The 55,483-nt window shown below is 66.5% G+C and carries 54 protein-coding genes (1 of these 54 running past the window's edge); 27 read left to right on the top strand and 27 right to left on the bottom strand.

Annotated features, from left to right (window positions below; translation table 11 throughout):
• The 20 genes from RZE79_RS23870 to nagZ all read left to right on the top strand — a co-directional run.
• Positions 1 to 397: the final stretch of a beta-ketoacyl-ACP synthase III gene (locus tag RZE79_RS23870; RefSeq protein WP_319361268.1), read on the top strand. It extends 581 nt beyond the left edge of the window; the window shows 397 of its 978 coding nt (coding positions 582–978); its start codon lies off the left edge, out of view; it ends in the stop codon at positions 395 to 397.
• 51 nt (positions 398 to 448) lie between these two features.
• Positions 449 to 1,402, top strand: coding sequence for an ACP S-malonyltransferase (fabD, locus tag RZE79_RS23865; RefSeq protein WP_319357112.1), 954 nt, complete (start codon positions 449 to 451; stop codon positions 1,400 to 1,402).
• Positions 1,403 to 1,435: 33 nt separating this feature from the next.
• Complete coding sequence (gene fabG, locus RZE79_RS23860) at positions 1,436 to 2,179, top strand: 3-oxoacyl-ACP reductase FabG (protein ID WP_062475549.1); 744 nt, start codon at positions 1,436 to 1,438, stop codon at positions 2,177 to 2,179.
• Positions 2,180 to 2,279: 100 nt separating this feature from the next.
• Positions 2,280 to 2,519 (top strand): acyl carrier protein, encoded by a 240-nt coding sequence (acpP, locus tag RZE79_RS23855; RefSeq protein WP_007830471.1) that lies wholly within the window; start codon positions 2,280 to 2,282, stop codon positions 2,517 to 2,519.
• Between the two features lie 96 nt (positions 2,520 to 2,615).
• Positions 2,616 to 3,860: a beta-ketoacyl-ACP synthase II gene (gene fabF / locus RZE79_RS23850; RefSeq protein WP_056572097.1), complete on the top strand. Its 1,245-nt coding sequence runs from the start codon at positions 2,616 to 2,618 to the stop codon at positions 3,858 to 3,860.
• Positions 3,861 to 3,873: 13 nt separating this feature from the next.
• Positions 3,874 to 4,356, top strand: a complete 483-nt coding sequence (locus RZE79_RS23845) for a hypothetical protein (protein ID WP_319357111.1) — start codon at positions 3,874 to 3,876, stop codon at positions 4,354 to 4,356.
• 9 nt (positions 4,357 to 4,365) lie between these two features.
• Complete coding sequence (rpoE, locus tag RZE79_RS23840; protein ID WP_225616939.1) at positions 4,366 to 5,040, top strand: RNA polymerase sigma factor RpoE; 675 nt, start codon at positions 4,366 to 4,368, stop codon at positions 5,038 to 5,040.
• A 17-nt stretch (positions 5,041 to 5,057) separates the two neighbouring features.
• Positions 5,058 to 5,732, top strand: coding sequence for a sigma-E factor negative regulatory protein (locus RZE79_RS23835; RefSeq protein WP_319357110.1), 675 nt, complete (start codon positions 5,058 to 5,060; stop codon positions 5,730 to 5,732).
• Between the two features lie 23 nt (positions 5,733 to 5,755).
• A complete protein-coding gene (locus RZE79_RS23830) occupies positions 5,756 to 6,835 on the top strand; it encodes a MucB/RseB C-terminal domain-containing protein (protein ID WP_373696501.1) in 1,080 nt (359 codons plus the stop codon).
• Between the two features lie 108 nt (positions 6,836 to 6,943).
• Positions 6,944 to 8,425 (top strand): DegQ family serine endoprotease, encoded by a 1,482-nt coding sequence (locus RZE79_RS23825; RefSeq protein WP_319357108.1) that lies wholly within the window; start codon positions 6,944 to 6,946, stop codon positions 8,423 to 8,425.
• Between the two features lie 522 nt (positions 8,426 to 8,947).
• Entirely contained in the window at positions 8,948 to 10,759 is a 1,812-nt protein-coding gene (gene lepA, locus RZE79_RS23820) for a translation elongation factor 4 (RefSeq protein ID WP_153282471.1), read from the top strand.
• An 11-nt stretch (positions 10,760 to 10,770) separates the two neighbouring features.
• Positions 10,771 to 11,736, top strand: a complete 966-nt coding sequence (lepB, locus tag RZE79_RS23815; RefSeq protein ID WP_153282472.1) for a signal peptidase I — start codon at positions 10,771 to 10,773, stop codon at positions 11,734 to 11,736.
• A gap of 41 nt (positions 11,737 to 11,777) precedes the next feature.
• A complete protein-coding gene (locus RZE79_RS23810) occupies positions 11,778 to 12,149 on the top strand; it encodes a DUF4845 domain-containing protein (RefSeq protein WP_319357107.1) in 372 nt (123 codons plus the stop codon).
• Positions 12,150 to 12,169: 20 nt separating this feature from the next.
• Positions 12,170 to 12,856: a ribonuclease III gene (rnc, locus tag RZE79_RS23805; protein WP_153285968.1), complete on the top strand. Its 687-nt coding sequence runs from the start codon at positions 12,170 to 12,172 to the stop codon at positions 12,854 to 12,856.
• A 7-nt stretch (positions 12,857 to 12,863) separates the two neighbouring features.
• A complete protein-coding gene (era, locus tag RZE79_RS23800; RefSeq protein WP_319357106.1) occupies positions 12,864 to 13,829 on the top strand; it encodes a GTPase Era in 966 nt (321 codons plus the stop codon).
• A 1-nt stretch (position 13,830) separates the two neighbouring features.
• Positions 13,831 to 14,604, top strand: a complete 774-nt coding sequence (gene recO / locus RZE79_RS23795) for a DNA repair protein RecO (protein ID WP_319357105.1) — start codon at positions 13,831 to 13,833, stop codon at positions 14,602 to 14,604.
• A 44-nt stretch (positions 14,605 to 14,648) separates the two neighbouring features.
• Positions 14,649 to 15,524: a hypothetical protein gene (locus RZE79_RS23790; RefSeq protein ID WP_319357104.1), complete on the top strand. Its 876-nt coding sequence runs from the start codon at positions 14,649 to 14,651 to the stop codon at positions 15,522 to 15,524.
• Between the two features lie 26 nt (positions 15,525 to 15,550).
• A complete protein-coding gene (locus tag RZE79_RS23785; protein ID WP_319357103.1) occupies positions 15,551 to 16,330 on the top strand; it encodes a pyridoxine 5'-phosphate synthase in 780 nt (259 codons plus the stop codon).
• Positions 16,327 to 16,719 carry a holo-ACP synthase gene (acpS, locus tag RZE79_RS23780; protein WP_319357102.1) on the top strand — a complete coding sequence of 131 codons (393 nt, stop codon included), beginning with the start codon at positions 16,327 to 16,329 and terminating at the stop codon, positions 16,717 to 16,719. The genes RZE79_RS23785 and acpS overlap by 4 nt, the downstream gene beginning before the upstream one ends.
• Before the next feature lie 48 nt (positions 16,720 to 16,767).
• A complete protein-coding gene (gene nagZ / locus RZE79_RS23775) occupies positions 16,768 to 17,865 on the top strand; it encodes a beta-N-acetylhexosaminidase (protein ID WP_319357101.1) in 1,098 nt (365 codons plus the stop codon).
• Here nagZ and RZE79_RS23770 read toward each other — a convergent pair.
• From RZE79_RS23770 to RZE79_RS23760, 3 genes are read right to left on the bottom strand one after another with little or no spacing between them, the layout of a single operon-like run.
• Positions 17,835 to 19,727, bottom strand: a complete 1,893-nt coding sequence (locus tag RZE79_RS23770) for a glycosyltransferase family 2 protein (protein ID WP_319357100.1) — start codon at positions 19,725 to 19,727, stop codon at positions 17,835 to 17,837. The two genes, nagZ and RZE79_RS23770, sit on opposite strands and share 31 nt — an antisense overlap.
• 19 nt (positions 19,728 to 19,746) lie before the next feature.
• Positions 19,747 to 20,274, bottom strand: coding sequence for a YgjP-like metallopeptidase domain-containing protein (locus RZE79_RS23765; protein WP_319357099.1), 528 nt, complete (start codon positions 20,272 to 20,274; stop codon positions 19,747 to 19,749).
• A 7-nt stretch (positions 20,275 to 20,281) separates the two neighbouring features.
• Entirely contained in the window at positions 20,282 to 21,547 is a 1,266-nt protein-coding gene (locus RZE79_RS23760) for an Hsp70 family protein (RefSeq protein WP_153282480.1), read from the bottom strand.
• 94 nt (positions 21,548 to 21,641) lie between these two features.
• Between RZE79_RS23760 and RZE79_RS23755 the strand changes: the two genes are divergently transcribed.
• Entirely contained in the window at positions 21,642 to 22,976 is a 1,335-nt protein-coding gene (locus RZE79_RS23755) for a galactosyl transferase GMA12/MNN10 family protein (protein ID WP_153282481.1), read from the top strand.
• Positions 22,977 to 22,991: 15 nt separating this feature from the next.
• Here RZE79_RS23755 and RZE79_RS23750 read toward each other — a convergent pair whose 3' ends face one another.
• The 3 genes from RZE79_RS23750 to RZE79_RS23740 all read right to left on the bottom strand — a co-directional run bounded on the left by RZE79_RS23750 (position 22,992) and on the right by RZE79_RS23740 (position 26,072).
• Positions 22,992 to 23,678 (bottom strand): class I SAM-dependent methyltransferase, encoded by a 687-nt coding sequence (locus tag RZE79_RS23750; RefSeq protein ID WP_319357098.1) that lies wholly within the window; start codon positions 23,676 to 23,678, stop codon positions 22,992 to 22,994.
• 40 nt (positions 23,679 to 23,718) lie between these two features.
• Positions 23,719 to 25,281, bottom strand: a complete 1,563-nt coding sequence (gene lysS, locus RZE79_RS23745; RefSeq protein ID WP_319357097.1) for a lysine--tRNA ligase — start codon at positions 25,279 to 25,281, stop codon at positions 23,719 to 23,721.
• Positions 25,282 to 25,403: 122 nt separating this feature from the next.
• Positions 25,404 to 26,072, bottom strand: a complete 669-nt coding sequence (locus RZE79_RS23740) for an LON peptidase substrate-binding domain-containing protein (RefSeq protein WP_319361267.1) — start codon at positions 26,070 to 26,072, stop codon at positions 25,404 to 25,406.
• Between the two features lie 25 nt (positions 26,073 to 26,097).
• On the opposite strand from RZE79_RS23740, the gene RZE79_RS23735 reads away from it, so the two are divergent.
• Entirely contained in the window at positions 26,098 to 26,658 is a 561-nt protein-coding gene (locus RZE79_RS23735; RefSeq protein ID WP_056572059.1) for a YggT family protein, read from the top strand.
• Positions 26,659 to 26,734: 76 nt separating this feature from the next.
• Here RZE79_RS23735 and accD read toward each other — a convergent pair whose 3' ends face one another.
• The 18 genes from accD to RZE79_RS23645 all read right to left on the bottom strand — a co-directional run bounded on the left by accD (position 26,735) and on the right by RZE79_RS23645 (position 46,090).
• The gene (gene accD / locus RZE79_RS23730; protein WP_101493314.1) at positions 26,735 to 27,607 is read right to left on the bottom strand and encodes an acetyl-CoA carboxylase, carboxyltransferase subunit beta; all 873 of its coding nucleotides are present in this window, start codon (positions 27,605 to 27,607) and stop codon (positions 26,735 to 26,737) included.
• A 91-nt stretch (positions 27,608 to 27,698) separates the two neighbouring features.
• Positions 27,699 to 28,544: a tryptophan synthase subunit alpha gene (gene trpA / locus RZE79_RS23725; RefSeq protein ID WP_319357096.1), complete on the bottom strand. Its 846-nt coding sequence runs from the start codon at positions 28,542 to 28,544 to the stop codon at positions 27,699 to 27,701.
• Positions 28,544 to 29,830, bottom strand: a complete 1,287-nt coding sequence (trpB, locus tag RZE79_RS23720; RefSeq protein WP_319357095.1) for a tryptophan synthase subunit beta — start codon at positions 29,828 to 29,830, stop codon at positions 28,544 to 28,546. The genes trpA and trpB overlap by 1 nt, the downstream gene beginning before the upstream one ends.
• 47 nt (positions 29,831 to 29,877) lie before the next feature.
• Positions 29,878 to 30,612, bottom strand: a complete 735-nt coding sequence (locus RZE79_RS23715; RefSeq protein WP_319357094.1) for a phosphoribosylanthranilate isomerase — start codon at positions 30,610 to 30,612, stop codon at positions 29,878 to 29,880.
• Entirely contained in the window at positions 30,609 to 31,433 is an 825-nt protein-coding gene (gene truA, locus RZE79_RS23710) for a tRNA pseudouridine(38-40) synthase TruA (RefSeq protein ID WP_319357093.1), read from the bottom strand. The genes RZE79_RS23715 and truA overlap by 4 nt, the downstream gene beginning before the upstream one ends.
• Positions 31,434 to 31,464: 31 nt before the next feature.
• Positions 31,465 to 34,260 (bottom strand): FimV/HubP family polar landmark protein, encoded by a 2,796-nt coding sequence (locus tag RZE79_RS23705; RefSeq protein ID WP_319357092.1) that lies wholly within the window; start codon positions 34,258 to 34,260, stop codon positions 31,465 to 31,467.
• A gap of 167 nt (positions 34,261 to 34,427) precedes the next feature.
• Positions 34,428 to 35,573 (bottom strand): aspartate-semialdehyde dehydrogenase, encoded by a 1,146-nt coding sequence (gene asd / locus RZE79_RS23700; protein ID WP_153282491.1) that lies wholly within the window; start codon positions 35,571 to 35,573, stop codon positions 34,428 to 34,430.
• Positions 35,574 to 35,663: 90 nt separating this feature from the next.
• Positions 35,664 to 36,752 (bottom strand): 3-isopropylmalate dehydrogenase, encoded by a 1,089-nt coding sequence (leuB, locus tag RZE79_RS23695; RefSeq protein WP_319357091.1) that lies wholly within the window; start codon positions 36,750 to 36,752, stop codon positions 35,664 to 35,666.
• A gap of 43 nt (positions 36,753 to 36,795) precedes the next feature.
• On the bottom strand, positions 36,796 to 37,446 hold the full coding sequence (gene leuD, locus RZE79_RS23690) for a 3-isopropylmalate dehydratase small subunit (protein WP_319357090.1): 651 nt from the start codon (positions 37,444 to 37,446) through the stop codon (positions 36,796 to 36,798).
• A 14-nt stretch (positions 37,447 to 37,460) separates the two neighbouring features.
• A complete protein-coding gene (gene leuC / locus RZE79_RS23685) occupies positions 37,461 to 38,882 on the bottom strand; it encodes a 3-isopropylmalate dehydratase large subunit (RefSeq protein ID WP_153282493.1) in 1,422 nt (473 codons plus the stop codon).
• A 46-nt stretch (positions 38,883 to 38,928) separates the two neighbouring features.
• Positions 38,929 to 39,882 carry a LysR substrate-binding domain-containing protein gene (locus RZE79_RS23680; protein ID WP_319357089.1) on the bottom strand — a complete coding sequence of 318 codons (954 nt, stop codon included), beginning with the start codon at positions 39,880 to 39,882 and terminating at the stop codon, positions 38,929 to 38,931.
• A gap of 179 nt (positions 39,883 to 40,061) precedes the next feature.
• Positions 40,062 to 41,372, bottom strand: coding sequence for a citrate synthase (gene gltA, locus RZE79_RS23675; RefSeq protein WP_056572035.1), 1,311 nt, complete (start codon positions 41,370 to 41,372; stop codon positions 40,062 to 40,064).
• 24 nt (positions 41,373 to 41,396) lie between these two features.
• Entirely contained in the window at positions 41,397 to 41,711 is a 315-nt protein-coding gene (locus RZE79_RS23670) for a succinate dehydrogenase assembly factor 2 (protein WP_099795593.1), read from the bottom strand.
• Positions 41,712 to 41,731: 20 nt separating this feature from the next.
• Positions 41,732 to 42,433, bottom strand: a complete 702-nt coding sequence (locus RZE79_RS23665) for a succinate dehydrogenase iron-sulfur subunit (RefSeq protein ID WP_099795594.1) — start codon at positions 42,431 to 42,433, stop codon at positions 41,732 to 41,734.
• Positions 42,434 to 42,455: 22 nt separating this feature from the next.
• On the bottom strand, positions 42,456 to 44,264 hold the full coding sequence (sdhA, locus tag RZE79_RS23660) for a succinate dehydrogenase flavoprotein subunit (RefSeq protein WP_319357088.1): 1,809 nt from the start codon (positions 44,262 to 44,264) through the stop codon (positions 42,456 to 42,458).
• A 6-nt stretch (positions 44,265 to 44,270) separates the two neighbouring features.
• On the bottom strand, positions 44,271 to 44,636 hold the full coding sequence (gene sdhD, locus RZE79_RS23655; protein ID WP_099795596.1) for a succinate dehydrogenase, hydrophobic membrane anchor protein: 366 nt from the start codon (positions 44,634 to 44,636) through the stop codon (positions 44,271 to 44,273).
• A gap of 13 nt (positions 44,637 to 44,649) precedes the next feature.
• Positions 44,650 to 45,096, bottom strand: a complete 447-nt coding sequence (gene sdhC / locus RZE79_RS23650) for a succinate dehydrogenase, cytochrome b556 subunit (protein ID WP_319357087.1) — start codon at positions 45,094 to 45,096, stop codon at positions 44,650 to 44,652.
• A 235-nt stretch (positions 45,097 to 45,331) separates the two neighbouring features.
• Positions 45,332 to 46,090, bottom strand: coding sequence for a GntR family transcriptional regulator (locus tag RZE79_RS23645; RefSeq protein ID WP_153282497.1), 759 nt, complete (start codon positions 46,088 to 46,090; stop codon positions 45,332 to 45,334).
• A 182-nt stretch (positions 46,091 to 46,272) separates the two neighbouring features.
• On the opposite strand from RZE79_RS23645, the gene RZE79_RS23640 reads away from it, so the two are divergent.
• From RZE79_RS23640 to RZE79_RS23620, 5 genes are all read left to right on the top strand, one after another.
• Positions 46,273 to 47,259, top strand: a complete 987-nt coding sequence (locus RZE79_RS23640) for a malate dehydrogenase (RefSeq protein ID WP_093124159.1) — start codon at positions 46,273 to 46,275, stop codon at positions 47,257 to 47,259.
• Between the two features lie 19 nt (positions 47,260 to 47,278).
• Positions 47,279 to 48,067 carry a trans-aconitate 2-methyltransferase gene (tam, locus tag RZE79_RS23635; protein ID WP_319357086.1) on the top strand — a complete coding sequence of 263 codons (789 nt, stop codon included), beginning with the start codon at positions 47,279 to 47,281 and terminating at the stop codon, positions 48,065 to 48,067.
• Positions 48,064 to 49,092 (top strand): aldolase/citrate lyase family protein, encoded by a 1,029-nt coding sequence (locus RZE79_RS23630; protein WP_319357085.1) that lies wholly within the window; start codon positions 48,064 to 48,066, stop codon positions 49,090 to 49,092. The genes tam and RZE79_RS23630 overlap by 4 nt, the downstream gene beginning before the upstream one ends.
• 23 nt (positions 49,093 to 49,115) lie before the next feature.
• Positions 49,116 to 49,673, top strand: a complete 558-nt coding sequence (locus tag RZE79_RS23625) for a hypothetical protein (RefSeq protein ID WP_153282500.1) — start codon at positions 49,116 to 49,118, stop codon at positions 49,671 to 49,673.
• Between the two features lie 93 nt (positions 49,674 to 49,766).
• Positions 49,767 to 52,352: a bifunctional aconitate hydratase 2/2-methylisocitrate dehydratase gene (locus tag RZE79_RS23620; RefSeq protein WP_319357084.1), complete on the top strand. Its 2,586-nt coding sequence runs from the start codon at positions 49,767 to 49,769 to the stop codon at positions 52,350 to 52,352.
• Between the two features lie 93 nt (positions 52,353 to 52,445).
• Here RZE79_RS23620 and RZE79_RS23615 read toward each other — a convergent pair whose 3' ends face one another.
• The 3 genes from RZE79_RS23615 to RZE79_RS23605 are packed head-to-tail and all read right to left on the bottom strand — an operon-like array spanning position 52,446 to position 54,868.
• Entirely contained in the window at positions 52,446 to 53,306 is an 861-nt protein-coding gene (locus RZE79_RS23615) for a hypothetical protein (protein ID WP_319357083.1), read from the bottom strand.
• Positions 53,307 to 53,336: 30 nt separating this feature from the next.
• The gene (locus RZE79_RS23610) at positions 53,337 to 54,479 is read right to left on the bottom strand and encodes a DUF2827 domain-containing protein (RefSeq protein WP_319357082.1); all 1,143 of its coding nucleotides are present in this window, start codon (positions 54,477 to 54,479) and stop codon (positions 53,337 to 53,339) included.
• Entirely contained in the window at positions 54,476 to 54,868 is a 393-nt protein-coding gene (locus RZE79_RS23605) for a DUF4019 domain-containing protein (protein ID WP_319357081.1), read from the bottom strand. The genes RZE79_RS23610 and RZE79_RS23605 overlap by 4 nt, the downstream gene beginning before the upstream one ends.
• Between the last annotated feature and the right edge of the window lie 615 nt (positions 54,869 to 55,483).

Here is a 55,483-nt window from a genome sequence, read left to right as displayed (position 1 = left end):
CATCCTGTGCGTGCCGGGCCATGTGTCGGGCGGCAACGTGCTCGGCACGCCGCTGCTGCACATGGACGGTCAGGCCGTCTTCAAGCTGGCGGTCCGCGTGCTCGAAGAGGCCGCGCGCGCCACGCTCACCAAGGCAGGCAAGACCGCGGCTGACATCGATTGGCTGATCCCGCACCAGGCCAACATCCGCATCATGGAAGGCACGGCCAAGAAGCTGAAGCTGCCGCGCGAGAAGTTGGTCGTCACGGTGCATGAGCACGGCAACACCTCGGCCGCCTCGATTCCGCTGGCGCTCGACGAAGCTGTGCGCTCCGGCAAGGTGAAGAAGGGTGAAACCCTCATGCTGGAAGGCGTGGGCGGTGGCTTCACCTGGGGCGCGGTGCTATTGAATCTGTAGTGCGTCGCGGCGCCCCGGAGCGGGCGTCGGCGCGGTGACGAAGAAACAACAATGAAATCCTTTGCTTTTGTCTTTCCGGGTCAAGGCTCGCAGGCGGTCGGCATGCTCGACGCCTGGGGCGATCACCCGGCCGTGGCCGAGACCCTGCGCGAAGCCTCCGAAGCGCTGGGCGAAGACATCGGTGTACTGATCAAGAATGGCCCGAAGGAAGAGCTGGCGCTCACCACCAACACGCAGCCCGTGATGCTGGTGGCCGGTGTGGCCGCCTGGCGCGCCTGGCTGGTCGAGGGCGGCCAGGCGCCGTCCGTCGTGGCTGGTCATTCGCTGGGCGAGTATTCGGCGCTGGTGGCGTCGGGCGTGCTGACGCTCGCACAGGCGGCGCCGCTGGTGCGTTTCCGTGCGCAAGCCATGCAACAGGCCGTGCCGGTCGGCGTCGGCGCGATGGCGGCGATCCTCGGCATGGCGTCGGACAAGGTCATCGCCGGCTGCGCGGAGGCCACCGCCACTTTCGGGCCGGGCAGCGCCGAGGTGGTCGAGGCCGTGAATTTCAACGATCCGATGCAGACCGTGATCGCCGGCAGCAAGGCCGCGGTCGACAAGGCCTGCGAGCTGCTGAAGGCCAATGGCGCCAAGCGTGCGTTGCCGCTGCCGGTGTCGGCGCCGTTCCACTCAAGCCTGATGAAGCCAGCGGCTGAAGCCCTGCGCGAGAAGCTCGCGAGCGTGGCGCTGGCCGCACCGCAGATCCCGGTGCTCAACAACATCGACGTGGCCGTCGAGACCGACCTCGATCGCATCCGCGATGCCCTGGTGCGCCAGGCCGCCGGTCCGGTGCGCTGGGTCGAAAGTGTTCAGGCCTTGAAACTGCGCGGCGTAGCCTCCATCATCGAGTGCGGTCCCGGCAAGGTGCTGGCCGGCATGGTGAAGCGCATTGCCCCTGAACTGGACGCCGCGTCGGTGTACGACCCGGCCACTCTCGCGGACGTCCGACAATCGCTCGCCGGCTGAACGCCGCCAGGCCCCCGATACTCTTTCTCTTTTATGAGCACTCCCAAATTCGAAGGCCAGGTCGCCCTGGTCACCGGCGCAACGCGCGGCATCGGTGCAGCCATTGCGCTGGAACTGGCGCAGCGCGGCCTCAAGGTCGTGGGCACCGGAACCACCGACGACGGCGCCGCCAAGATCACGCAGGCGCTGAGCGCGTTCGACGGCCGCGGCCGCGCGCTCGACGTGAACGACGGCGCGGCCGTCGAAGCCCTGATCGACGAGATCGTCCAGGCCTACGGCGCGATCCACGTGCTGGTCAACAACGCCGGCATCACGCGCGACACGCTCGCCATGCGCATGAAGGACGACGACTGGGATGCGGTGCTCGACACCAACCTCAAGGCTGTGTTCCGTCTCTCGCGCGCGGTGATCCGCCCGATGATGAAGCAGCGCTATGGCCGCATCATCAGCATCACGAGCGTGGTGGGCGCGTCCGGCAATGCCGGGCAGGCCAACTACGCGGCCGCCAAGGCGGGTGTTTCGGGTATGACCCGCGCGCTGGCCCGCGAGCTCGGCAGCCGCAACATCACGGTCAACTGTGTCGCGCCGGGCTTCATCGAGACCGACATGACGGCCAGCCTGCCGGAAGCCCAGCAACAGGCGCTGCTCTCGCAGATCCCGCTGGGCCACCTGGGCAAGCCGGCTGACATCGCGCATGCAGTGGCTTACCTTGCATCGCCGCAGGCGTCGTACGTGACGGGGCAGGAACTGCACGTCAACGGCGGCATGCACATGTAGCCGAAAGGCGCAATCTTTTTCCGTACCGGAGCTCGGGGCAAATGCCACGGGCCGCCCGGCTAAAATCCACCAGTTACCTACAACCCTTAGAGGGAATCAAATGAGCGATATCGAAGCACGTGTCAAGAAAATCATCGCCGAGCAGCTCGGCGTGGAAGAGTCCCAAGTGACGAACGAAAAGGCTTTCGTGGCCGACCTCGGCGCTGACTCGCTCGACACGGTCGAACTCGTGATGGCACTCGAAGACGAGTTCGGCATCGAGATCCCGGACGAAGACGCAGAGAAGATCACGACGGTGCAGAACGCCGTCGACTACGCCACCAAGAATCAAAAGGCCTGATCGGCCAGCTGACACTGCAACGACGGCCGGCGGCTCTTTTTTCAACCGCCCGCGCCGATCGGCAGCTGTCCAGCGCTTCCAGAAAGGTTTGCCGGCATGACCAAACGCCGCGTCGTCGTGACCGGGCTCGGTTGCATCGCTCCTGTCGGAAACACCGCAACCGAATCCTGGACCAACCTGTTGGCCGGGAAGTCGGGCATTGCGAACATCACCGCGTTCGATGCAAGCGCCTTCGCCTGCAAGTTCGCCGGTGAGGTCAAGGGTTTCGACATCACCCAATACATCTCGGAGAAAGAAGCGCGTCACATGGACCGCTTCATTCATCTGGGACTTGCCGCCGCCATCCAGGCGGTGCAGGACAGCGGACTGCCGACCGGCGACGCGCTGTCCTATGAAAAGGCAGTGCGCATCGGCTGCAACATCGGTTCGGGCATCGGCGGTCTGCCGATGATCGAAGAGACGCACGGTGAATACGCGAGCCGCGGCCCGCGCCGCATTTCGCCGTTCTTCGTGCCGGCGTCGATCATCAACATGATCTCGGGCCACGTGTCGATCAAGTACGGCTTCAAGGGCCCGAACATCGCTGTGGTCACTGCCTGCACCACCGGCCTGCATGCCATTGGCACATCGGCGCGCATGATCGAGTACGGCGATGCCGACGTCATGATCGCGGGCGGTGCCGAATCGACCATCTCTCCGCTCGGCATCGGCGGCTTTACCGCCCCTCGCGCGCTGAGCACGCGCAACGACGATCCCGCCACGGCCTCGCGCCCGTGGGACAAGGACCGCGACGGCTTCGTGCTGGGCGAGGGTTCTGGCGTGCTGGTGCTCGAAGAGTACGAACACGCCAAGGCGCGCGGCGCCAAGATCTACGCCGAAGTCTCTGGCTTCGGCATGACCGGCGACGCGTACCACATGACCGCGCCCGACGTCGACGGCCCCCGCCGTTCGATGGCGATGGCGCTGGCCAACGCAGGTGTCAATGCCGACGAGGTCCAGTACCTGAACGCGCACGGCACCTCGACGCTGATCGGTGACCTCAACGAGACCAACGCGGTCAAGCTCGCCTTCGGCGATCACGCGAAGAAGCTCGTCGTCAATTCGACCAAGTCCATGACCGGCCACTTGTTGGGCGGCGCGGGCGGCATCGAATCGGTGTTCACGGTGCTGGCTCTGCATCACCAGAAGAGCCCGCCGACCATCAACATCTTCAACCAGGATCCGGAGTGCGATCTCGACTACTGCGCCAACGAGGCGCGCGATCTGAAGATCGATGTCGCGGTCAAGAACAACTTCGGCTTCGGCGGTACCAACGGTACGCTGGTGTTCAAGCGCGCTTGAGCGTCGCTCTCCCATGCACAGCGCACCGTCGGTGACCTATCCGGTGGGGCGCACCCGCGGCGCAACCCGGATTCTTCTCGCCCTTTGGACCCTGGGCGTCTGCTGCGCGGGCGCGGCCTGCTATCTGTTCGATAGCAATGGCTGGCGCCAGTTGCTGCTGCTGCTCAGCGTCGTCTTTTCTGGTGTCGCTGCGGGCTTCGGCCTGCGGCGGGACGGTGCAGCCACGCTGCACTTCGACGGATTGCACTGGTCGCTGACCGGTGCCGATCCCTCGCGCGGCGTGCTTGCTGCACGCGCCATCGTGGCGCTCGATTTTCAGTCGCTGCTGCTGATCCGCCTGGCTGAACCCGGTCGTGCGGCACGCTGGGTCTGGCTCGAGCAACGGGCCATGCCCGAGCGCTGGCGCGACGTGCGCCGTGCGGTCTACGCGCGGCCCCCAGCGGCTGAACCGGCCGGCGACCCCTGGCGCGCGACCGCTCCGGCCGATGCGCCCTGACCCGTTTCGATGACCACTTCCTTGCCGCCCGTGCCCCCGGAGTCCGTGCTGCCCGATGGGGCAGCCGAGGCGCCGCGCCCGGGTGAGGTCGACTTCCAGCTGGTCCAGCGCACCGTCGCGGGCGACCAGAAGGCGTTCGAATTGCTGGTCATCAAGTACCAGCGACGCATCGAACGCCTGATCGGGCGCATGGTGCGCGACGTCGACCTGGTCGAGGACATTGCCCAGGAGACCTTCATTCGCGCCTACCGCGCGCTGCACCAGTTCCGCGGCGAGGCGCAGTTCTACACCTGGCTGTACCGGATCGCGGTGAACACCGCCAAGAAGGCGCTGGTGGACATGAAGCGCGACCCCACCGTCTCCGAAAGCGCACTGCGTTCGTCCTCGGACGACGAAGATGAAACTTACCGCCCCGGAAACGAACCAACCACCGATGAAACCCCCGAATCGGTCATGGCGGCGAATGAAATCGCCAGCGCCGTCGAGGCTGCCATGGAAGCGCTCCCCACCGAGTTGCGCCAGGCCGTCACGCTGCGCGAGATCGAGGGGATGAGTTACGAAGAGATTGCCGAGGTCATGGATTGTCCGATCGGCACGGTGCGTTCGCGTATTTTCCGGGCGCGCGAGGCCATTTCGGCCAGGGTCAAGCCGCTGCTGGACAACCAGTCCGGCAAGCGTTGGTAGATCAGCAGGTGAATGACATGAATCAGACGATGACGGTTCGGGAACAGGTGTCCGCACTCGCGGACGGCCATTTGCAGGGCGAAGCGTTCGCGCGTGCGATCGAATCCGTCTGCGCTGAAGACGACTCGCGCGACGCCTGGCACGCGTACCACGTGGTGGGCGATGTGCTGCGCTCGTCGGCGCATGCGCGCTGCAGCGACACGTCGGCCTTCCTGGCGCGTTTTCAGCAGCGGCTTGCCGAAGAGCCGGTCGTGATCGCTCCTCCTGTGGCCGTTGCACCGCTCGCCGCCGTGCCGGCCGCGATGCCCATGCGGCAACGCGCCGAGGCAGCCAATGAGCCGGTGTTCCGCTGGAAGTTGGTGGCGGGCGCCGCGTCGCTGATGGCCGTGGCGGCCATCAGCTGGACGCTGGTCGGTAACGGTGCCGCGGTGCCGAACGGCGGTGCCCAACTGGCCGCGGTGCAGCCGCCCGTGGCGAATTCGGTGCTGGCGGCCGCTGCCGGTGCCAACGCGTTGCCCGGCAACGGCGCCCTGACGCCGACCCGCGTGCTGGTCGGCAACGGCAACCCGCAGGTCATGCTGCGCGATCCGCGCCTTGACCAGTTGCTCGAAGCCCACCAACAGGCTGGTGGTGCATCGCAAATGCCGTCCGGTTTCCTGCGCAACGCCACCTTCGAGGGCCCCACGCGCTGATTGCGCGCCCGTCGCCGCCTGCAATGACCGTTCACATGCCGATTTCCGCACGCACCCTCGTGCTCGTGTTCGCCGTTCTCTGCCTGGGGCAGATGGCCGCCGCGCAGACCCGCTACGGTGCGGCGAACACGAAGAGTGTTCCCTCGGCGCAGAACGACGAGCCGCCAGCCATGGGCGTGACCGAGTGGCTGCAGCGCATGCACGCAGGCGCGCGGCAGCGCAGTTATGTGGGCACCTTCGTGGTGTCGGCCCCGGGCGGCGACCTGTCGAGCGCGCGCATCTGGCATGTGCGCGACGGCGACCATCAGCTGGAGCGCATCGAGGCGCTGTCGGGCCCGCCGCGCTCGACCTTCCGGCGCAATCGCAACGTGATGACCTTCCTGCCCGAGGCGAAGGTCGTGAAGGTCGAGAAGCGCGAGAACCTCGACCTCTTCCCCAATCTGCCCGACAAGCCCGATTCGTCGGTGGGCGACTACTACGACGTGCGCGCCATCGGCAAGGACCGCGTCGCGGGCTTCGACGCCGACGTCGTGCAGCTCGTGCCGCGCGACGGCCTGCGCTTCGGTTACCGCATCTGGAGCGAACGGCGCTCCGGTCTCGTGGTGAAGCTCCAGACCGTCGACAGCGACACCCGCGTGGTCGAGCAGTCGGCGTTCTCCGAACTGCAGCTCGATGCGCCCGTGAAGGCGCAGGCGCTGGCGCAGATGATGGCCAACACGACCGGCTACCGCATCGAGAAGCTCGAGCTCGAGCGCAGCACCGCGCAAGACGAAGGCTGGATGCTGCGCACACCCGTGGCCGGATTCAAGCCCCGAAGCTTCTACCGGCGCCCCGCGCTGCCCAGCGGCGACGGCAAACCGCCCAAGCCCGAGGCGACTACCGTCCAGTGGACCTTCTCCGACGGCCTCGCGACGGTCTCGCTCTTCATCGAACGCTACGACGCCACGCGCACGCCGGGTGACGGCGTGCTGACCATCGGCGCCACCAACGCGATCCGTCGGCGTCTGCCCGCACCGGCCAGCGACTGGTGGCTGACCGCGGTCGGCGAGGTGCCGCAGCAGACACTCAATGCCTTTGCCCAGAGCCTCGCGCGCACGCGCTGACGGGCGATGGGCTGACGCCATGCAGGCGCGCATGCTGAACCAAGCCGACGTAGCCTACTCATAGCCTCTGTCGTTATTTGCAGCTCTGTTCTTTTGGAAAGACAACCGATGATGTTCAAAGTCGAGGGACACAAGCTTCGTTCCGGTCTGCTGGCCTTTGCGCTGGCACTGACGGCCGGTGCCACTTTCCTGCCGGTCGAGTCGGTGCATGCGCAGACGCGCACGCTGCCCGACTTCACCGACCTGGTCGACCAGGTCGGCCCGTCCGTGGTCAACATCCGCACGGTCGAGAAGGTTGCGCAGCGCGGCGGCGGCAACGGCGAGATGGACGAGGAGATGCAGGAGTTCTTCCGCCGCTTCTTCGGCCAGCCGGCGCCGGGCACCCCGCGCCAGGGGCCGCGCCCGAACCGTCCGCAGCAAGAGGAAGAGCAGCGCCCGCGCGGCGTGGGCTCGGGCTTCATCCTGACGGGCGACGGTTACGTGATGACCAACGCGCACGTGGTGGAAGACGCCTCCGAGGTGCTGGTCACGCTGCCCGACAAGCGCGAGTTCAAGGCCAAGATCATCGGCGCCGACAAACGCACCGACGTGGCCGTGGTCAAGATCGAAGCCACGGGCCTGCCTGCGGTGAAGGTGGGCGACATCTCGAAGCTGCGCGTCGGTGAGTGGGTCATGGCGATCGGTTCGCCGTTCGGCCTCGAAAACACCGTCACGGCCGGCATCGTGAGCGCCAAGCAGCGCGACACGGGCGAGTACCTGCCGTTCATCCAGACCGACGTGGCCATCAACCCCGGCAACTCGGGCGGTCCGCTCATCAACATGCGCGGCGAAGTGGTGGGCATCAACAGCCAGATCTATTCGCGCTCGGGCGGCTTCATGGGCATCTCGTTCTCGATCCCGATCGACGAAGCGATCCGCGTCAGCGAGCAGCTGCGCTCCTCGGGGCGCGTGTCGCGCGGCCGCATCGGCGTGCAGATCGACCAGGTCACCAAGGACGTGGCCGAGGCCATCGGCCTGGGCAAGGCGCAGGGCGCGCTGGTGCGCGGCGTCGAAGCCGGTTCGCCGGGCGAGAAGGCTGGCGTGGAGCCAGGCGACGTCATCACCAAGTTCGACGGCAAGGCGATCGAGAAGCCGAGCGACCTGCCGCGTCTCGTGGGCAACACCAAACCGGGCACGAAGAGCACGCTGACCGTGTTCCGCCGCGGCAACTCGCGCGACCTGAGCGTGACCATTGCCGAGATCGAGCCGGACAAGCCCGCCAAGCGCACCGCCGACCGCGACGAGCCGGCTGCGAAGCCGCCCGCATCCGCAGCCCTCAAGTCGCTCGGCCTCGCGGTCAGCGACCTCAGCGATGCGCAGAAGAAAGAACTCAAGCTGAAGGGCGGCGTGAAGGTCGACGCTGCCAACGACGCGGCGGCACGGGCCGGCCTGCGCGAGGGCGACGTCATCCTGGCCGTGGGCAATCTCGAGGTGGCGAATGCCCGCGAATTCGAGGCTGCGGTGGCCAAGGCGGACAAGGCCAAGTCGCTGAGCGTGCTCTACCGCCGGGGCGACTGGGCGCAGTACGCGCTGATCCGACCCGCACGCTGATACGGCGTCGGCGTCAAGTGGCCCCACCCCGCAGTCGGGTTTGGGGCCATTTTTTCGAGGTGTTTACGACGCTTCGGCGCCGGCCTCTAAAAAAATCCGAGGCCTCCAAAACGCCAATATTTGTTTGCATTCACTAACTTATAAAAGGGCTAAGGATGGATTTCGGTAGAATAGACAGCTCTCGGCAGCCAGTCAGCGCATAAAGAGGGCGAAGGCCTTCACGATGCGAGATGTCAGACAGCCGTCCACCGGTGCTCCACAGATCGCCCACAAGTTGTTCAGTGAGTGTTCCACCGATCCTGTTGATAAGTTGTGAGTATCTTTGATGTTGTGGACCTGCAACGAGCCCTTTGGACCCTGTTCCCGGATGTACGTGCTTCCCTTTTTGCCTACAATGAAGTTCCAACTACTGCAGTTGCCATTGCTTGTTGGTTCAGGGCGCGTCTCCAGAAGACGCGCCCTTTTTTCTTGGCCTCGCCCCTCGGCGCCCGAGCCAATTCAAGTACTTAAGCGTTCCCGTTGATGAATCACATCAGAAATTTTTCGATCATTGCGCACATCGACCATGGCAAGTCGACACTCGCAGACCGTTTGATCCAGCGTTGCGGCGGTCTCGCTGAACGCGAGATGGAAGCGCAGGTGCTCGACTCGATGGACATCGAAAAAGAGCGTGGGATAACCATCAAGGCGCAGACCGCCGCGCTGCACTACAAGGCACGCGACGGACAGGTCTACAACCTCAATCTGATCGACACACCGGGCCACGTCGACTTCTCGTACGAAGTGAGCCGCTCGCTGTCGGCGTGCGAGGGCGCATTGCTCGTCGTCGATGCATCGCAAGGCGTCGAAGCGCAGACAGTGGCCAACTGCTACACCGCGCTCGACCTCGGCGTCGAAGTGATCCCGGTGCTCAACAAGATCGATCTGCCGAACGCAGACCTCGACAACGCGCGCACCGAAATCGAAGACGTGATCGGCATCGACGCGACCGACGCGATTCCGTGCTCCGCAAAAACCGGCGTCGGCATCGACGACATTCTCGAGACCATCGTCGCGCGCATGCCCGCACCGCGCGGCAATCCCGACGGCCCGCTGCGCGCGATGATCATCGACAGCTGGTTCGACGCCTACGTCGGCGTGGTCATGCTGGTGCGCGTGGTCGACGGCCGCCTCGTCAAGGGCGAGCGCATCAAGATGATGGCGTCGGGCGCGATGTACAACGCCGACAGCATCGGCGTCTTCACGCCCGCCAACGAAGCGCGTGCGTCGCTCGAAGCCGGCGAGGTGGGCTACATCATCGCGGGCATCAAGGAGCTGCAGGCCGCCAAGGTCGGCGACACGGTCACGCTGATCCGGCCCGGCACCGGCGGTGCGGCCGCCACGGCCACCGAGGCGCTGCCCGGCTTCAAGGAAATCCAGCCGCAGGTGTTTGCCGGCCTGTACCCGACCGAAGCCAGCGAGTACGACTCGCTGCGCGACGCGCTCGAGAAGCTCAAGCTCAATGATTCGTCGCTGCGCTACGAACCCGAAGTGAGCCAGGCGCTGGGCTTCGGCTTCCGCTGCGGCTTCCTCGGCCTGCTGCACATGGAGATCGTGCAGGAGCGACTGGAGCGCGAGTTCGACCAGGACCTGATCACGACCGCACCGAGCGTGGTCTACCAGGTGGTGCGCAACGACGGCGAAGTCATCATGGTCGAGAACCCGTCCAAGATGCCCGACGTCGGCAAGATGGCGGAGATTCGCGAGCCCATCGTCACCGTGCACCTGTACATGCCGCAGGAATACGTCGGCTCCGTCATGACGCTGGCCAACCAGAAGCGCGGCGTGCAGCTGAACATGGCCTATCACGGCCGCCAGGTCATGCTGACCTACGAGATGCCGCTCGGCGAGATCGTGCTCGACTTCTTCGACAAGCTGAAGTCGGTGAGCCGCGGCTACGCCTCCATGGACTACGAGTTCAAGGAGTACCGCGCCTCCGACGTGGTGAAGGTCGACATCCTGCTCAACGGCGACAAGGTCGATGCGCTGTCGATCATCGTGCACCGCAGCCAGTCGCAGTACCGCGGCCGGGCCGTCGTCTCGAAGATGCGCGAGATCATTTCGCGCCAGATGTACGACGTGGCGATCCAGGCGGCCATCGGGGTCACGATCATCGCGCGTGAGACAATCAAGGCACTTCGCAAGAACGTGCTCGCCAAGTGCTACGGCGGCGACATCTCCCGCAAGAAGAAGCTGCTCGAGAAGCAGAAGGCGGGCAAGAAAAGAATGAAGCAGATCGGCTCCGTCGAAGTCCCGCAAGAGGCCTTCCTCGCGATTCTGCAAGTCGAAGACTGATCACCACGAACATGGCATACCTCACCACCCTGGTTCTCGCGGCTTTCGCCAGCTATGTCGGCGCCTGGTATTTCGGCGCGCTCGAAGGCAACTTCGCGCTGCTGCTGTTCGTGGCCACGGTGGTCACCGGGGTCTACTGGCTGGCCGAGCGCTTCTACTTCCTGCCGAAGCGCGAACGTGCCGCTGCTGCGCTCGACAGTTCCATTGCCGAACGCAACACGCGGCTGGCGGGGCAGGGCATCACCCAGGTCGACACCACCGACGCCAAGGCCAGCGAGCGCCTGCTGATGCAGCCCTGGTGGCTCGACTGGACCGCGGGCCTGTTCCCGGTGATCCTGGTGGTGTTTCTGCTGCGCTCGTTCCTGTACGAGCCCTTCAAGATTCCCTCGGGCTCGATGATGCCCACGCTGCTGACCGGCGACCTGATCCTGGTCAACAAGTTCACCTACGGCCTGCGCCTGCCGGTCATCAACACCAAGCTCACCGACGGCACGCCGCTGGCACGTGGCGACGTGGTGGTGTTCCGCTACCCGCCCAAGCCCAGCATGGACTACATCAAGCGCGTGGTCGGCATCCCGGGCGACGAGGTGGCCTACCTGAACAAGAAGCTCACGATCAACGGCCAGCCGGTGGGCAAGGCCCCGATCGCCGACTACCTCGATGGCGAGTCGATGCGCATCCTGAAGCAGTTCGACGAAGACCTCGGCGGCAAGCAGCACAAGATCCTCAACGACGAGAACGCCCCCGCCTTCGTGCCGGGCGCCAGCGACTTCCCGTTCCGCGAGAACTGCCGCTACTCGGTCGAGGGCGTGGTCTGCAAGGTGCCCGAAGGCAACTACTTCATGATGGGCGACAACCGCGATAATTCGGCCGATTCCCGTTTCTGGGGATTCGTACCGGACAAGAACATCGTGGGCAGGGCCTTCTTTGTCTGGATGAACTTCGGCGATCTCGGTCGCATCGGTCCGTTTCAATAATTAATCAACAGTCAACGTTACTGTTCGAGGGGTAAGAGGGCATGAGAACCAACAGTCGGTCCGTCCGTGGCAGTGCTGCGCGCCAGCGCGGTATCTCGTTCATTGGCCTGGTGTTCGTCGCGGCGGTACTGGGCTGCCTCGGCGTCGTGGTCGCGCAGGTCATTCCGACGCTGATCGAATGGCAAGCCATCGACAAGGCCGCCAACAAGGCCAAGGAAGGCGCCACGGTGCCTGAGATCCGCGCGATCTTCGACCGCGCCCAGGCCATCGACGACTTCAAGTCGGTCAGCGGCCGCGACCTCGAGATCAAGAAGGTGGGCGACAAGGTCGTCGTGGGGTATGCGTACGAACGCGAGATTCCCCTGTTCGGGCCGGCCTATCTGACGCTCAAATACAAGGGCGAGTCCCGCTGACCGCGGTGTCGAACAAGAAGGTGGACGGCAGCCTCGTCGCGCTGCAGGCGCGCCTTCAGTACACGTTCTCGGACCCGCGGCTGCTCCAGCTCGCGCTCACGCACCGTAGTTTCTCGGCCGACCACAACGAGCGCCTCGAGTTTCTTGGCGACTCGGTGCTGAACCTGGCCGTCTCGCACCTGCTGTACATCCGTCTCTCGGAATTGCCCGAGGGCGACCTGTCGCGCGTGCGGGCCAACCTGGTCAAGCAGGACACGCTGCACCGGCTCGCGCTGGGGCTGGCACTGTCGCCGCTGCTGCGCCTGGGCGAAGGGGAGGCCCGCTCGGGTGGCCCGAACCGGCCTTCCATCCTGGCCGATGCGCTCGAAGCGCTGATCGGCGCGGTCTACCTCGACGCCGGCTTCGCGGCCGCACAGTCGCTGGTGCACCGGCTCTACGAGGCGGTCGAGATCAATCCGCGCATGGAAGCCGCCGCGAAAGACCCGAAGACCGAATTGCAGGAATGGCTGCAGGGCCACAAAATGAAGCTGCCGGTGTACCGCGTGGCAGCGACGCTGGGTGCAGCGCACAAGCAGACCTTCGATGTCGAGTGCGAGGTGCCCGAGCTGGGCCTTCGCGAGCGCGGCATCGGCGGCTCGCGCCGCGCCGGCGAGCAAGCTGCCGCGGCCGCCATGTTGATCCGGCTCAAGGCACGCGGCGCCGCGTGAAATCAGAATGAACGACGTTACCAATCCCCAAGCGGGACCCGAAGACACCGCAGGCGACACGCCTGCCACCGGGCCGCAGCACTGCGGCCTGATCGCCATCGTCGGCAAGCCCAATGTGGGCAAGTCGACGCTGCTCAATGCGCTGGTCGGCCAGAAGATCAGCATCACCTCGCGCAAGGCGCAGACCACGCGCCACCGCATCACCGGCATGCGCACGCTGGGCGCCACGCAGTTCGTGTTCGTCGACACGCCGGGTTTCCAGACCCTGCATGCCAACGCGCTGAACAAGTCGCTCAACAAGACCGTGCAGGGCGCGGTCGGCGACGTCGACCTGATTCTTTTCGTGGTCGAGGCCGGCAGTTTCACGCCGGCCGACGAGCGCGTGCTCAAGCTGCTCGGCAAGGGCATCCCGACCGTGCTGCTGGCCAACAAACTCGACAACGTGCACCGCCGTGGCGACATCGCGCCCTGGCTGCAGACCATGCAGGCCAAGCACGCCTTCGCCGAGTTCGTGCCGATGTCGGCCAAGAACGCGAAAGACGTCGAGCGCCTGTTCGGCATCTGCGAAAAGTACCTGCCCGAACAGCCCTGGTTCTACGACGAGGACGAACTCACCGACCGCAGCGAGAAATTCCTCGCCGGCGAGCTGGTGCGCGAAAAACTCTTCCGCCTCACGGGCGACGAGCTGCCCTATACCTCGACCGTCATCATCGACAAGTTCGAGGAAGAGCCGCCCCAGAAGAAGGGCCAGAAGCGCCTGTTGCGCATTGCCGCCACCATCGTGGTCGAGCGCGACGGCCACAAGGCCATGGTGATCGGCGACAAGGGCGAGCGCATCAAGCGCATCGGCATGGAAACCCGCGTCGAGCTCGAGAAGCTGGCCGACGCCAAGGTGTTCCTCGAACTGTGGGTGAAGGTGCGTTCGGGCTGGGCCGACGACGAGGCCCGCGTGCGCTCCTTCGGCTACGAATGAAGTGGCCGCCGCTCATCGCGTTTCGCATGAACCGGCCTATGTGCTCCATCGCTACGACTGGAGCGAGTCGAGCCTGATCCTCGAGGTCTTCACCCGCCACCACGGGCGCATCGCGCTCGTGGCCAAGGGGGCGAAGCGGCCGAGTTCCAATTTCCGTCCGGTGCTGCTGCCGCTACAGCCGCTGCAGCTCAACTACGGTGGCGACGCCGAGATCCGCACGCTGAAAGGCGCCGAGTGGATGGGCGGCCACGTCATGCCGACCGGCGAGGCGCTGCTCTCGGGCTACTACGTCAACGAACTGCTGCTGCGCCTGCTGGCGCGCGACGACGCGCATGAGGCGCTGTTCGACGCCTATGCCGGCGTGGTGCAGGTGTTGGCCGGCGACCACGCAGGCGCCCAGGCCGCAACACAGGCCGCCGCGCTGCGCGCCTTCGAGCTGCTGCTGCTGCGTTCGGTCGGCCTGCTGCCCTCGCTCGACGTGCAGACGCTCACCCTGGAGCCGCTGGCGGCCCGCACCCGCTACAGCCTCGTGCCCGAAGCCGGCCTGCGGCAGGCGGCCAAGGACGAGGCTGCGCTGGCCGGCGCCGACTGGCGGGCGCTGCAAGACGTGCTCGACGATCGCACGCCGTTCACCGCCACCCTGCGCGAGGTCGCGACGATGAGCGTCGGCAGCAACAGTGCCCTGCGAAACCAGCTGCGCACCTTGCTCAACTACCATTGCGGCGTGACCACGCTGCGCACGCGGCAAATGATGAGAGACCTGCAAGCGCTCTAGTCCGGCGCACGATCGATCGAACCGCCAACCTGAGAACCGAAGCCATGCGTCTGGGTGTCCTCGTCTATGTCGACGACAAGAAAGAAATCGTCGACGAGTTCCACTGGCTGTACCGGAGCATGATCGTCTCCGGCGTTTTCGCGCGCGGCGGCGAGCTGATCGCGGTGTGCCACCCGAACGTCATCGCCCAGTTGCCCACCGACGACCGCATCGTCGTGATTCCGGGCCTGCCCTACGCCGACCAGCATTCCGAATGGGCGGGCTACGGCTACATCAATTCGATCGCGAACCTGTGCGACCCGGCGGTGCTCGCCGTGTGCCGCAACTACGACGCGATTCTCAAGACCGACTGCGACACCTTCGTCACGCCGGCGCTGGCCAGCTTCGAGCCGACCGGCCTGTGCTTCGGCTTCGGCGCCTACGCGTACCAGGAAGACGTGCGCCGCAAGCTATCCGAGTGCAGCGCGCGCTGGGGGTTTCCGCATTCGGGGCTGCACAACGTGGGCGCGTCGGTGCTCGGGCCGACCGAGTTCGTGGGCAACTTCGTGCAGGCCCAGCTGGACTACTGCCACAAGCTGCTCGACGAGGAGTTTCGCGACTTCCAGGGCGAGTGGCCCGGCTGGTGCAAGAACGTGCTCACCATGTACGCCGGCGAGCTGGCGCTGCGGCGCACCTACCCCCAGCGCTGTTCGCTGGGCCTGCTCGACCACCTGCCGTACGCCGACCGGACCCTGGGCGGTGACGTGCTGCACATCCACGGCTGGCACACCGACCAGTACTGGTCGAAGCATCATTTCCGGGCCGGCGCCTACGACCACATGGCGCCCGGCGACATCGACAGGACGACGCTCGGCGGCTACTGTCACTGGCTTGCCGTCACCCCCACCGACGACCTTCGGGCCGGCGCGGGCGGCGCATGAACGAAGAGAAGAAAGCGATTGCGTCCATGAGCGATACCTCCGGCACCCCCTCCCTCCCACGCGCCACCACCGCCCTGTCGGTCAACCTCAACAAGGTCGCCCTCGTGCGCAACACGCGCCACCTCGGCATCCCCAGCGTGGTGGGCGCCGCCCAGGCCTGCCTGGCCGCGGGCGCCCACGGCATCACCGTGCACCCGCGTCCCGACGCGCGCCACATCCGCGCACACGACGTGAGCGACCTGTCCGAACTGCTGGCGCGCGACTGGCCGGCCATCGAGTTCAACATCGAAGGCAACCCCTTCCACAACCTGATGGACTTCGTGCGCGAGCTCAAGCCGCACCAGGCCACCTTCGTGCCCGACAGCGAAACCCAGTCGACCAGCGACCATGGCTGGAGCTTCCCCGAAGACGCCGAGCGCCTGCGCCCGCTGATCGCCGAAGCCAAGGCACTGGGCGTGCGCGTGAGCCTGTTCATGGACCCGATTCCCGAGGTGATGGCCGCCGTCAAGGCCGTGGGCGCCGACCGCGTCGAGCTCTACACCGAAGGCTACGCTGCCTCGCGCGGCACGCCGCAGGAAGCCGCCGTGCTCGCACGCTACGTGGCCGCGGCGCAGGCCGCCCATGCGACGGGGCTGGGCGTCAACGCCGGCCACGACCTGAGCCGCGACAACCTCACGCCGTTTCTGCGCGCGGTGCGCGGCGTGCACGAGGTGTCGATCGGCCATGCCTTCGTCGCCGATGCGCTCGAACTCGGGTACGCCGCCACCACGCGCGACTACCTGCGCTGCATCGCCGACGCCGCATGATCTACGGCATCGGGACCGACATCTGCGACGTGCGCCGCATCGCAGCCACCTTCGAGCGCCAGGGCGAGCGCTTCGCCCGCAAGGTGCTGAGCGACGCCGAGTTCGCCGTCTGGCAGGCCCGCGCCGCACGCTGGCCCAAGCGCGGCCTGAGCTACCTCGCCACGCGCTTTTCCGCCAAGGAGGCCTTCAGCAAGGCCATCGGCCTGGGCATGCGCATGCCGATGACCTGGCGCTCGTGCGAGATCGCCAACTTGCGCAGCGGCAAGCCGGTGATCGTGCTGCACGGCGAGCTGAAAGACTGGTTCGAGGCGCAGGGCCTGACGGCGCACGTGACCGTCACCGACGAAACCGAGTACGCCGCCAGCTTCGTGGTGGTGGAAAAAGCCTGAACGAATCTCCGGCGCCGCTGCGCCTTGCCGACCGATCGACAGACTGACATGACCGAACTGAACCACGCGCCGCTCCTCATCGATGTGGCCGGCACCGAACTCACCGCCGCCGACCGCCGGCGCCTCGCGAACCCGCATGTGGGCGGCGTGATCCACTTCACCCGCAACTGGCAGGACCGTGCGCAGATGACTGCGCTCAACGCCGAGATCAAGGCGATCCGGCCCGACCTGCTGATCTGCGTCGACCATGAAGGCGGGCGCGTGCAGCGCTTTCGCACCGACGGTTTCACGCGGCTGCCCTCGATGCGCAGCCTGGGCGAACTGTGGATGCAGGATGCCCTGCGCGCCACGCAGGTCGCCACTGCCGTCGGGCAGGTGCTGGCCGGTGAGCTGCGCGCCTGCGGTGTCGACTTCAGCTTCGCGCCGGTGCTCGATCTCGACTACGGCGGCAGCAGCGTGATCGGCGACCGCAGCTTTCACCGCGACCCGCGCGTGGTCGCGCTGCTCGCCAAGAGCGTGATGCACGGCATGCTGCAGAGGGGCATGCGCAACTGCGGCAAGCACTTTCCGGGGCATGGTTTCGTGCAGGCCGACTCGCACGTCGAGATTCCGGTCGACCGGCGCAGCCTCAAGGCCATCCTGGCCGACGACGCGCAGCCCTACGACTGGCTGGCCGGCACGCTCGCCGCCGTGATGCCAGCGCACGTGATCTACCCGAAGGTCGACAAGCGCCCGGCAGGCTTCTCCGAAAAATGGCTGAAGGACATCCTGCGCCAGCGCTTCGCGTTCGATGGCGCCGTGTTCAGCGACGACCTGAGCATGGAAGCCGGCCGCTACATCGACGGCCAACTGCTGAGCTACACAGACGCCGTGCTGGCGGCCCTCGCGGCGGGTTGCGACCTGGCGCTGCTGTGCAACCAGAGCATCGGTGAGGGCAAGCCGCTCGACGAGATGCTCGACGGCTTCACCGCGGCGGCGGCCGACGGGCGCTGGCAGGGCGATGCGGCCAGCGAAGCGCGGCGCCGGTCGCTGTTGCCCGGCGATGAGGCGCTCGACTGGCAGGCGCTCACGACCTCGACGCGCTATGTGCAGGCGCAACGCCTGCTGGCCGGCGCTCAGTCCCGGAAGGGCCGCACCGGCAGCTGATTCGCCGCGGGGCCGAGCAACGCGGCCACCTCGGGCGTTTCGAACAGCGATTCCAGCCAGGGCTTGTCGGCCAGGCCGGCCTGGAAGAACACCTGCAGCAGCCGCACGGCTTCGGTGCGCAGCGCGCGCGTCAGCATTTCAGCGTCGATCCGCGGCGTGCTGCCAAGTGCAGGCGCGGCGCAGGCGTGCGCCACGGTGCGCAGCAGCTGCTCGGCAAAGTCGCGCTGCGGCGGCCACAGATGGGCGTAGAGCTGGGCGATCCGATCAATGTCTTCCACGCGGGTGCGTGGCAGCAGGTGCCGCAGCACCGCGCGCCGCGCGCGCATGGCGAGCGAGGCGGCCCGCGCGAGATCGGCTGGCGGCGCGACCGGTGGCGCGCGGTGCAGCAGCTCGGGAATGACCGCGAAGCGCGCCCCGGCCACGATGCAGCGGCAGAGCATCTGCAGGTCGTCGTGGATCGCGAACTCGGGGTCGTGGCGCACGCCGGTGCGCTCTAGGAAGCGGCGGCGGACCAGGCAGGCCGACAGCCGCAGCGGCTCGGGGCCCAAGGCTTCGGCCACGATTTCATCGTGGCGCTGGGCGTACTTCAGCGGCCCGGCGGGTGTTTCGCTCCAGCAGCCGACGATGTCCAGGTCCGGGCAGGCGGCGAGCAGCGCGGCCTGCCGCTGCAGGCGGCCGGGCAGGGCGCGGTCGCCTGCAGCGGCGAAGACCACGTGCTCGCCGGTGGCCTGCGCGAGCGCGAGGTTGCGCACGGTGGCGCGGTCGCAGGCCACGGGCAGTGCGATCCATCGCAGGTTGGGGGCGATGGCGCGCGCCTCGCTTTCGGCCGCTGCAGGCAGACCCGCCGCAACCACGGCCAGCTCCAGCGCCACGTCGGCCTGCGCCGTCCAGTCGCGCAGATCCTGCAGCCAATCGTCGCGGGTGCCGTCGGGCGTCAGGCAGACCGTCACGCGCGGCATGACGACGGGCGGCACGCGGTCGGGCTGCTGCGCGCGCCAGGCGAAGTAGCGGCCGAGCGCGGGGCCGATGTCCGGCGGCGCGAAGGCCCGCTGGAGCGTGTCGAGCCCGTCGCGTTCGAGTTGCGCGCGGCGCGGCGCATCGGCAACCAGCGCGACCACGGCGTCGACCAGCTGGTCGTAGGGCACGCCCACCACCGCATCACGGAAGGCCGGGTCGATTTCGCTGTCGGGGTAGAGCTCGCAGACCACGGCCTTGCGATGGCGCAGCAGGATCGACAGCCGGGGCGTCTCGACCACGCGGGATTCTTCCCAGTTGTGCAGGTTCAGCATGACCTTGGCGCGGCGCATGCGGTCTTCGCGCTCGGCCTGCGTCCAAGACCTCCCACGCGTCACTTCGACGCGCAGGCCGCGCGCCATCAGCGCCTCGAGAATGTCGATCCGTCGCCGCGTGAGCGAGCCGAAGAAGCAGACATCGATGTCGCGCGCCTCCTCGGGCAGGACTTCCGGCAAGGGCAGGATGCGCGCCGCCTCGGGCTCCCAGCCGAGCGGCACGTAGTCCGCGTTCTGGTAGCCGAGTTCGCGGTGGCGCTGGAAGTTCGTCCTGCTGTACTCCCACAGGTAGCAGCGCGGGATCAGGTCGCGGTAGTTGGCGTTCCAGGCATGCGTGCCTTCGACCATCGGCTCGTAGTTGACGACGATGCAGTTCGGATGAAGCGACGCGACGCTCTCCCAGGGAACGTCCCAGAAGAAGAACAGGATGTTGATCGCACTCGCATCGATCGTGGCCGGTGTGTAGGTCGTCGGGTAACCCAGCCGTTCGGCCGCCAGCCGGTAGGTCTGCACGATGTCGCCGCAGACCGCGTCTTCGGACAGTGAGGTGAAGTGCAGCCGTGGCAGGGTCATGGGCGACGACTGTAGCGGGTCAGTCTGCGGCCGGCGCGCCCACCGCCGAGGGCCACAGCGGCGCGCCGCCCGCTTCCAGGTGCGTCAGATACAGCCGCAGCTCGAACTCGAAGCGGTGGTACTCGGGCTCCATGTGCGTGCACAGCGCGTAGAAGGGCTTGTCGTGGTTCTTCTCGCGGCTGTGCGCCAGCTCGTGCACGACGATCATGCGCAGCCATTCGAGCGGCACGGTCTTGAACAGGCTGGCCACGCGGATCTCGCGCTTGGTCTTGAGCTTGCTGCCTTGCACGCGTGCGATGGTGGTGTGGGTGCCCAGCGCGTGGCGCACCACGTGCAGCTTGTTGTCGAACACCGCCTTGGCCAGCGGCTCGGCCTTGCGCATGTACTCGCCCTTGAGCTCGCAGGCGTAGTCGTACAGCGCGCGGTCGGTGCGGATGTCGTGCAGGCCGGCATAGCGTCCGCGCAGCAGGGCGCCGAGCTTGTCGGCGGCCATCAGCTCGCTCACCTGCGCCAGCAGCGCGGGCGGGTACGCGGACAGGTACTTCATCTGTGGCTTATCCCGCCGTGCGCGCCGAATAGGCGAGTCCGGCCGCGACGCCGCCGAGCAGGTCGCCCTCGATGAGCGGCACGCCCGCGAAGCTCGCGCGCAGCGCGCGCTGGAATGGGCGCAGGGCCGACGAGCCGCCGGTGAGGTAGATGGCGTCCAGGTCGCCGCTGCGCAAGCCGGCGCGCTTCACGCAGGCGTGGGCGCAGGCCACCACGTTCTCGAGCGGCGCCGCGAGCTGCTGCGCCATGTCGGCCGGCGTCAGCGCGGAAACGAGCCCGGGTTCGATGCACGACAGGTCGATCTGCACCTCGGCGTCGCTGACCGAGCCATTGATCTTGGCCTGTTCGACCTCGCTGGCGATGCGGTGGCCGTGGCGCTCTTCGAGCACCGTCATCAGGCGGTCGTGCAGCTGCCGGTCGCTGTAGCTGGTGCGCAGCTCGCGCGCCTGGCGCACGGCCTTCGGGGCATAGAGCCAGTTGATCAGGTGCCAGGACGACAGCTCGAAGAACACCTTGCTGGGCACCTCGCGCCCGCTCGGGCCGAGATGGCGCAGCCCGAGCATCGGCATCACGCGTTCCAGGTTCAGGCGCTGGTCGAAGTCGGTGCCGCCGATGTGCACGCCGCTGGTGGCCAGCACGTCGTCGGCGCGGTCGGCGCGCGCCATGCGCTCGGGCCCCAGGCGCACCACGGTGAAGTCGGAGGTGCCGCCGCCGATGTCGACGATCAGGATCAGCGACTCGCGCGTGACGCGCTGCTCGTAGTCGAAGGCGGCGGCAATGGGTTCGTACTGGAACGAAACGTCGCGCAGGCCAGCCGCGCGCGCGGCGTGGCGCATGCTTTCTTCGGCGCGCTGGTCGCGCTTGGCGTCGTCGTCGACGAAATGCACCGGGCGGCCGATGACCACGCGCTCAGGGCGCGTGCCCAGCTCGCGTTCGGCGCGCGACACCAGCTCGTGCAGGAAGCGCGCGATGATGTCCTCGAAGCTGACCAGCCCGTCATAGACGGCGGTCTTCTCCTGCATCAGCGGGCTGCCGAGCAGGCTCTTGAGCGAGCGCATGAGTCGGCCTTCCACGCCGGACAGGTACAACGCGATGGCGTCGCGGCCGAAGTGCGTGCTGCGGTCCTCGGCATTGAAGAAGAGGGCGGTCGGCAGGGTGGTGGCGCTGCCTTCGATGGGCAGCAGGCGCGCGGCATCGCCGGGGGAGGCGTAGGAGACCGCGGAATTCGACGTGCCGAAATCGATGCCGATGGCCGGGGTGCGTAGGGGATTCATTCAAGCAGGAAATCGGAGGGCCCAAGAGTGTAGAGGGTCGGCCGGAGCGCGCGATAGACTGCGGCCCAATGACCACCCCACCCGGAAGCCGTCGATGCCGTTGTGCCTGACATTCTTCGACCGGTTCGACGAGCCGGTGCTGCGCAACCACAGTCACTACTGCCGCCGTTTCGGCTACCCCCATGCCTGGGTGGAGAGTGACCGCGCCGGGCACTCCGCGCTGCGCGATTGCGCGAAATATGCCGAGATGCTGCGCCGCCTGCGGGCGCTCGACGAGGGCGACTGGCTGCTCTTTCTCGACGGCGATTCGGTGGTGTTCCACCCCGTGGCCGTCGAGCTGCTGATGGAAGGCCGCGACCTGCTCGTGGTGGACGGGCCCAAGGGCCTGCCGCTGTGCAACTTGATGATCTTGCGCAACACGGCGGCCAACCGCGCGCTGCTGCATGCGTTCATCCGGGCGGCGAGCCAGGTCGTGGCGCGCGTCACGCCCCGCCTCGACGCGGCCGAGCTGCTGCGGCCGGCCGGCTTGCTGCCCTGCAACGGGCCCATCGGCGACTGCTACGTGAACGTCTCATGGCGCATCGCGAGCTGGTTCACCGCCCGCATCTTCGTGGTGCACCTGGCGGCCCTGCCGGAGCTGGATGCCGAGGGCCGCGTGCTGGAAGAGCTGCTGCACGACGCGAACCTGCAGCGCCTGATGGTGCGCCGGGTGAACGCGGCGCTGATCGACGGCGAGCCCGTGCTGCCGCCGCCGGCCTACCCGGCGATCTCGGAGGACGCGTATTCGTGCCTCAACCCGCACGCGCCCATCGCCTTCGTCACGCTCTACACGCACCACATCAACGACTACGCGCGCGTGTCCGAGCACAACGTGCGGCGCTACTGCGAGCGGCACGGCCATGGGTATCACGTCTACCGCGCCATCCCGGACGAACTCGATCCGTCGATCAGCGGCGCCTGGGTGAAGAGCTGGCTCGTGAAGCGGCACCTCGCGCAGCACCAATGGGTGGTGTGGGTCGATGCCGACACGCTGTTCGTCAACCAGGCGAAGCGCATCGAACCGCTGCTCGAAGGCCGCGACCTGCTGTTCGCCAAGGACATCGGCGCGTGGGATGTGAACTCGGGCGTGATGGGCTTCCGCCACACCGAGCGCAACCTCGCGCTGCTCACGCAGCTGTGGGAGCGCATCACCGGCGTCGACGACAAGTCGACCGTGTACGCCAGCCAGGGCGACCAGTACTACACGAACGTGGTGCTGGCCGAGCACGGCCTGATCGGCGATGCGGTCGTGACGGACCTTCTGAGCATCAACACGCCGCCGCACCTGGCGGGCGACGACAGCCTGCTGGTGCACTTCGTGGGACTCGGGGAGCCCTACCGGTCGGTGTACATGGCGGACGTCGACGCGCGGTCCAAGCGCCTGGGCTGAGCTGAAGCGGGGCGCTCAGCGGCCCAGCTTGTGCAGCGTGTCGCGCACGTCGTCCACCAGCCACAGGCCGAGGCAGCGATCGCTCTGCGGGTATTGGCGCGAGCCGTCATCTGTTGCATAGATGATGGACTCGGTCACGTTGCCTTCGACGATCAGGCGCCGGGGCGGCGGCAGATGGAAGGGCGCCATCTCCATGTTGATCGGGGTCCAGCCGCCCGTCTGGATGTCCGCGTTGCGCGGCAGCGAGCGGTAGGTGAAGGTGGTGGTCAGCAGCCACTTCGACCGGCTGGCCGCCACCGCATGCAGGGCCCGGAAGGCATCGGCGTGCGAAAAATGGAACAAGCAGTCGCGGCAGAAGACGAGGTCGACCGTCGGCAACGCGTCACTCAGAAGATCCAGCCGGCTGAAATGGCGTCCCGGCCGCCCGAAGCGCTCATTGTTGCGCGCTACCAGCGCATCGACGATGTCTGCGCCGTGGTAGTCGATGCCCGTCAGGTCGACGTGCTGCATCCAGTTGAAGTCGCCGCACGGCACGTCGAGCAGGCGGTGCACCTGCAGCTCACGCAGCAGGTGCGGCAACTCCCGGATCACCTGCGCGGTGTTCGTGAGTTCGGACCCCGCGCCGGACACGCTTTCCGTCGAGCCCCAGGCATTCGATTTGAAGATGTCGGAGAAGACAGTTTCGGGCGCCTGGGTGGTCATCGGTGCAGAAAGGTGTGGGGCGTGAAGGGGCTGGGCGTTGTCAGCTTTCCCGGCGCAGCGCCGGGAAAAGAATCACGTCGCGAATGCTCGGCGAATCGGTCAGCAGCATCATGAGGCGGTCGATGCCGATGCCGCAGCCGCCGGTGGGCGGCATGCCGTATTCGAGCGCGCGCACGAAGTCGTGGTCGTAGAACATGGCTTCGTCGTCGCCGCCGTCCTTGGCAGCCACCTGCGCGTTGAAGCGCGCGGCCTGGTCTTCGGCGTCGTTGAGCTCGCTGAAGCCGTTGCCGAATTCGCGGCCTGTGATGTAGAGCTCGAAGCGCTCGGTGACCTCGGGGCGCTCGTCGTTGGCGCGCGCCAGCGGCGAGATCTCGGTCGGGTGCTCCATGATGAAGGTCGGCTGCCAGAGCTTCTCTTCGACGGTCTCTTCGAAGTACATCACCTGCAGGCTGGCGAGGCTGCGCTGCGAGAGCTTGTCTTTTTCTTCGCTCAGGCCGAGCTTGCGCAGGGCGTTGATGAGCCAGGTGGTGTCATCGACCCCGTCACCTGCCTCGGTGTGCTTCAGGATCGCTTCGCGGATCGTCAGGCGCTCGAAGGGCTGGGTCAGGTCGACCGGCTTGCCGCCGTAGGTGAGCTGCTGCGTGCCCACGGCCTTGTCGGCGATGGTGCGGATCAGCGTCTCGGTGAAGTCCATGAGGTCGCGGTAGTTCCAGTAGGCCGCGTAGAACTCCATCATCGTGAACTCGGGGTTGTGCCGCACCGAGATGCCCTCGTTGCGGTAGCTCCGGTTGATTTCGAACACGCGCTCGAAGCCGCCGACGATCAGGCGCTTGAGGTACAGCTCGGGCGCAATGCGCAGGAACATTTCCTGGTCGAGCGCGTTGTGGTGCGTCTTGAAGGGCTTGGCGTTGGCGCCGCCCGGAATCGGGTGCAGCATGGGCGTCTCGACCTCGAGGAAGTCGTGCGACACCATGAACTCGCGCAGCGCGCTCACGGCCTTGCTGCGTGCGGTGAAGCGCACGCGGGCCGACTCGTCGGTGATCAGGTCGACGTAGCGCTGGCGGTACTTCTGCTCCTGGTCGGCCATGCCGTGGAACTTGTCGGGCAGCGGGCGCAGGCTCTTGGTGAGCAGGCGCAGCTTGGTCACCTTGACCGACAGCTCGCCGGTCTTGGTCTTCATCAGCGTGCCTTCGGCGCCGAGGATGTCGCCCAGGTCCCAGCGCTTGAAGTCGGCGTACGCCTCTTCGCCGATGGCGTCGCGCGTCACGTACAGCTGGATGCGGCCGGTGGCGTCCTGCACGGTCGCGAAGCTGGCCTTGCCCATCACGCGTTTGAGCATCATGCGGCCGGCCACACTCACGGAAACGGCCTGCGCTTCGAGCGCGTCGGCCTCGGTGCCGTCGTGCTGCGCGACCAGCGCCGCAGCGCGGTGGCCGGGTTTGAAGTCGTTCGGGAACGCAACCCCCTTGCCTTCGGTCTGCGCCGTGCGCAGCAGCTTGAGCTTTTCGCGGCGTTCGACGATGAGCTGGTTGTCGTCGACGGCGGGCGCCGAGGAAGGAACTGCAGCGGGCGTGGGAATGGGAGGGGTCAGGTGATCGGACATGAGGAGCGGATGAGGCGCAACCGGAGCGTGCGCGGCCCGGCATTTTAGCTGATCGGTCCCGAATCAAACCGCCCGCGAGCGCCCGTCCATCCTGCGCAACACGCTATGAAAAAAGAAGCAAACTATTCAGTGATACCGGTGCGCGCCAGCAGGTCGCTGACCAGTTCGAGGCGCATCAGCGGGCTGTCGAGCTCCATCAGGCGCTGCTTCAGCGCGACCTGCATCGGCACCAGTTCGCACCAGCGGTTGGCCACCCAGCCGCAATCGTCGAAGCGGTAAGGCGCACCGATCGGCAGGCGCACCGTGTCGCCTTGGGCGCGGCGGCGCTCTTCAAGCGTGTCGACGAGGCGGCGCAGTGCGGTGGCGGTGTGGCGCAGGTCGTCGGGGATGGCGAGGGCGACGTCGTCGATGACAGCTTCGACCTCGGCGATCCACAGACCGTTCTTCTGCAGCGCGCTGTGGCGCACGCGAAAGCGCGTCGTGCCGACGCATTCGATCTGCAACAGGCCGCTTTGCGGGGCGTCGAACGCGTGGATGTCGGCGAGCGTGCCGACGGCGGCAAAGCTTTCGGCTTCGGCACCGGCCTTGCGGACCTCGGTGCCGCTCGTCAGGCTGACCACGCCGAAGGGGACGCCGGCCTTGCGGCACTTGCCGATCATGTCGAGGTAGCGGACCTCGAAGATGCGCAAAGGAAGCAATCCGTCGGGGAAGAGCACCGTACCGAGCGGGAACAATGGCAGTGAATGCAGAAGGGGTTGTGTCGTCATCGAAGAACCTTGCGTGGCTATCATCGCATTCCGCTCACGGCTGCGTTCCATGCTCTATCAGATTCCTTCGTTTCTTCTCGACGTGATCGTCGGCCTGCTCGGCGGCGCCTGCCTGCTGCGCCTGTACATGCAGTACCACCGCGTGCCTTTCGGCAATCCGCTGGGGCGCTTCGTGTTCGCCATCACCGACTGGATCGTGCTGCCGCTGCGGCGCATCGTGCCCGCGGTGAAGCGCTGGGACCTCGCGAGCCTGATCGCGGCCTGGCTGCTGGTGATGCTCAAGTTTTTGGTGCTGTGGCTGCTGGCCGGCAGCCTGGCGCGGATCACGGCGCTGCCGCTGGTGTCGCTGGTCGGCCTGCTGCAGCTGGCGGTGTCGGGCCTCACGGCGCTGCTGGTGGTGTACGCGGTGCTGTCGTGGATTCCGGGCGCGTCGCCGATGCTGCTCGACCTGATCTCGCGCCTGGCCGAGCCGCTGGTGCGGCCGTTCCGGCGCTTCATTCCGCTGATCGGCGGCGTCGACCTGTCGCCGCTGGCCGCCATCGTGGTGCTGCAGGTGGTGGCGATCGTGCTGGGCAACCTGCTGGTCTTCGCGTTCCGGCTCGGCGCCTGAGGGCGTTCACCCCAGACAGCAAAACGCCCGCATCGCCTGTCACAGCGTGCGGGCGTTCGGCCGGAGCCTGTAGCGATCAGAGCACCGCGTCGGCCGGCTGGCGCAGCAGCATGGCCAGCGTGCTGGCGATGGTCTTGCGCAGTTCGCGGCGGTCGCTGATGAAGTCGATCGCGCCCTTGGTCTGCAGGAACTCGGCGCGCTGGAAGCCTTCGGGCAGAGTCACGCGCACGGTCGATTCGATCACGCGCGGGCCGGCAAAGCCGATCAGCGCCTTGGGCTCGGCAATCACCACGTCACCCACGAAGGCGAAGCCGGCACTCACGCCGCCCATGGTCGGGTCGGTCAGCACGCTGATGTAGGGCAGGCCCTTCTTTGCCAGGCGCGTGAGCGCGGCGTTGGTCTTGGCCATCTGCATCAGTGAGAGCAGGCCTTCCTGCATGCGTGCGCCACCGGTGGCGGTGAAGCAGATGAAAGGCACCTTCTGCTCGATGGCCGTCTCGACGCCGCGCACGAAGCGCTCGCCGACCACGCTGCCCATCGAGCCGCCCATGAACTCGAACTCGAAGCAGGCCACGACCACGCTGATGCTGTGGACGGAGCCGCCCAGCACGACCAGTGCGTCGGTCTCGCCGGTGTTCTCCAGCGCTTCTTTCAGGCGCTCGGGGTACTTGCGGCTGTCCTTGAACTTCAGGGCATCGACCGGCAGCACTTCTTGGCCGACTTCGTAGCGGCCTTCGGCATCCAGGAAGGCGTCGAGGCGCGCGCGGGCGCCGATGCGGTGGTGGTGGCTGCAGCTGGGGCAGACGTTCTGGTTGTGCTCGAGGTCGGTCTTGTACAGAACGGTCTCGCAGGCCGGGCATTTGATCCACAGGCCCTCGGGCACCTGGCGGCGCTCGGACGGGTCGGTTTGTGCGATCTTGGCGGGTAGCAGTTTTTCAAGCCAGCTCATGGGACTCCGAATTTCTCAGGAAGGAAGCCTTCCTGACACTTAGCTCCCCTCTCCCGCACGGGAGAGGGGTTGGGGGTGAGGGCAGCGGCGATTATCGGCCAGCCGCGTTCTTGGCGGTAGCAGCCGGCAGGGCATCGAGCGCCTCCCGGATGCCGGCCAGGAATTCGCGCACCGTGGGCACCACGTTTTCGCGGGGCTGGTCTTCGATGAGTTGAATGATCTTGGTGCCGATGACCACGGCGTCCGCCGCCGAGCCGATGGCCTGCGCCGTGCGCGCATCGCGGATGCCGAAGCCCACGCCGACCGGAATGTTCACGTGCTCGCGGATGCGCGGGATCATGCGCCCGACCGCCTCGGTGTCGAGGTGGCCGGCGCCGGTCACGCCCTTGAGCGACACGTAGTAGACGTAGCCGCTCGCGATGCGCGCCACCTGCGCCATGCGCTCGGCGGTGCTGGTGGGGGCCAGCAGGAAGATCAGGTCGATGCCGGCGGCCTTGAGGTCGGCGGCAAAGTCCTCGCATTCCTCGGGCGGGTAGTCGACGACCAGCAGGCCGTCGACGCCGGCCGCGGCCGCGTCGCGGATGAAGGCCTTCTTGCCGTGCACGAGGTCGTAGCGCTCGACCGGGTTGGCATAACCCATGAGCACGACCGGCGTGGTCGTGTCCTTGGCGCGGAACGCCGCCACCATCGCGAGCACCTGCTTCATGCCGACACCCAGCGCCAGCGCAGCTTCGCCGGCCTTCTGGATCACGGGGCCGTCGGCCATCGGGTCGGAGAAGGGCACGCCCAGCTCGATCACGTCGGCGCCGGCCTCGACCATGCCGTGCATGAGCTCGGGCGTGATGTCGGCGAAGGGGAAACCGGCGGTGACGTAAGGAATCAGCGCGCGACGGCCCTGTGTTTGCAGGGCCTGGAACTTGGCGGCAATGCGGCTCATCACTTGCCTCCCTTCACGCTCAGACCGCGCATCGAGGGCCGGTCGTAGAAGTCGACACCCGACAGGTCGGCGACGGTGCCGATGTCCTTGTCGCCGCGGCCCGAGAGGTTCACGAGGATCGACTGGTCGGGGCGCATGGTCTTGGCGAGCTTCAGGGCGTAGGCCACGGCGTGGCTGGATTCGAGCGCGGGAATGATGCCCTCCGTGCGGCACAGGTAGTGGAAGGCTTCGAGCGCCTCCATGTCGGTGATGCCGACGTATTCGGCGCGGCCGATGTCGGCCAGGTGCGCGTGCTCGGGGCCCACGCCGGGGTAGTCGAGGCCGGCGCTGATGCTGTGCGTTTCGGTGATCTGGCCGTCGTCGTTCTGCAGCAGGTAGGTGCGGTTGCCGTGCAGCACGCCCGGGCTGCCGCGCAGGATCGAGGCGGCGTGCTTGCCGCTGTCCAGTCCTTCGCCGGCCGCTTCCACGCCGATGAGGCGCGTGCCCGCGAACGGAATGTAGGGGTGGAAGATGCCGATCGCATTGCTGCCGCCGCCCACGCAGGCGACCACCACGTCGGGCTGCTTGCCCTCGGCTTCGCCGGTGATGCCGTCGGCCGCCAGCATGGCGGGCATCTGCGCGATGCACTCGGTGCCGATCACGCTCTGGAAATCGCGCACCATCGTCGGGTAGGGGTGCGGGCCCGCCACCGTGCCGATGATGTAGAAGGTGTTTTCGACGTTGGTGACCCAGTCGCGCATGGCTTCGTTGAGCGCGTCTTTCAGCGTCTTGCTGCCCGATTCAACGGGCACCACGGTCGCGCCCAGCAGGTTCATGCGGTAGACATTGGGGCTCTGGCGCTTCACGTCCTGGCTGCCCATGTAGACCACGCATTCGAGGCCGTAGCGCGCACAGATGGTGGCGGTGGCCACGCCGTGCTGGCCGGCGCCGGTCTCGGCGATCACGCGGGGCTTGCCCATGCGGCGCGCGAGCATCGCCTGGCCGATCACGTTGTTGATCTTGTGCGCGCCGGTGTGGTTGAGGTCTTCGCGCTTCAGGTAGATCTGCGCGCCGCCCATTTCGCGGCTGGTGCGCGCGGCGTGGTAGATCGGCGAGGGGCGGCCGACGAAGTGCTTCAGTTCGTAGTGGAACTCGGCCAGGAAGGCCGGGTCGTCCTTGAACTTGGCGTACGCGTCGCGCAGCTCGTTGATCGCGTGGGTGAGCGTTTCGCTCGCGAAGGTGCCGCCGTAAGGGCCGAAGTGGCCGCTGGCGTCGGGTTGCTGGTAGTCCTGGAATTGGCTTTGCATGGTTCTCGATCGATGGGCCGCAGCCCGAATGCGATCGGGTGCGGCGGCTAACTGGAGAAGGACGAAGCGTCGGCTGCCGAGGCTTTGACAGTGTTCGCCGCATCTGCGGCTCTCACGGCGGCGACGAATGCCCGGATCTTTCCGGCGTCCTTGAGGCCCTTGTGCCCGGGACCGTCGATTTCGACGCCCGAGCTCACATCAACGGACAGCGTCTTGCAGCGCGTCCGCAGGCTGTGAATGCCATCGCTCACGTTTGCAGGTGTGAGCCCACCACTCAAGACGAGGTGAGCGTCGACGGCGGGTGGAAGAAGTGACCAATCGAAAGCCTTGCCGCCTCCACCATAACCTTCGACATGGGCGTCGAGCAGGATGGCTTGGGCGTGGGAGTAATCGGACGCGTATTTTACGAGGTCGAAGCCGGCCCCGGCTGCGCCGAGCGGAATGCGGGCGGCGCGCAGGTAGCGAAAGCGCCCTGGACCGGTGGCCTCCTCGCACTGCGCCGGCGTCTCTTCGCCATGGAACTGCGCCATGGCGCCCGGCACACGGGCCAGCGATGCTATGACTTCGGGAGCATCCGCATTCACGAACAGCAGCACGGGCGTGATGAAGGGTGGCAGGCGCGAGGCCAGTTCGGCGGCGCGCTCGGCGCTCACGGCGCGCGGGCTCTTCGGGTAGAGCACGAAACCGATCGCGTCGGCGCCGGCCTCGACCGCCGCGTCCACGTCGGCCTCACGCGTGAGGCCACAGATCTTGATGCGGGTGCGCGGAGCGAGGGATGTCATGGCGGGCCATCATACGAAGCCCGCTCGCCCTGGAACGTGGCCTCGGCCGGCAGACCCCACTTGGCGTCGTACAACGGGCCGAGGAAGTACAGGCCGTCGGCGGAGAAGGTGGGCGCCGCGACCTTGCGGCTGCGGGCTTCGAGTACCTCGGTGATCCATTCGGGCCGCTCGTCGCCGCGCCCGATGCGCACCAGGCTGCCCATCAGGTTGCGGATCATGTGGTGCAGGAAGGCGTCGGCCTCGAACTCGAAGTGCCAGCGGCAGCGTTCGCCGTCGCCCATGCGAGTGATCTCGAGGCGCCGCAGGTCCTTGACCGGCGAGAGGGCCTGGCAGGCCGAGGCGCGGAACGAGCTGAAGTCGTGCCGGCCCACCAGCAGCGCCGCCGCGGCGCGCATCGCATCGCCGTCGAGCGGGTACATCGACCAGCCGACCCGGCCCGCATCGAGGCTGGGCCGCACGGGCGACTGCGAGAGCACGTAGACGTAGCGGCGCGCCAAGGCGCTGGCGCGGCAATGGAATTCGGCGGGCACCGGGTGCGCCCACTGCACCGCGATGTCGTCGGGCAGGTAGCGGTTGGTGCCGCGCATCCAGGAGAACGGGTCGCGTTCGATGTCGGTGTCGAAGTGCACCACCTGCATCAGGCCGTGCACGCCGGCGTCGGTGCGGCCGGCGCACAGCGTGCTGACTCTGCTGCCGGCGGGCAGCCCTGCGAACTTCGCGAGGGCGGCTTCGAGCTTGTCCTGCACCGTGCGGCCCGAGCGCTGGCTCTGCCAGCCCTCATATGCCTGGCCGTTGTAGCGGATGCCGAGTGCCAGCCTCACGAAGCGATCAGAAGGGCAGTCGGCAACAGGCTCAGCGCAGTTCGGCGAGCAGTTGCTTGGCTTGCGACTTGAGGTCGCCGGCGCTTTCGGCTTCGACTTCCTCGACCAGCGAGCGCGCGCCTTCGACGTCGCCGATGGCCCGCAGTTCGCGCGCCAGCGAGAGCTTCACGGCGTGCGGGTTGTCGTCGCCGTCGTCGTCCAGTTCGGACGGCGAGGTGGCCACAGCCGCAGAGCGCGGTGCTTCGGCAGCGGCAGAGCGGGCCGGCAGTCCGGCGAGGGCGCTCATGTCGAACTCGATAAAGCCCGAATCGGCGGGCAGCGTGTCGCGCAGCATGGCCGGGCGGGTGTTGTGCTCCGCGTCGCTGAGTGACGAGGGGCGCGTGTTGGCGGTCAGTGCGCCGGGGGCGGTGTCGAAATCATTCTCGAGGTCGACAGGTGCTGCGGCGTGGCCGTTGCTCAGCGGGGCCGGGGCGGTCGCCGGGGCATAGACCGACTTCGGCAGGCTGGCGCCCACAGGAGCGGGCGCCGGTGCCGGCGGCTGGGTCAGGTCGAGGTCGAAGTCCAGCGGCGCGACCGAAGGCATGAAGGCCGGCGGTGCCGACGCGACGGGCGGTGCGGCAGGAGGCGGCGGTGCCACGACGGGGGCGGCGGCCGGCTTGGCGGCGGCTGCCAATGCCCCCGCAAACGCGGCGGTTTCGGCCTGGCTCGCGCCACGTGCGGTGCTGCCCGTGCCCGATTCGTACAGCGGGTTGCCCGGATCGAGGTCCTTGCCCATGTCGACCACGCGGTTCCATTCGGAGCCTGCGCCGTTGGTCAGCTTGTGCACTTCGGTGGCGAGGCCGTCGAAAGCGCGCACGTCGCGGCGCTTGGCATGGATTTCGAGCAGCTTGAGGTGGATCGCGGTGCGGTCCGGGTTCAGGCGCAGCGCTTCACGCAGGATTTCCTCGGCCTGCAGGTCGCGGCCGTAGGCAAGGTACACGTCGGCTTCGGCGACCGGGTCGACATCGCCTGCGTCGAGCTGGCTCGGCGAGTACGAGAGTGACGACACAGTGGAGTCGCCGCGGTTCTTGGTGTCGACTGATTCGCCGCCGCTGGCGCCGAAGAACGAGTCCTTGGGAATGCGGCTCTCGAGGAACACGCTTTCGCTCATCTCTTCGCGACGGCGGCCCAGCACGCGGTACAGCAGGAAGCCGATCAGCAGCGCGATCAGCGCGGCGCCGGCGAGCATCAGCGGGTTGTCGAGCAGTTCGTCGAGGAAGCTGCGCTCCGGCGGCGGCGGCGGCGGAGCGGCCTTCACCACGGGTTTGGGTGCGACGACAGGGGCGGCGGCGGCCGCAGCGCTGGCAGCGGCTGCCACGGGGAGAGCGGCTGCGTCGGTGGCCGACGGTGCGGCGGCTGCGCCGGGCGCGGCTGCAGCAGAAGCGGCGGCGACAGGCGCGGTTGCCGCGGCCACCGGTGCGGCGGCTGGGGCCGGCGTTGCCGGTGCAGTGGCAGCCGCAGGCACTGCGGGCGCAGCGACGGGCGCGGGGCTGGCCGTCGCCGTCGGCGTGGTGGCTCCCGTCAGCGGTGCGGGAACGGCAACGCCGGGCGTGGTGGCCGGCGTTGCAGGTGCAGCAGCAGCGGACGATCCGGTGCCGGTACCCGCACCGGCCTTGAGCTTGTTCAGCTCGTTGATGTTCTTCGTGAGTTCGGCGACGCGGTTGCTGCTGTCCTGCGCCTGGCGGGCCTGCGCAACCTTTTCGTCGGCGGCGCGCGCGGCGGCGTTGCCTTGCGACACTGTGAGCTTGTCGGGGGCGCTGGCGGCGGCGTTGCGATCTTCCACGCTGGCCTGCAGCTTGCCCGAGGCCTGGCGGCTCGCGGCGGCCACGTTGGTGGTCGGCGCGTTTTCAGCAAGGCGCTGACGGTAGCTGCCGAAGTCGCGGCTTTGCGCGGTGATCGTGCGGCGTGCGTCGGCGGCCGGCACGGCGCTCGCTGCGGCGGCGTTCGGCAGGTCGAGCACGGCACCGGCCTTCATCCGGTTGACGTTGCCGCCGACGAAGGCGTCGGGGTTGGCGTTCAGCAGCGCGACCAGCATCTGGTCGAGCGAGACATCGGCGGGCTTGTGGGCGGAGGCGATCTTGCCGGCGGTGTCGCCACGGCGCACCGTGACTTGCTCGCCACTGCCGCCGCTGGGCGCGGCGACGGCAGCGCGTGCGGGCGCAGGTGCAGCTGCGGCAGGAGCCGGCGCAGCAGCAGCGGGAGCAGGCGTTGCAGCGACCGCCGGTGCGGGTTCGCGGCGCACACGCGGGGCGGGCGCGGGGCGCTCGACCGGCGTGGCGATCTGCGGTGCGATGGGCGCCACCGGCGCGGCGGCCGCCTGGCGCGTGGCCGGCGGATCGAGCAGCACGGTGTAGTCGCGCACGATGCGGCCCGAGGCGCCGTTGGCTTCGAGCAGCAGGTCGATGAAGGGGTCGTTGAGCGGGCGGTTGCCGGCCAGGCGCACGACGTACTGGCCACCGGCGCGACGTTGCAGCGTGGCTTTCACGTCGCCCAGGGCCGCGTTGTACGGGATGCCCGCGTTCTTGAAGGCTTCGGCCGTGGCGATGTTGATCTTCAGGCCTTCCGCTTCGTTGGCGGCCATTTCCGTGACATCGATCTCGGCACGCAGTGGTTCGCCCAGTGCCGACTGCACCCGCAGCGGCCCGAGCGCGAAGGCGCTGGCGTCAGGGCTGGCGAGCCCCAGCGTCAGGGCGGCGGCAGCGCCCAGGATGGAAAGGCGCCAGCCATTTGACGGCAGGGCGGGGCGGGCGGCCGAAGGGCGGGCCGCGGGCAACAGATGTCTTGTCATGCTGATAGGGGCGGCTCAGGCCCTGAATTTGTAAGAGGACGTTAGCATCATCAACATGCACTGACAAGGCAATGCGCCTGATCTACCCAGTGCGCGCATACTTCCGATGACATCCTGTGTTGCCTTTTGGCAACATTTTTGTATTTCAAGGCCCTGAGCAACCCGCATCAGGCTTCGAGCAGGATGCGCAGCATGCGGCGCAGCGGTTCGGCCGCGCCCCACAGCAGCTGATCGCCGATGGTGAAGGCGCCGACGTACTCGGGGCCCATCGCCAGCTTGCGGATGCGGCCGACCGGGATGTCCATGGTGCCCGTCACGGCCACCGGCGTCAGGTCCTTCAGCGTGGCTTCGCGCGTGTTCGGCACGACCTTGGCCCAGGGGTTGTCGGCGGCGATCATCGCTTCGATGTCGGCCACCGGCACGTCCTTCTTGAGCTTGAAGGTCAGCGCCTGGCTGTGGCAGCGCATCGCACCGATGCGCACGCAGAAGCCGTCGACCGGCGTGGCAGCGGTGCCGAAGCCCGCGCCCTGGCCGAGGATCTTGTTGGTCTCGGCGCCGCCCTTCCACTCTTCCTTGGACATACCGTCGCCCAGGTCCTTGTCGATCCAGGGGATCAGCGAGCCGCCCAACGGCGCGCCGAAGTTGGCGATTTCGGAGGCGCTCAGGTTCTGCTGCTTGTGCAGCACCTTGCGGTCGATCTCGAGGATGGCCGACTTCGGGTCGTCGAGCAGGGAGCGCACTTCGGCGTTCAGCGTGCCGAACTGGGTCAGCAGCTCGCGCATGTGCTGCGCACCGCCGCCCGAGGCTGCCTGGTAGGTCATGCTGGTCATCCACTCGACCAGGCCGGCCTTGTAGAGGGCGCCCACGCCCATGAGCATGCAGCTCACGGTGCAGTTGCCGCCGACCCAGTTCTTGCCGCCCTTGGCGAGCGCGTTCTGGATCACGGGCAGGTTGACGGGGTCGAGCACGATGATCGCGTCATCGTTCATGCGCAGCGTGGAGGCCGCGTCGATCCAGTGGCCGTTCCAGCCGGCGGCGCGCAGCTTGGGGAACACCTCGCTGGTGTAGTCGCCGCCCTGGCAGGTGATGACGATGTCGCACTTCTTCAGCGCCTCGATGTCGTTCGCATCCTTGAGCGCGGTTTCGTTCTTGGCCATCGCCGGGGCCTTGCCGCCGGCGTTGGAGGTCGAGAAGAAGACCGGCTCGATGAGGCCGAAGTCGCCTTCGGCCTGCATGCGGTCCATGAGGACCGAGCCGACCATGCCGCGCCAGCCTACGAGGCCGACCAGAGGTTGCTTGGATGCGTTCGCCATTTCAGTTTGCCCTTAGTGAAGAAAGAAAAAATCAGTCTTTTTTGCCCCCGACTCGTCGGCCGGGGGAGGGCGTGACGAAGCGGGCTGCGGTTAGCCGGTAATCGTCTTTTTGGTGATGGCTGCTACGACCGCGTCGCCCATTTCGCGGGTGCCGACGCGCTTCGTGCCTTCGGACCAGATGTCGCCCGTGCGCAGCCCGGAGGCGAGCACGTGCTTGACCGCCGACTCGATTCGGTCGGCAGCTTCGGGTTGGTTCAGGGAGAAGCGGAGCATCATGGCAGCGGACAGGATTGTAGCCAAAGGATTGGCAACCCCTTTGCCAGCAATGTCGGGGGCGCTGCCGTGGCTGGGCTCGTACAGGCCCTGGTTGCTCGCATTGAGCGAGGCCGAGGGCAGCATGCCGATCGAGCCGGTGAGCATCGCGGCCTCGTCCGAGAGGATGTCGCCGAACATGTTGCCGGTGACCACAACGTCGAACTTCTTGGGCGCCTTCACGAGCTGCATGGCCGCGTTGTCGACGTACATGTGGTCGAGTTCGACGTCCGGATATTCCTTGCCGACCTCGGTCACGATGTCCTTCCAGAACTGGAAGGTCTCGAGCACGTTGGCCTTGTCCACGCTGGTCACGCGCTTGCTGCGCTTGCGGGCCGCTTCGAAGGCGACGCGCGCGATGCGCTCGACCTCGGGACGCGAGTAGCGCATCGTGTCGAAGGCTTCTTCAGCGCCCGGGAAGTGGCCGTCGGTGGCGATGCGGCGTCCGCGCGGCTGGCCGAAGTAGATGTCGCCGGTCAGCTCGCGGATGATGAGGATGTCCAGGCCCGCGATCAGATCGGGCTTCAGGCTCGAGGCGTCCACCAACTGCTCGTAGCAGATGGCCGGGCGGAAGTTCGCGAACAGGCCCAGGTTCTTGCGCAGCCCCAGGATGGCCTGCTCGGGACGCAGCGGGCGGTCGAGCTTGTCGTACTTCCAGTCGCCGACGGCGCCGAACAGCACCGCGTCCGATTCCTTGGCGAGCTTGAGCGTCGATTCGGGCAGCGGGTGGCCGTGCGCCTCGTAGGCCGCGCCGCCGACCAGTGCCGACTCCATCTCGAACTTCAGGTCGAGGACTTCGAGCACCCTGACGGCTTCCGCCACGATTTCGGTGCCGATGCCGTCACCCGGGAGAACTGCGATTTTCATAAGTTGGTCTGAGGTTTTTTGAAAGCGGAAATGCGGTGAGCGGTCACGAGATCATCGTGTGCGCGAGCCAGGGCTTCTGCGTCAGGCGCTCGGTCTCGAAGGCCTTGATCTTGTCCTTGTGGCGCAGCGTCAGACCGATGTCGTCCAGCCCGTTGATCAGGCAGTACTTGCGGAAGGCCTGCACGTCGAACGCGAGTTCGCCGCCGTCCGGCTTCACGACCACCTGGCGCTCCAGGTCGATGGTCAGCGAGTAGCCGGGGAAGGCCAACGCTTCGTCGAACAGCTGCGCAACCTGCGCTTCGCTCAGCACGATCGGCAGCAGGCCGTTCTTGAAGCTGTTGTTGAAGAAGATGTCGGCGTAGCTCGGCGCAATGATCGCGCGAAAGCCGTACTGGTCCAGCGCCCACGGCGCGTGTTCGCGCGACGACCCGCAGCCGAAGTTCTTGCGCGCCAGCAGCACCGAGGCGCCTGCGTAGCGCGGCTGGTTCAGCACGAAGTCGGGGTTGGGCTTGCGGCTGGCCGGGTCCTGGCCCGGAAAGCCGGCGTCCAGGTAACGCCACTCGTCGAACAGGTTCACGCCGAAGCCGGTCTTCTTGATCGACTTGAGGAACTGCTTGGGAATGATCGCGTCGGTGTCGACGTTCTCGCGGTCCATGGGGGCCACGAGGCCCTTGTGCACGGTGAATTTCTGCATGTGATGTCTCCAGATCAGGCGAAGGTGCGCACGTCGACGAAGTGACCGTGCACGGCAGCAGCGGCGGCCATCGCGGGGCTCACGAGATGGGTGCGGCCGCCGGCGCCCTGACGGCCTTCGAAGTTGCGGTTGCTGGTCGATGCGCAGCGCTCGCCGGGCTCCAGGCGGTCGGCATTCATTGCGAGGCACATCGAGCAGCCGGGCTCGCGCCATTCGAAGCCCGCGGCCTTGAAGATCAGGTCGAGGCCTTCGCGCTCGGCCTGTTCCTTCACCACGCCCGAGCCGGGCACGACCATCGCGAGCTTCACGTTCTTCGCGACCTTCTGGCCGAGCTTCTTCACCACGGCGGCGGCTTCGCGCATGTCCTCGATGCGGCTGTTGGTGCACGAGCCGATGAACACCTTGTCGATGAAGATGTCGTTCATGGCCTTGTTGGGCTCCAGGCCCATGTAGACCAGCGCGCGCTCGATGGCGCCGCGCTTGCTTGCGTCCTTTTCCTTGTCGGGATCGGGCACGCGGCCGTTGATGTCGACCACCATCTCGGGCGAGGTGCCCCAGGTGACCTGCGGCGGGATGGTCGCGGCGTCGAGCTCGACCACGGCGTCGAAGGTGGCGCCCGGGTCGGACTGCAGCGTGCGCCAGTAGCTCACGGCCTGGTCCCATTCGACGCCGGTGGGCGCGAGCGGGCGGCCCTTCACGTAGGCGATGGTCTTCTCGTCGACCGCCACCAGCCCGGCGCGCGCACCGGCTTCGATGGCCATGTTGCAGACCGTCATGCGGCCTTCCATGCTCAGGTCGCGAATGGCCGAGCCCGCGAACTCGATGGTGTAGCCCGTGCCGCCGGCGGTGCCGATCTTGCCGATGATGGCCAGCACGATGTCCTTGGCCGTGCAGCCCAGGGGCAGCTTGCCTTCGACCTTCACGAGCATGTTCTTGGCCTTCTTGCCCAGCAGCGTCTGCGTGGCCATCACGTGCTCGACTTCGCTGGTGCCGATGCCGTGCGCCAGCGCGCCGAACGCGCCGTGCGTGGACGTGTGCGAGTCGCCGCAGACGACCGTCATGCCCGGCAGCGTCGCGCCCGACTCGGGGCCGATCACGTGCACGATGCCCTGGCGCTTGCTCAGGAACGGGAAGAACGCGGCGGCGCCGAACTCGGCGATGTTGTGGTCCAGCGTGGTGACCTGCTCCTTGCTGGTCGGGTCGGCAATGCCTTCGTAGCCGCGCTCCCAGCCGGTGGTGGGCGTGTTGTGGTCGGCCGTGGCCACCACCGAGCTGATGCGCCACAGCTTGCGGCCGGCTTCGCGCAGGCCTTCGAACGCCTGCGGGCTGGTGACTTCGTGCACCAGGTGGCGATCGATGTAGAGGATCGCGGTGCCGTCTTCCTCGGTGTGGACGACGTGTTCGTCCCAGATCTTGTCGTAGAGCGTGCGTGCCATGTCGGTCTCTTCTTTCGTGGGGAAATGGATTGTCTGTCGATGCGGTCTAGGCCGCGAGTCGTTCGGTGCCGTCGGCTGAATCGGCCGCCGCGTGCAAGTGGTTCACCAGCGTGCGCGCCGCCACCGGCAGGGTGGAGAAGTCGCGCGCCACCAGCCGGATTTCGCGCGCCGCCCAGGCGTCGTTGAGCGTTACGCTCACGAGGCCGCGGCCGATGCCGTTGTGCATGAGTTCGAAGGCGCGCTGCGGCATCACGCCGATGCCCAGGCCGTTGTCGATCATCCGGCACATGGCGTCCAGGCCCGTGACGTGGATGCGCAGCTTCACGCTGCGCCCGGCACGGAGCGCCGCTTCGTGCATCGCCACGTAGATCGAGCTGTTGGTGTGCAGGCCGACGTGGTCGAAGGCCAGCGAGTCGATGAAATCGATCGTGTCCTGCGCGGCCAGCGCGTGCCCCTCGGGCACGATCAGCGCGAGGCGGTCGTGCCGGTAGGAAAGGCTCTGCAGCTCGCCCGCGCCGCCAGCCACGTGGCACACACCGAGGTCGGCCGCGCCTTCCTGCACCGCGCGGATCACTTCGCTGCTCAGGTGCTCCTCGAGGTCGATCTTGATGGCCTCGTGTTCGCGCGAGAACACGCCCAGGTCTTCCGGCAGGAACTGCACGATGGCCGAGATGTTGGCGTGCACCCGCACGTGGCCGCGCACGCCGTCGGCGTATTCGCTGAGCTCGCCCTGCATCTTCTCGAGGCTGTAGAGCACCGAGCGGGCATGGTGCAGCAGGCTTTCGCCGGCCGGCGTGAGGTCGACGCCGCGCGCATGGCGGTAGAGCAGGGCGGTGCCGAGCGTGGCTTCCAGGTCGGACAGCCGCTTGCTCACGGCCGAGGCCGCAATGAATTCACGCTCCGCCGCGCGCCCGATGCTGCCCAGCTCGCACACGGCCACGAACAGCTGCAGCGACGTGAGGTCGATGCGGCGGGCAAAGTTGCGTTCGGAGGTGCTCATGGGGGCTTGGACATCGCGTTTGGCGATGAGTTGGCTATTTTCTTCCTGTTTTCCAGCCGTTGCCATCGCGATGCGCGATGACCTCGCTGCCGGCTGGCGAGGAGGGACATGCCGAACGGGCAATAAAAAAGCTGCCCGGAGGCAGCTTTTCAGGGAGCGGAGGTTCCGCGCTCGGTCGATCAGCGAGCCGAGATCGGCTTCACGTCACGCTTGGGCGAGCCTTCGAACAGCTGGCGCGGGCGGCCGATCTTGTACTCGGGGTCGCCGATCATTTCGTTCAGCTGGGCGATCCAGCCGACCGTGCGGGCCAGCGCGAAGATCGCGGTGAACAGCGGCACCGGGATGCCGATGGCGCGCTGCACGATGCCCGAGTAGAAGTCGACATTCGGGTAGAGCTTGCGCGACACGAAGTACTCGTCTTCCAGGGCGATCTTTTCGAGTTCCTTGGCGAGCTTGAACAGCGGGTCGTTTTCCAGGCCCAGCTCGGTCAGCACTTCGTTGCAGGTTTCCTGCATGAGCTTGGCGCGCGGGTCGTAGTTCTTGTACACGCGATGGCCGAAGCCCATCAGCTTGACGTTCGAGTTCTTGTCCTTGACCTTCTTGATGAACTCGCCGATCTTTTCCACGCCGCCTTCGCGCTGGATGTCGTACAGCATGTTCAGCGCCGCTTCGTTGGCACCGCCGTGGGCCGGGCCCCACAGGCACGCCACGCCGGCTGCAATGGCCGCGAAGGGGTTGGTGCCCGACGAGCCGCACAGGCGCACGGTCGAGGTCGAGGCGTTCTGCTCGTGGTCTGCGTGCAGGATGAAGATGCGGTCAAGCGCGCGCTCGAGCACCGGGTTCACCTTGTACTCTTCGCACGGCGTGGCGAACATCATGTGCAGGAAGTTGCCTGCATAGCTCAGTTCGTTCTTCGGGTACATGTACGGCTGGCCGACGGTGTACTTGTAGGCCATGGCCACGAGCGTGGGCATCTTCGCGATCAGGCGGATCGCGGCGATCTCGCGGTGCTCGGGATTGTTGATGTCCGTGCTGTCGTGATAGAAGGCCGACAGGGCGCCCACGAGGCCGGTCATGATGGCCATCGGGTGGGCATCACGGCGGAAGCCGCGCAGGAAGAACTGCATCTGCTCGTTGACCATCGTGTGGTTCGTCACGAGCTTCGTGAAATTGGCCTTCTTGCCAGCATCGGGCAGTTCGCCGTACAGCAGCAGGTGGCAGGTCTCGAGGAAGTCGCAGTTGGTCGCGAGCTGCTCGATGGGGTAGCCGCGATACAGCAGCTCGCCCTTGTCGCCGTCGATGTAGGTGATGGCCGACTGGCAGGCGGCGGTCGACATGAAGCCCGGGTCGTACGTGAACATGCCGGTCTGTGCATACAGCTTGCGGATGTCGATCACGTCAGGGCCGATGGTGCCCTTGTAGATCGGCAGTTCGACGTTGTCGCCGCCATTGCTGAACGACAGCGTGGCCTTGGTATCGGATGCTTTCATTTCGGTTTACTTTCAGAGGAGGATTCAGGACGAAGGAGAGATTGCGGGACGCTGCGCGCCATCGGTACGCATCAGATGCAGCAATGCGACCACCTCGGCGCCGGCCCATTCGGGCTCGGGCTCCTTTCTGCGCAGCAAAAGGTCCAGGAGGTCGTTGTCCGACAGGTCCATCAATGTCTCCATCGCTCCCGCCTGACCGTTGGTCATGTGGGATTCGTGCCGCTCGAAGAAGCGGGCGATGAACAGGTCGTTCTCGAGCAGGCCACGCCGGCAACGCCATTTCAGTTTGCTCAGCGCACGTTCGCTGAGCGGCTGCTGGAGTTCGTCGGCGGTTTGCATGGTGGTGTCTTGAAAGAAGGTCAGATGGCGCGACGCACCATCAGTTCCTTGATCTTGCCGATGGCCTTGGTGGGGTTGAGGTTCTTCGGGCACACGTCGACGCAGTTCATGATCGTGTGGCAGCGGAACAGGCGGTACGGGTCTTCCAGGTTGTCCAGGCGCTCGGCGGTGGCTTCGTCGCGGCTGTCGGCGATGAAGCGGTAGGCCTGCAGCAGGCCGGCCGGGCCCACGAACTTGTCGGGGTTCCACCAGAAGCTCGGGCAGCTCGTGGAGCAGCTCGCGCACAGAATGCACTCGTACAGGCCGTCGAGCTCTTCGCGCTCTTCGGGCGACTGCAGGCGTTCCTTCTCGGGCGGCACGGTGTCGTTCTGCAGGTACGGCTTGATCGAGTTGTACTGCTTGAAGAACTGGGTCATGTCGACGATCAGGTCGCGGATGACGGGCAGGCCCGGCAGCGGCTTGAGCACGACGGTGCCCTTGAGCGTGTTCATGTTGGTCAGGCAGGCCAGACCGTTCTTGCCGTTGATGTTCATCGCGTCGGAACCGCAGACGCCTTCGCGGCACGAGCGGCGGAACGACAGCGTGGGATCCTGCGCCTTGAGCTTCATCAGGGCGTCCAGCAGCATGCGTTCGTGGCCGTCGAGTTCGACCTCGATCGTCTGCATGTAGGGCTTGGCGTCCTTGTCCGGGTCGTAGCGGTAGATCTGGAATGTGCGCTTCATCGTATGGACCTTGTAAATATTCTTAGAACGTGCGGACCTTGGGTGGCACGGATGCCACCGTCAGCGGCTGCAGCTTGACGGGCTTGTACGAGAGGCGGTTGTCCGCGCTGTACCAGAGCGTGTGCTTCATCCAGTTGGCGTCGTCGCGACCCAGCGGTGCGACCGGGTCGTCCGCGGGACGCTCGTAGTCTTCCACCGTGTGGGCGCCGCGGCATTCCTTGCGGGCGGCGGCCGAGACCATGGTGGCCTGCGCCACTTCGATCAGGTTGTCGACTTCCAGCGCTTCGATGCGGGCGGTGTTGAACACCTTGGACTTGTCCTTCAGGCCGATGCTCTTGACGCGCTCGCGCACGGCGGCGATCTTGACCACGCCTTCGTCCATCGAGGCCTGCTTGCGGAACACGGCGGCATGCTGCTGCATGACGGCGCGGATCTCGCCGGCCACGTCCTGCGCGTACTCGCCACCGGTGGCGGCTTCGAGTTCGTTCAGGCGCTGCAGCGTGCGGTCGGCCGCATCCTTGGGCAGTTCCTTGTGTTCCTTGAGCTTGTCGTTGAACTCGACGATGTGGTTGCCGGCCGCGCGGCCGAACACCAGCAGGTCGAGCAGCGAGTTGGTGCCCAGGCGGTTCGCGCCGTGCACGCTCACGCAGGAGCATTCGCCTACGGCGTAGAGGCCGTTCACCACGGCGCTGTTGTCTTCGCCCTTCTGGATGACGACCTGGCCGTTGATGTTCGTCGGAATGCCGCCCATCTGGTAGTGGATGGTCGGCACCACGGGAATCGGTTCCTTGGTGACGTCGACGTTGGCGAAGTTGATGCCGATCTCGTAGACCGACGGCAGTCGCTTGTGGATGGTGTCGGCGCCCAGGTGGTCCAGCTTCATGTGGATGTAGTCCTTGTTGGGACCACAGCCACGGCCTTCCTTGATTTCCTGGTCCATCGAGCGCGACACGAAGTCGCGCGGTGCCAGGTCCTTCAGGGTGGGCGCATAGCGCTCCATGAAGCGTTCGCCGTTGCTGTTCAGCAAGATGGCGCCTTCGCCGCGGCAGCCTTCGGTCAGCAGCACGCCCGCGCCGGCCACGCCGGTGGGGTGGAACTGCCAGAACTCCATGTCCTGCAGCGGGATGCCCGAACGTGCGGCCATGCCCAGGCCGTCGCCGGTGTTGATGAACGCGTTGGTCGACGCACCGAAGATGCGGCCTGCGCCACCGGTGGCCAGCAGCACGGTCTTGGCCTGCAGGATGTGCAGGTCGCCGGTTTCCATTTCGAGAGCGGTCACGCCGACGACATCGCCTTCGTCGTCGCGGATGAGGTCGAGCGCCATCCATTCGACGAAGAACTGGGTGCGGGCTTCCACGTTCTTCTGGTAGAGCGTGTGCAGCATCGCGTGGCCGGTGCGGTCGGCCGCGGCGCAGGCGCGTTGCACGGCCTTCTCGCCGTAGTTGGCCGTGTGGCCGCCGAACGGACGCTGGTAGATGGTGCCGTCGGGGTTGCGGTCGAAGGGCATGCCGAAGTGCTCGAGCTCGTACACGACCTTCGGGGCTTCACGGCACATGAACTCGATCGCGTCCTGGTCGCCGAGCCAGTCGGAACCCTTGATCGTGTCGTAGAAGTGGTAGTGCCAGTTGTCTTCGCTCATGTTGCCGAGCGAGGCGCCCACGCCGCCCTGGGCGGCGACGGTGTGCGAACGGGTCGGGAACACCTTGGAGAGCACGGCCACGTTGAGGCCGGCACGGGCGAGTTGCAGCGAGGCGCGCATGCCGGAGCCGCCGGCACCGACGATGACGACGTCGAACTTGCGCTTGGTGATGTTTTCTTTTGTGTAGGTCATGGTGGGTCAGATCTTCCAAAGCACTTGAATAGCCCAACCCGCACAACCGACAAGCCAGACGATGGTGAAAACTTGCAGCACGAGACGGATGGCGACAGGCTGGACGTAGTCCATCCACACGTCGCGCATGCCGACCCACACGTGATAGAGCAAGGCAACGATCACGGAGAAGGTCAGGACCTTCATCCACTGTGCGGCGAAGATGCCGGCCCACAGGTCGTAGCCGATGGGGCCGCGCGAGAAGACCACCTGCGCGAGCAGGATGATCGTGAAGAGCGCCATGAGGGCGCCGGTGATGCGTTGGCTGAGCCAGTCGCGCAGACCGTAATGTGCGCCGACGACGATGCGCTTGGAGCCGTAATTCACAGACATGGGGGGCTCCTTTTCAGTACAGGCCGAACAGCTTGGCGCCAAGCACCAGCGTGAGGATGACGCTCGCAAGCAGCGTGAAGATGGCCGAGCTGTGACCGAATTCCTTGGTCACGGCGGCGTGGCTCACGTCCATCCAGAGGTGACGCAGGCCGGCGATGAAGTGGTGCAGGTAGGCCCAGATGAGCGCCAGTGCAATGAGCTTGAAGAACCATCCCGGAGCGAAGCCGACGCCGACGTTGAAAACAGACTTGAATTTCGCGAACGAATAGTCAGATGACAGCGAGGTGTCGAACATCCAGATGATGAAGGGCATCAGCAGGAACATGATCACGCCGCTCACGCGGTGCAGGATCGACACGATGCCGGCCGGCGGCAGCCGGTAGGTCGTGAGATCGGTGAAGGCATTGATGTTCCGGAATTCGCGACGCGGCGGCCGGGGAGGAGTTGCAAGCTCTGTCATAGGGAGATGGCTTTCGTGGCTTTTGTGACTTGTTGGCTTGTTCTGAGAGCGAACGCTTTTGTTTCTTCTGCGGAATGCAAACAACGCAAAATTCTATTGCAATGCACCATCTCGCATCGGACGCACAGGAGTCAACGCACTGCGGCAGTCGGATGCTCGTGAATGGCGGGTGCGTTGCGCGGGCTGAGTGTGCGCGTTTGTGCCCGCGCGGGCGAGGTTCTTCGGCGCCATCGGATCAGCCCAGCTGGTTGCGGTAGTGGTGGGTGTCGGTGCGGTACAGGCCGCGTCGCAGTTCCATCGGCATGTCGTGGTACGTGTGCGCCACGCGCTCCACGCTCAGCAGCGGCATCTGCAGCGGCACGTCGAGCAGTTGGGCCTGTTCGGCATCGGGCAGCACGGCGCGGATTTTTTCTTCGGCGCGCACCATGCGCACGCCGAACTCGGTTTCGAACATCGCGTACATCGGGCCGGGCCAGGCGCGCAAGCGGTCGGCCGTGAGACCTTTGAAGGGCGCGCCGGGCAGCCAGAGGTCTTCGAGGATGGTTGGCACGCCCGCGTAGGCGAGCACGCGGCGCACCTGCAGCACGGCGTCGCCGGTGCGCAGGCTCAGTGCGCGCGCCACGTCGGCCGAGGCGCGCAGGCGCTTGCAGTCGACGATGGTGCGCTCGGCCGGGCCTTCGGCGCTCGGGCTGCCGGCGTCGGGCACGAGCTTCAGAAAGCGGTACTGCACATGCTGCTCGGCATGCGTGGCCACGAAGGTGCCCTTGCCCTGGCGGCGCACCACCAGGTTTTCGGCCGACAGTTCGTCGATCGCCTTGCGCACCGTGCCCTGGCTCACGCGAAAGCGTACGGCCAGGTCCATCTCGCTGGGGATGGGCTCGCCCGGCTTCCACTCGCCGGCCTGCAGGCTCTGCAGGATCAGGGTCTTGATCTGCTGGTAGAGCGGACTGAAGGACGGCGTCGTGGGCTCGTCGAGGGTGGAGGGCGTGTTCATGGCAGCGGTGGGGTGCGCCGTGGCGGACCCCCAGAGGATATCTTATATAAGACATAAGACGGCCTTTGTCGATTCGGCTTAAAATGCGGGCCGGTCCCGCGCCGCGGGAAAGCTTCCCCCCGCAGGACCGCTGGCGCCCCACGAGAGCGCAGCCCCGTTTCACTACCTTCTGGAGTCTTCCCATGAGCAAAAAGCCTGTCCGCGTTGCCGTTACCGGTGCCGCCGGTCAAATCGGTTACGCCCTGTTGTTCCGTATCGCTTCCGGCGAAATGCTCGGCAAAGACCAGCCGGTCATCCTGCAACTGCTCGAAATCCCCGACGAGAAGGCCCAGAAGGCGCTCAAGGGCGTGATGATGGAACTCGACGACTGCGCCTTCCCGCTGCTGGCCGGCATGGAAGCCCACGGCGACCCGATGACCGCCTTCAAGGACGCCGACTACGCCCTGCTGGTCGGTTCGCGCCCCCGCGGCCCCGGCATGGAACGTGCCGAACTGCTGGCCGTCAACGGCGCCATCTTCACGGCACAAGGCAAGGCGCTGAACGCCGTGGCCTCGCGCAACGTGAAGGTGCTGGTCGTCGGCAACCCCGCCAACACCAACGCCTACATCGCCATGAAGTCGGCACCCGACCTGCCGCGCAAGAACTTCACCGCCATGCTGCGCCTGGACCACAACCGCGCTGCCAGCCAGATCGCTGCCAAGACCGGCAAGGCCGTGGCCGACATCGAGAAGCTCACCGTCTGGGGCAACCACTCGCCCACGATGTACGCCGACTACCGCTTTGCGACCATCAACGGCGAAAGCGTCGCCAAAATGATCAACGACCAGGAATGGAACGCCAACACCTTCCTGCCGACCGTCGGCAAGCGCGGTGCGGCCATCATCGAAGCACGCGGCCTGTCGTCGGCGGCTTCGGCTGCTAACGCCGCCATCGACCACATGCGCGACTGGGCCCTGGGCACCAACGGCAAGTGGGTCACGATGGGCATCCCGTCGGACGGCCAGTACGGCATTCCGAAGGACGTGATGTTCGGCTTCCCGGTCACCTGCGAAAACGGTGAGTACAAGCTGGTCGAAGGCCTCGACATCGACGCATTCAGCCAGGAACGCATCAACAAGACGCTCGAAGAGCTCGAAGGCGAACGCGCCGGCGTCGCCCACCTGCTGTAAGTCAAGCCAACCCGCCCGCATGCTCGACTGGAACCCCGCGCTCTACCGTCGCTACGAGGACGAGCGCACCCGGCCCGCACAGGAACTCCTGGCGCGGGTCCCGCTTGCCGAGGCCGCCCATGTGGTCGACCTCGGATGCGGACCGGGCAATTCCACCGAGCTGCTGGCACATCGGTTCCCCAAGGCGAAAGTCACGGGCACCGACAACTCCGAAGCCATGCTGGTCAGCGCGCGCGAGCGCCTGCCGGCGGCGCGCTTCGAGTTGAGCGACATCGCGACCTGGGCGCCGCGTGAACAAGAAGCGCCCGATCTCATTTATGCCAACGCGTCCCTGCAGTGGGTGCCGGATCACGAGACGCTGATCCCGCGCCTGTTCGACGCGCTGGCCCCGGGCGGCGTGCTCGCCGTCCAGATGCCCGACAACCGCCAGGAGCCCACGCACCGCCTGATGCGCGCGGTGGCGGCCGAAGCGCCCTGGGCCGAGCCCATCGGCGACGCCGACAAGCTGCGCACCTTGCTGCTGCCGCTCGGCGGTTATTACGACCTGCTGGCCGCACGTGCGGCCCATGTCGATGTCTGGCACACCATTTATCAGCACCCGATGGCAGACGCCGCGGCCATCGTCGAATGGGTGCGCAGCACCGGGCTGAAGCCTTTCGTCGACCGGCTGCCGCCCGACCTGCAGGCGAGCTACCTCGCTGAATACGAACGCCGGGTGGACGAGGCCTATCCGGTGCGCATCGACGGCAAGCGCCTGCTCGCGTTCCCGCGCATGTTCATCGTGGCGCACAAGAAAAAAGACGCATGACCACCCAAACCGCCACCGCCACCGCCGCTCATCATCCCGCGGACGTGCTGCTCGGCGCCCAGGCCGGCGCCGTGACCCTGCCGGTGTGCGACCACTACAGCGGCGTCGAAGCCCGCATGAAGAAGAGCCTCGCGCTCCAGGCCGAGATGGCCGAGGAGTTCGGCGCCTGCGTGTTCGATGTCACCCTCGACTGCGAAGACGGCGCCCCGGTCGGCGGCGAGGCGGAGCATGCCGCGCTCGTCACCGAACTCGCGCTGGCCGCGAAGCCCGGCATGCGCGTCGGTGTGCGCGTGCACCCGGTCGATCACCCCGCATTCGCCGGCGACGTGGTCACCATCGCCGGTCGTGCGGGCGATCGCCTGAGCCATCTGATGGTGCCCAAGGTCGAATCCGTGGCCGATGTGTTGCAGGCTGTTGCCGCACTCGACGCCGCCGATGCCGGCGCGCTGCCGCTGCACGTGCTCATCGAATCGCCGCTGGCGGTGCACAACGCCTTCGAGATCGCCGCGCATCCGCGCGTGCAGTCGCTGAGTTTCGGCCTCATGGATTTCGTGTCGGCGCATGCCGGCGCCATTCCCGCCGACGGCATGGGCGCAGCGGGGCAGTTCAGCCACCCGCTGGTCGTGCGTGCCAAGCTGGCATTGGCTTCGGCCGCGCATGCCTACGGCAAGGTGCCTTCGCATTGCGTGGTCACCGAGTTCAACGACACCGATGCAATGCGCACCGCGGCCCGCAAGGCGGCCAGCGAATTCGGCTACACGCGCATGTGGAGCATCCACCCGAACCAGATCCGTCCGATCCTCGAGGCCTTCGCGCCCGACGAGGCGCAGATTCAAATTGCCACAAAAATCATTACAAAAGCCGCCGACGCGGATTGGGCACCGACACAAATTGATGGCACATTGCACGACCGCGCGAGCTACCGCCACTTCTGGCAGGTCCTGACGCGTGCCCACGCAACAGGGCGCGCGTTGCCCTCCGAGGCGAAAGCCTGGTTTGCATCGCGGTCTCCTGAAACCCACTGAATCAGCCTGAAGGAACCCCGCACATGAAGAAAATTGCCCTGATCGCCGCCGTTGCGCTGGCCCTGCCGTTCGCCGCCGTGGCGCAAAACGCCACCGCCACCAAGCCGGCTGCTGCCAAGTCTGAAGCCAAGAAGGCCCCGCCGAAGCGTCAGGTGACCCGCAAGGCCGCCAAGGCCGTCGAAGAAGTCACGCCGATCGCCGACGACACCAACATCGTGCTGTCCGAGTCCGACCTGGCCGTGGCGCAGCGCGTGTCCATCGGCAAGGCCCAGTGCGAACTCGGCGCCGACGTCACCGTCACGCCCGACGAGAAGAAGCCCGGCTTCTTCAACGTGACCACCAAGGGCCTGAAGTACCGCATGCACCCGGTCGAAAGCCGCACCGGCGCCATCCGCCTCGAAGACCCGCGTGCCGGCGCCATGTGGCTCCAACTGGGCAACAAGTCGATGCTGATGAACCAGAAGGCCGGCCTGCGCATTGCCGACGAATGCCAGACGGCAGCCCAGGTTGCCTTTGCCGACGAAATGAAGAAGAACCCCCCGAAGGCCCTTTTCGAAGGTGCCGACGCAGCCAAGAAGTAAGAAGAGCACCGAACCCGGGGTGCGGCGCGGCTCTTGCTTGGCCGCTCGAGCCCGTTCCGCACGCCCGATAGCCTAGTTTCCGGAGAAAAGAAGATGTTGCAAGCCTACGTTGATCATGTTGCCGAACGCGCCGCGCTCGGTATCCCGCCGCTGCCCCTGAGCGCGAAGCAGACCGCCGAAGCGATCGAGCTCCTGAAGAGCGCGAATGCCAAGGACGGCGCCTTCCTGCTGGACCTGCTCACCTACCGTGTGCCCGCCGGCGTCGACGACGCCGCCAAGGTCAAGGCGAGCTACCTCGCGGCCGTGGCCCACGGTACCGAGAAGAACGCGTTCATCACGCGCGCCCGCGCCACTGAACTGCTCGGCACCATGCTCGGCGGCTACAACATCAGCCCCATGATCGACCTGCTGGACGACGCCGAAGTCGGCGCTGTCGCAGCCGAAGGCCTGAAGAAAACCCTGCTGATGTTCGACCAGTTCCACGACGTCAAGGAAAAGGCCGACAAGGGCAATGCCCACGCCAAGGGCGTGCTGCAAAGCTGGGCCGATGCCGAGTGGTTCACCAGCCGCCCCGAAGTTCCGCAAAGCATCACCGTCAGCATCTTCAAGGTGGCTGGCGAAATCAACACCGACGACCTGTCGCCCGCACCCGATGCGACGACGCGTCCCGACATTCCGATGCACGCGCTGGCGATGCACAAGAACGCCCGCCCCGGCATCGTTCCTGAAGAAGACGGCAAGCGCGGCCCGGTGAAGTTCATCGAAGACCTGCGCGCGCGCGGCCACCTCGTGGCCTACGCCGGCGACGTGGTCGGCACGGGTTCGTCGCGCAAGAGCGCCACCAACTCGGTGCTGTGGTTCACCGGCGAAGACATTCCCTTCGTGCCGAACAAGCGTTTCGGCGGCGTCTGCCTCGGCGGCAAGATCGCTCCCATCTTCTACAACACGATGGAAGACTCGGGCGCACTGCCCATCGAGCTCGACGTGACGCAGATGAACATGGGCGACGTGGTCGAGCTGCGTCCCTACGAAGGCAAGGCCCTGAAGGACGGCAAGGTCATCGCCGAATTCACCGTCAAGAGCGACGTGCTGTTCGACGAAGTGCGCGCCGGCGGCCGCATTCCGCTGATCATCGGCCGCGGCCTCACGACCAAGGCGCGCGAAGCGCTGGGCCTGCCGGTCTCGACGCTGTTCCGCCTGCCGCAAAGCCCGGTCGACACCAAGAAGGGCTACTCGCTCGCACAGAAGATGGTCGGCCGCGCCTGTGGCCTGCCCGAAGGCACGGGCGTTCGCCCGGGCACGTACTGCGAACCCAAGATGACCTCGGTCGGCTCGCAGGACACCACCGGCCCGATGACCCGCGACGAGCTGAAGGACCTGGCCTGCCTGGGCTTCTCGGCCGACCTCGTCATGCAGTCGTTCTGCCACACGGCGGCGTACCCGAAGAAGGTCGACGTCAAGATGCACCACGAACTCCCCGAGTTCATGGCCAACCGCGGCGGCGTGTCGCTGCGTCCGGGCGACGGCGTGATCCACAGCTGGCTCAACCGCCTGCTGACGCCCGACACCGTGGGCACGGGCGGCGACAGCCACACCCGCTTCCCCATCGGCATCAGCTTCCCCGCGGGCTCCGGCCTCGTGGCCTTCGCGGCCGCCACCGGCGTCATGCCGCTGGACATGCCCGAGTCGGTGCTCGTGCGCTTCAAGGGCAAGATGCAGCCCGGCGTCACGCTGCGTGACCTGGTCAACGCCATTCCGCTGTACGCCATCAAGTCGGGCCTGCTGACCGTGGCCAAGCAAGGCAAGAAGAACATCTTCTCGGGCCGCATCCTCGAAATCGAAGGCCTGCCCGACCTGAAGGTGGAACAAGCCTTCGAACTGAGCGACGCTTCGGCCGAACGCTCGGCCGCCGGCTGCACGGTGCACCTGAACAAGGAACCGATCCAGGAGTACATCAACAGCAACATCACGCTGATGAAGTGGATGATTGCCGAAGGCTACGCCGACGCCCGCACGCTGGCCCGCCGCATCGCCGCGCAGGAAGCCTGGCTGAAGGACCCGCAGCTGCTCAAGGGTGACGCTGACGCCGAATACGCCGCAGTCATCGAGATCGACCTGGCCGAGATCCACGAACCCATCGTGGCCTGCCCGAACGACCCCGACGACGTGAAGACGCTGAGCGACGTGGCCGGTGCCCAGATCGACGAAGTGTTCATCGGTTCGTGCATGACCAACATCGGTCACTTCCGCGCCGCGTCGAAGCTGCTCGAAGGCAAGCGCGACATTCCGGTCAAGCTGTGGATCGCGCCGCCGACCAAGATGGACGCGCAGCAACTCACCGAAGAAGGCCACTACGGCGTGTTCGGCAACGCCGGCGCCCGCACCGAAATGCCGGGCTGCTCACTGTGCATGGGCAACCAGGCCCAAGTGCGCGAAGGCGCCACGGTGATGTCGACCAGCACCCGCAACTTCCCGAACCGCCTGGGCAAGAACACGAACGTGTACCTGGGCTCGGCCGAACTGGCCGCCATCTGCTCGCGCCTGGGCCGCATCCCGACGCGCGAGGAGTACATGGCCGCCACGGGCGTGCTCGATGCCTCGAGCAGCCAGATCTACCAGTACCTGAACTTCGACAAGATCGAAGACTACAAGGGCGTGGCGGACACGGTTGCGGCCTGAAAGCGCGACAGCCGGCGAGCGATTGATTCGCCGGCCCCATGAAACGAGCCCCGCTTTTGGCGGGGCTTTTTCATGGGCGTTCGTTCGGTGGTGTCAGCCGTGCGGCGGATTGGGCTTCAGGTGCTCCTGGCCCTTCAACACCATCGCCATGCCGGCGGGCCCGCCGACCGCGTAAGGCAGCGACGCCTGCAGCGAGTGGGCGAAGTCCCCCCGGTACAGCTTGGCGCCCTGGTGGGTCAGGTTCGAATTGGCGTCGATGTAGATCGACTCGCCCAGGCCTGACCACAGGCGACAGAAGCCGTAGTCTTCCGACAGGTAGCGTCGCGTGACCGGGTCGACCATCACGTCGAAGAAGCGGTAGTGCAGCCCGCGGTCGGCTTCGCCGATGCTGTCGGGCACGTACTGAAGCTCGGGGTAGGCGGCCATGAGCCGTTCGAACACCTGGCGCCGGATCACCATGAAGCCCGTGGGCGCCTCGGTCATCTGCATGAAGCCGTCGGGCTGCACTTCGAGCTCGATCTGCGTCGCGCCTTCCTCGGCCTTGGCATTGACCGTGTAGCGCGTGAAGCCGGCCTCGAACTGCTGCTGCGTGGTGCCTGCCGCCACGCCGTCCTGCGGCCAGTCTTCGCGCTTCAACGGGTAGACGCCGGCGGCGATGTCGTAGCCCGACAGCAGCAGGCGAAAGGCCGCCTCGGCCGAGAACCCGATGTCGGCGTCGATCCAGAACAGGTGCGTCCACTCCGTGTTGGCCAGGAACTGGGCCACGCAGTTGTTGCGCGCGCGCGTGACCAGGCTCTCGCCCTGATGCATCAGCACCTGCATCTTCATGCCAGCGCGCTCGGCGCTGATGGTGAAGTTCAGCAGCGACGCTACGTAGTTCTGGAAGAACTTGCCGTCGTGGCTCGGCGTCACGATCACGGGGTAGAAGTGCCGGAGTTCGGACGGGTCGAGCATGCGGGAGGCTCCGTGTGTCTGAGTGACTAGCTAGCGGGCAGGGCGCTGCATCAGGCCCTGCAGCAGGGTGTCGTAGGTCTGCGTGGCCGCCGCATCGCCGGGCAGGTAGCGCCCGATCAACGCGCGCTGCCGATCGCGGTAGGCCTGCGCCTGGGCGCCGTGCCCGTCAATGGCCTCGAGCACGCGGGCGCTCCCTGCGGCCACGTCGTTCTCCGGGTAGTAGTAGCCCAGGTCCGCGCACAGGTGCGCGTTGTGCACCAGCGGATAGCCCTGCCAGCAGGTCTCGAGGTAGAAGTAGTTGAGCGGGTTCTCCCACTGGTGGGAGACCACGATGTCGGTGTTCTGCGCCAGGAACACCGGGGTTTCATGCCGGCCCAGGAAGACCGCTTTGTGCTGGCGCACCAGGTCGAGCTGGTTCATCAGCGTGATGAACTCCATGCTGTCCTTGGCCATGCGCTCCACGTTCGTGACCTGCAGCAGCGCGATGGCCTCGGGCCGCGCGCGGTACGCCAGCTCGGCAATCAGGATCGGGTAGACGCAGAACTTCACCACGTTGATGTTCGGCTCCATCACGCTCAGCCGCCGCGGGCCGCTGCGTGCCTGGTACGCACCGCCGTCGGGCAGGGCGCGGGCGCGCTCTTCGAGGAACACCGGGCTCCAGACGAAGGGCACGGCACGCGCCTCGGCGCGGCGCAGCACCTCGAAGTACGGCTGGCTGATGTGCGCCACCTGCGGAACCATCCAGATGTCGTCGTAGCGCTGGTTGACGAACAGGTTGCGGCCCCACAGCGGCTTGCCGAACAGCATCGACTCCATCGCGTGCACGTACTCGAAGCCGCAGCAGTACGACACCAGCCGCGCGCCGCGGCGCTTCAGGTGCTCGGTCTGGTCGGCATCGATCTGGCCGCCCAGCTCGATCAGCACGTCCACGCTGTCCTTGGCCGCCTCGAAGGTCACGGTCGGCCAGCGGCCCTGGTCCCAGGGCAGGGCGGGGGTGATGGGCGTGGCGGTGGTGTTGACCAGCACCACCGAGGCGACGCTGGGGCAGTGCTTCAGCGCCTCCGCCAGGAAGACGGCGTTCTGCTTGATCCCGTTGTTCCAGAGGGTCTCGGCCTCGTGGTGGAGGCCGATCGTGATGCCGATGCGCAGGCCCGCACCCGAGGCGGTGGTCATTGGTTTTCGCGCGGGACGTAGCCCGTCAGCCGCCAGCCGTCGGGTTCGAGGCGGAAGCTGACTTTTTCGAAGACGGTCTTGTCGTTGGCAAGCCGGGTGGAGAAGTCGACGTTGGCATACAGGCCCGCCGGAATGCCGGTGCTGTCGTCGGGGTAGCGAATCCGCGCGATGCCAGCCCAGTCACGCCGGGCCACGACGCCCACGGTCTGGCGGGAGCGTTGTGTACTGGCAACAAAGTCGGCTCGAGGAAACCGGGTCTTGATGAAGGCCGAAGCGGTGTCCCAGATGTCCCCCGACCGACCTTCGTCGATCTGCTTGAGAGGGCTGAGGCCTGCGGCGGAGGAGCCGTCCTGCGCCAAGCGCAGGAACCGGCCAAGGCCAGCGTGCATTCGGCCAGGAAACGGGGGGAACGGCTTCATTTGGGCAACCTTTGTGCGGAAAACCGCGGGAACGGACAGCGGCGGCGATTCTAGGCGCGGCCTTTGGCTCGACGTTCCGCGGCGATGTCGGCGGTCCTGAAATTGTCTCCAAACGTGAAAGTTTGTGAACTAAATCATCATTTCTCGGTTTCCGGTGAGTGCGAATGGCTGCAAATGTAAACGACTGAGTACATTACCGCGTCCATTGTGAACGTCAGGGTATCTACGACCCTGGCTGGGGCGACGACCACGGTCGGTCGTTGCTCTTCCTCCGCCGTTGATGCCGCGCCCGCCCTCTGTGAACCGAACTCGAAGAATATGAACAAGTCTTACCGAAGTATCTGGAATGAAGCCCTGGGGGCCTGGGTTGCAGCGTCTGAACTGACTTCTGCCAGAGGCAAGCGCAGCCGGTCGCGAACGGTTGGGGCCTTGTCTGGTGCGGTGCTGGGGGTTGCGATTGCGTCGTTCGGGCTGATGCAGGATGCGAATGCCGTGATCATTGGTCCGACGACAGGGACTGCATGCAATGCCTCGGGGACTGGGCCCGATGGAACGACAAAATATGCAACGGGGGTGAGCCCCGTT

Origin of the sequence: Variovorax sp. EBFNA2, assembly GCF_033802765.1 — a bacterium.
In the GTDB taxonomy this organism is placed as follows: Bacteria; Pseudomonadota; Gammaproteobacteria; order Burkholderiales; family Burkholderiaceae_C; genus Variovorax; species Variovorax paradoxus_H.
This window is presented reverse-complemented; position numbering and strand designations above follow the sequence as displayed.

Bases quoted from the DNA above. Each gene is read 5' to 3' on its own strand.
- acpP (WP_007830471.1), top strand. From the start codon at position 2,280: ATGAGCGATATCGAAGCACGTGTCAAGAAAATCATCGCCGAGCAGCTC.
- RZE79_RS23620 (WP_319357084.1), top strand. From the start codon at position 49,767: ATGTTGCAAGCCTACGTTGATCATGTTGCCGAACGCGCCGCGCTCGGT.
- fabD (WP_319357112.1), top strand. From the start codon at position 449: ATGAAATCCTTTGCTTTTGTCTTTCCGGGTCAAGGCTCGCAGGCGGTC.
- RZE79_RS23785 (WP_319357103.1), top strand. From the start codon at position 15,551: ATGAGCGATACCTCCGGCACCCCCTCCCTCCCACGCGCCACCACCGCC.
- RZE79_RS23810 (WP_319357107.1), top strand. From the start codon at position 11,778: ATGAGAACCAACAGTCGGTCCGTCCGTGGCAGTGCTGCGCGCCAGCGC.
- fabF (WP_056572097.1), top strand. From the start codon at position 2,616: ATGACCAAACGCCGCGTCGTCGTGACCGGGCTCGGTTGCATCGCTCCT.
- RZE79_RS23845 (WP_319357111.1), top strand. From the start codon at position 3,874: ATGCACAGCGCACCGTCGGTGACCTATCCGGTGGGGCGCACCCGCGGC.
- acpS (WP_319357102.1), top strand. From the start codon at position 16,327: ATGATCTACGGCATCGGGACCGACATCTGCGACGTGCGCCGCATCGCA.
- sdhA (WP_319357088.1), bottom strand. From the start codon at position 44,264: ATGACCTACACAAAAGAAAACATCACCAAGCGCAAGTTCGACGTCGTC.
- RZE79_RS23830 (WP_373696501.1), top strand. From the start codon at position 5,756: ATGACCGTTCACATGCCGATTTCCGCACGCACCCTCGTGCTCGTGTTC.
- RZE79_RS23755 (WP_153282481.1), top strand. From the start codon at position 21,642: ATGCCGTTGTGCCTGACATTCTTCGACCGGTTCGACGAGCCGGTGCTG.
- trpB (WP_319357095.1), bottom strand. From the start codon at position 29,830: ATGCAAAGCCAATTCCAGGACTACCAGCAACCCGACGCCAGCGGCCAC.
- RZE79_RS23765 (WP_319357099.1), bottom strand. From the start codon at position 20,274: ATGAAGTACCTGTCCGCGTACCCGCCCGCGCTGCTGGCGCAGGTGAGC.
- RZE79_RS23735 (WP_056572059.1), top strand. From the start codon at position 26,098: ATGCTCTATCAGATTCCTTCGTTTCTTCTCGACGTGATCGTCGGCCTG.
- lepB (WP_153282472.1), top strand. From the start codon at position 10,771: ATGGCATACCTCACCACCCTGGTTCTCGCGGCTTTCGCCAGCTATGTC.
- RZE79_RS23605 (WP_319357081.1), bottom strand. From the start codon at position 54,868: ATGCACGCTGGCCTTGGCCGGTTCCTGCGCTTGGCGCAGGACGGCTCC.
- RZE79_RS23670 (WP_099795593.1), bottom strand. From the start codon at position 41,711: ATGCAAACCGCCGACGAACTCCAGCAGCCGCTCAGCGAACGTGCGCTG.
- asd (WP_153282491.1), bottom strand. From the start codon at position 35,573: ATGGCGAACGCATCCAAGCAACCTCTGGTCGGCCTCGTAGGCTGGCGC.
- RZE79_RS23680 (WP_319357089.1), bottom strand. From the start codon at position 39,882: ATGAGCACCTCCGAACGCAACTTTGCCCGCCGCATCGACCTCACGTCG.
- leuB (WP_319357091.1), bottom strand. From the start codon at position 36,752: ATGAAAATCGCAGTTCTCCCGGGTGACGGCATCGGCACCGAAATCGTG.
- accD (WP_101493314.1), bottom strand. From the start codon at position 27,607: ATGAGCTGGCTTGAAAAACTGCTACCCGCCAAGATCGCACAAACCGAC.
- sdhD (WP_099795596.1), bottom strand. From the start codon at position 44,636: ATGTCTGTGAATTACGGCTCCAAGCGCATCGTCGTCGGCGCACATTAC.
- RZE79_RS23665 (WP_099795594.1), bottom strand. From the start codon at position 42,433: ATGAAGCGCACATTCCAGATCTACCGCTACGACCCGGACAAGGACGCC.
- rpoE (WP_225616939.1), top strand. From the start codon at position 4,366: ATGACCACTTCCTTGCCGCCCGTGCCCCCGGAGTCCGTGCTGCCCGAT.
- lepA (WP_153282471.1), top strand. From the start codon at position 8,948: ATGAATCACATCAGAAATTTTTCGATCATTGCGCACATCGACCATGGC.
- leuD (WP_319357090.1), bottom strand. From the start codon at position 37,446: ATGCAGAAATTCACCGTGCACAAGGGCCTCGTGGCCCCCATGGACCGC.
- nagZ (WP_319357101.1), top strand. From the start codon at position 16,768: ATGACCGAACTGAACCACGCGCCGCTCCTCATCGATGTGGCCGGCACC.
- leuC (WP_153282493.1), bottom strand. From the start codon at position 38,882: ATGGCACGCACGCTCTACGACAAGATCTGGGACGAACACGTCGTCCAC.
- RZE79_RS23825 (WP_319357108.1), top strand. From the start codon at position 6,944: ATGATGTTCAAAGTCGAGGGACACAAGCTTCGTTCCGGTCTGCTGGCC.
- tam (WP_319357086.1), top strand. From the start codon at position 47,279: ATGCTCGACTGGAACCCCGCGCTCTACCGTCGCTACGAGGACGAGCGC.
- trpA (WP_319357096.1), bottom strand. From the start codon at position 28,544: ATGAGCCGCATTGCCGCCAAGTTCCAGGCCCTGCAAACACAGGGCCGT.
- RZE79_RS23715 (WP_319357094.1), bottom strand. From the start codon at position 30,612: ATGACATCCCTCGCTCCGCGCACCCGCATCAAGATCTGTGGCCTCACG.
- RZE79_RS23610 (WP_319357082.1), bottom strand. From the start codon at position 54,479: ATGACCACCGCCTCGGGTGCGGGCCTGCGCATCGGCATCACGATCGGC.
- RZE79_RS23770 (WP_319357100.1), bottom strand. From the start codon at position 19,727: ATGACCCTGCCACGGCTGCACTTCACCTCACTGTCCGAAGACGCGGTC.
- RZE79_RS23760 (WP_153282480.1), bottom strand. From the start codon at position 21,547: ATGAATCCCCTACGCACCCCGGCCATCGGCATCGATTTCGGCACGTCG.
- fabG (WP_062475549.1), top strand. From the start codon at position 1,436: ATGAGCACTCCCAAATTCGAAGGCCAGGTCGCCCTGGTCACCGGCGCA.
- RZE79_RS23625 (WP_153282500.1), top strand. From the start codon at position 49,116: ATGAAGAAAATTGCCCTGATCGCCGCCGTTGCGCTGGCCCTGCCGTTC.
- lysS (WP_319357097.1), bottom strand. From the start codon at position 25,281: ATGTCCGATCACCTGACCCCTCCCATTCCCACGCCCGCTGCAGTTCCT.
- RZE79_RS23835 (WP_319357110.1), top strand. From the start codon at position 5,058: ATGAATCAGACGATGACGGTTCGGGAACAGGTGTCCGCACTCGCGGAC.
- RZE79_RS23790 (WP_319357104.1), top strand. From the start codon at position 14,649: ATGCGTCTGGGTGTCCTCGTCTATGTCGACGACAAGAAAGAAATCGTC.
- RZE79_RS23705 (WP_319357092.1), bottom strand. From the start codon at position 34,260: ATGACAAGACATCTGTTGCCCGCGGCCCGCCCTTCGGCCGCCCGCCCC.
- RZE79_RS23615 (WP_319357083.1), bottom strand. From the start codon at position 53,306: ATGCTCGACCCGTCCGAACTCCGGCACTTCTACCCCGTGATCGTGACG.
- RZE79_RS23640 (WP_093124159.1), top strand. From the start codon at position 46,273: ATGAGCAAAAAGCCTGTCCGCGTTGCCGTTACCGGTGCCGCCGGTCAA.
- gltA (WP_056572035.1), bottom strand. From the start codon at position 41,372: ATGAAAGCATCCGATACCAAGGCCACGCTGTCGTTCAGCAATGGCGGC.
- RZE79_RS23750 (WP_319357098.1), bottom strand. From the start codon at position 23,678: ATGACCACCCAGGCGCCCGAAACTGTCTTCTCCGACATCTTCAAATCG.
- sdhC (WP_319357087.1), bottom strand. From the start codon at position 45,096: ATGACAGAGCTTGCAACTCCTCCCCGGCCGCCGCGTCGCGAATTCCGG.
- RZE79_RS23740 (WP_319361267.1), bottom strand. From the start codon at position 26,072: ATGATAGCCACGCAAGGTTCTTCGATGACGACACAACCCCTTCTGCAT.
- RZE79_RS23645 (WP_153282497.1), bottom strand. From the start codon at position 46,090: ATGAACACGCCCTCCACCCTCGACGAGCCCACGACGCCGTCCTTCAGT.
- RZE79_RS23630 (WP_319357085.1), top strand. From the start codon at position 48,064: ATGACCACCCAAACCGCCACCGCCACCGCCGCTCATCATCCCGCGGAC.
- era (WP_319357106.1), top strand. From the start codon at position 12,864: ATGAACGACGTTACCAATCCCCAAGCGGGACCCGAAGACACCGCAGGC.